The sequence below is a fragment of the Lactobacillus sp. JM1 genome (assembly GCF_009834385.1).
Taxonomy (GTDB): domain Bacteria; phylum Bacillota; class Bacilli; order Lactobacillales; family Lactobacillaceae; genus Lactobacillus; species Lactobacillus paragasseri.
On sequence record NZ_CP044412.1, the window covers coordinates 1,323,775 to 1,381,445 of the forward strand.

The 57,671-nt window shown below is 35.3% G+C and carries 53 protein-coding genes (2 of these 53 only partly in view); 7 read left to right on the forward strand and 46 right to left on the reverse strand.

The annotated features are described in order from the left end of the window. Both F3I00_RS06795 and murB read right to left on the reverse strand, forming a co-directional pair. Nucleotides 1–182, reverse strand: the 5' end (the start) of a protein-coding gene (locus F3I00_RS06795) for an ABC transporter ATP-binding protein (protein WP_020806681.1). Its footprint begins 910 nt before the window's first position; 182 of the gene's 1,092 nt are visible here — the first part of the coding sequence; its start codon is at nt 180–182; its stop codon lies beyond the left edge, outside the window. A 59-nt stretch (nt 183–241) separates the two neighbouring features. After that, nucleotides 242–1,147: a UDP-N-acetylmuramate dehydrogenase gene (murB, locus tag F3I00_RS06800; RefSeq protein WP_159311092.1), complete on the reverse strand. Its 906-nt coding sequence runs from the start codon at nt 1,145–1,147 to the stop codon at nt 242–244. 118 nt (nt 1,148–1,265) lie between these two features. Between murB and F3I00_RS06805 the strand changes: the two genes are divergently transcribed. Then, on the forward strand, nt 1,266–1,799 hold the full coding sequence (locus tag F3I00_RS06805; protein WP_003648466.1) for a 3'-5' exonuclease: 534 nt from the start codon (nt 1,266–1,268) through the stop codon (nt 1,797–1,799). 15 nt (nt 1,800–1,814) lie between these two features. Here F3I00_RS06805 and tsaE read toward each other — a convergent pair whose 3' ends face one another. The 3 genes from tsaE to F3I00_RS06820 form a co-directional block, all read right to left on the reverse strand. Continuing rightward, nucleotides 1,815–2,291 (reverse strand): tRNA (adenosine(37)-N6)-threonylcarbamoyltransferase complex ATPase subunit type 1 TsaE, encoded by a 477-nt coding sequence (gene tsaE / locus F3I00_RS06810; RefSeq protein ID WP_003648465.1) that lies wholly within the window; start codon nt 2,289–2,291, stop codon nt 1,815–1,817. Between the two features lies 1 nt (nt 2,292). After that, on the reverse strand, nt 2,293–3,270 hold the full coding sequence (pta, locus tag F3I00_RS06815) for a phosphate acetyltransferase (RefSeq protein ID WP_003648464.1): 978 nt from the start codon (nt 3,268–3,270) through the stop codon (nt 2,293–2,295). A 71-nt stretch (nt 3,271–3,341) separates the two neighbouring features. Further along, nucleotides 3,342–4,037, reverse strand: coding sequence for a uracil-DNA glycosylase (locus F3I00_RS06820; RefSeq protein ID WP_020806683.1), 696 nt, complete (start codon nt 4,035–4,037; stop codon nt 3,342–3,344). Nucleotides 4,038–4,113: 76 nt separating this feature from the next. Between F3I00_RS06820 and F3I00_RS06825 the strand changes: the two genes are divergently transcribed. Together F3I00_RS06825 and F3I00_RS06830 are read left to right on the forward strand one after the other, a co-directional pair. Continuing rightward, nucleotides 4,114–4,974, forward strand: a complete 861-nt coding sequence (locus F3I00_RS06825; RefSeq protein ID WP_003648462.1) for a Cof-type HAD-IIB family hydrolase — start codon at nt 4,114–4,116, stop codon at nt 4,972–4,974. A gap of 30 nt (nt 4,975–5,004) precedes the next feature. Beyond that, nucleotides 5,005–5,520, forward strand: coding sequence for a hypothetical protein (locus F3I00_RS06830; RefSeq protein ID WP_003648461.1), 516 nt, complete (start codon nt 5,005–5,007; stop codon nt 5,518–5,520). On the opposite strand, the gene F3I00_RS06835 is transcribed toward F3I00_RS06830, so the two are convergent. The 10 genes from F3I00_RS06835 to F3I00_RS06880 all read right to left on the reverse strand — a co-directional run bounded on the left by F3I00_RS06835 (nt 5,517) and on the right by F3I00_RS06880 (nt 15,647). Then, the gene (locus F3I00_RS06835) at nt 5,517–6,086 is read right to left on the reverse strand and encodes a TetR-like C-terminal domain-containing protein (RefSeq protein ID WP_003648460.1); all 570 of its coding nucleotides are present in this window, start codon (nt 6,084–6,086) and stop codon (nt 5,517–5,519) included. The genes F3I00_RS06830 and F3I00_RS06835 overlap by 4 nt on opposite strands. Before the next feature lie 192 nt (nt 6,087–6,278). Next, a complete protein-coding gene (locus F3I00_RS06840; RefSeq protein WP_020806684.1) occupies nt 6,279–6,848 on the reverse strand; it encodes a GNAT family N-acetyltransferase in 570 nt (189 codons plus the stop codon). A 17-nt stretch (nt 6,849–6,865) separates the two neighbouring features. Continuing rightward, nucleotides 6,866–7,321 carry an SsrA-binding protein SmpB gene (smpB, locus tag F3I00_RS06845; protein WP_003648457.1) on the reverse strand — a complete coding sequence of 152 codons (456 nt, stop codon included), beginning with the start codon at nt 7,319–7,321 and terminating at the stop codon, nt 6,866–6,868. A gap of 14 nt (nt 7,322–7,335) precedes the next feature. Continuing rightward, nucleotides 7,336–9,675 (reverse strand): ribonuclease R, encoded by a 2,340-nt coding sequence (gene rnr / locus F3I00_RS06850; RefSeq protein ID WP_020806685.1) that lies wholly within the window; start codon nt 9,673–9,675, stop codon nt 7,336–7,338. An 82-nt stretch (nt 9,676–9,757) separates the two neighbouring features. Further along, nucleotides 9,758–9,991 (reverse strand): preprotein translocase subunit SecG, encoded by a 234-nt coding sequence (gene secG / locus F3I00_RS06855; RefSeq protein WP_003647016.1) that lies wholly within the window; start codon nt 9,989–9,991, stop codon nt 9,758–9,760. 123 nt (nt 9,992–10,114) lie between these two features. Beyond that, nucleotides 10,115–11,413 (reverse strand): phosphopyruvate hydratase, encoded by a 1,299-nt coding sequence (eno, locus tag F3I00_RS06860; protein WP_003647015.1) that lies wholly within the window; start codon nt 11,411–11,413, stop codon nt 10,115–10,117. Between the two features lie 42 nt (nt 11,414–11,455). Next, nucleotides 11,456–12,211: a triose-phosphate isomerase gene (gene tpiA, locus F3I00_RS06865; RefSeq protein ID WP_159311037.1), complete on the reverse strand. Its 756-nt coding sequence runs from the start codon at nt 12,209–12,211 to the stop codon at nt 11,456–11,458. 19 nt (nt 12,212–12,230) lie between these two features. Beyond that, on the reverse strand, nt 12,231–13,442 hold the full coding sequence (gene pgk, locus F3I00_RS06870; RefSeq protein ID WP_003647013.1) for a phosphoglycerate kinase: 1,212 nt from the start codon (nt 13,440–13,442) through the stop codon (nt 12,231–12,233). A 102-nt stretch (nt 13,443–13,544) separates the two neighbouring features. Further along, complete coding sequence (gap, locus tag F3I00_RS06875; protein ID WP_003647012.1) at nt 13,545–14,561, reverse strand: type I glyceraldehyde-3-phosphate dehydrogenase; 1,017 nt, start codon at nt 14,559–14,561, stop codon at nt 13,545–13,547. A gap of 54 nt (nt 14,562–14,615) precedes the next feature. Continuing rightward, complete coding sequence (locus tag F3I00_RS06880) at nt 14,616–15,647, reverse strand: sugar-binding transcriptional regulator (RefSeq protein ID WP_020806687.1); 1,032 nt, start codon at nt 15,645–15,647, stop codon at nt 14,616–14,618. A 433-nt stretch (nt 15,648–16,080) separates the two neighbouring features. Between F3I00_RS06880 and F3I00_RS06885 the strand changes: the two genes are divergently transcribed. Beyond that, nucleotides 16,081–17,529 carry an APC family permease gene (locus tag F3I00_RS06885; RefSeq protein WP_020806688.1) on the forward strand — a complete coding sequence of 483 codons (1,449 nt, stop codon included), beginning with the start codon at nt 16,081–16,083 and terminating at the stop codon, nt 17,527–17,529. 141 nt (nt 17,530–17,670) lie between these two features. Next, nucleotides 17,671–18,258 carry an ATP-dependent Clp endopeptidase proteolytic subunit ClpP gene (gene clpP / locus F3I00_RS06890; RefSeq protein WP_003647009.1) on the forward strand — a complete coding sequence of 196 codons (588 nt, stop codon included), beginning with the start codon at nt 17,671–17,673 and terminating at the stop codon, nt 18,256–18,258. Nucleotides 18,259–18,311: 53 nt separating this feature from the next. Here the strand turns inward: clpP and whiA are convergent, their stop codons facing one another. The 11 genes from whiA to F3I00_RS06945 all read right to left on the reverse strand — a co-directional run bounded on the left by whiA (nt 18,312) and on the right by F3I00_RS06945 (nt 33,539). Continuing rightward, on the reverse strand, nt 18,312–19,253 hold the full coding sequence (whiA, locus tag F3I00_RS06895) for a DNA-binding protein WhiA (RefSeq protein ID WP_003648451.1): 942 nt from the start codon (nt 19,251–19,253) through the stop codon (nt 18,312–18,314). Nucleotides 19,254–19,256: 3 nt separating this feature from the next. Next, entirely contained in the window at nt 19,257–20,294 is a 1,038-nt protein-coding gene (yvcK, locus tag F3I00_RS06900) for a gluconeogenesis factor YvcK family protein (protein ID WP_020806689.1), read from the reverse strand. 16 nt (nt 20,295–20,310) lie between these two features. Further along, nucleotides 20,311–21,186, reverse strand: a complete 876-nt coding sequence (rapZ, locus tag F3I00_RS06905) for an RNase adapter RapZ (RefSeq protein WP_159311038.1) — start codon at nt 21,184–21,186, stop codon at nt 20,311–20,313. 118 nt (nt 21,187–21,304) lie between these two features. Further along, nucleotides 21,305–21,844, reverse strand: coding sequence for an HdeD family acid-resistance protein (locus F3I00_RS06910; RefSeq protein WP_020806690.1), 540 nt, complete (start codon nt 21,842–21,844; stop codon nt 21,305–21,307). Between the two features lie 55 nt (nt 21,845–21,899). Beyond that, nucleotides 21,900–24,761, reverse strand: coding sequence for an excinuclease ABC subunit UvrA (uvrA, locus tag F3I00_RS06915; RefSeq protein WP_003648448.1), 2,862 nt, complete (start codon nt 24,759–24,761; stop codon nt 21,900–21,902). Nucleotides 24,762–24,775: 14 nt separating this feature from the next. Continuing rightward, entirely contained in the window at nt 24,776–26,791 is a 2,016-nt protein-coding gene (uvrB, locus tag F3I00_RS06920; RefSeq protein WP_020806691.1) for an excinuclease ABC subunit UvrB, read from the reverse strand. A 97-nt stretch (nt 26,792–26,888) separates the two neighbouring features. Continuing rightward, nucleotides 26,889–28,613, reverse strand: a complete 1,725-nt coding sequence (locus tag F3I00_RS06925; RefSeq protein ID WP_020806692.1) for a phospho-sugar mutase — start codon at nt 28,611–28,613, stop codon at nt 26,889–26,891. Nucleotides 28,614–28,761: 148 nt separating this feature from the next. Then, nucleotides 28,762–29,748, reverse strand: coding sequence for an aldose epimerase family protein (locus F3I00_RS06930; protein ID WP_020806693.1), 987 nt, complete (start codon nt 29,746–29,748; stop codon nt 28,762–28,764). 1 nt (nt 29,749) lies between these two features. Further along, nucleotides 29,750–31,219 carry a UDP-glucose--hexose-1-phosphate uridylyltransferase gene (locus F3I00_RS06935; protein ID WP_020806694.1) on the reverse strand — a complete coding sequence of 490 codons (1,470 nt, stop codon included), beginning with the start codon at nt 31,217–31,219 and terminating at the stop codon, nt 29,750–29,752. Nucleotides 31,220–31,237: 18 nt separating this feature from the next. Beyond that, complete coding sequence (locus tag F3I00_RS06940) at nt 31,238–32,407, reverse strand: galactokinase (RefSeq protein WP_020806695.1); 1,170 nt, start codon at nt 32,405–32,407, stop codon at nt 31,238–31,240. Between the two features lie 130 nt (nt 32,408–32,537). Further along, nucleotides 32,538–33,539 (reverse strand): LacI family DNA-binding transcriptional regulator, encoded by a 1,002-nt coding sequence (locus tag F3I00_RS06945; RefSeq protein WP_020806696.1) that lies wholly within the window; start codon nt 33,537–33,539, stop codon nt 32,538–32,540. A gap of 153 nt (nt 33,540–33,692) precedes the next feature. On the opposite strand from F3I00_RS06945, the gene galE reads away from it, so the two are divergent. Beyond that, the gene (gene galE / locus F3I00_RS06950) at nt 33,693–34,685 is read left to right on the forward strand and encodes a UDP-glucose 4-epimerase GalE (RefSeq protein WP_003646820.1); all 993 of its coding nucleotides are present in this window, start codon (nt 33,693–33,695) and stop codon (nt 34,683–34,685) included. A 91-nt stretch (nt 34,686–34,776) separates the two neighbouring features. On the opposite strand, the gene trxB is transcribed toward galE, so the two are convergent. The 10 genes from trxB to F3I00_RS07000 all read right to left on the reverse strand — a co-directional run bounded on the left by trxB (nt 34,777) and on the right by F3I00_RS07000 (nt 45,240). Next, complete coding sequence (gene trxB / locus F3I00_RS06955; RefSeq protein ID WP_003648441.1) at nt 34,777–35,712, reverse strand: thioredoxin-disulfide reductase; 936 nt, start codon at nt 35,710–35,712, stop codon at nt 34,777–34,779. Nucleotides 35,713–35,783: 71 nt separating this feature from the next. Further along, complete coding sequence (locus F3I00_RS06960) at nt 35,784–36,803, reverse strand: NAD(P)H-dependent glycerol-3-phosphate dehydrogenase (RefSeq protein WP_020806697.1); 1,020 nt, start codon at nt 36,801–36,803, stop codon at nt 35,784–35,786. A 35-nt stretch (nt 36,804–36,838) separates the two neighbouring features. Continuing rightward, on the reverse strand, nt 36,839–37,675 hold the full coding sequence (lgt, locus tag F3I00_RS06965) for a prolipoprotein diacylglyceryl transferase (RefSeq protein ID WP_159311039.1): 837 nt from the start codon (nt 37,673–37,675) through the stop codon (nt 36,839–36,841). Continuing rightward, entirely contained in the window at nt 37,672–38,631 is a 960-nt protein-coding gene (gene hprK / locus F3I00_RS06970; protein ID WP_020806699.1) for an HPr(Ser) kinase/phosphatase, read from the reverse strand. Before hprK ends, lgt begins: the two co-directional genes overlap by 4 nt. Beyond that, nucleotides 38,624–38,902, reverse strand: coding sequence for a hypothetical protein (locus F3I00_RS06975; RefSeq protein ID WP_003648437.1), 279 nt, complete (start codon nt 38,900–38,902; stop codon nt 38,624–38,626). Before F3I00_RS06975 ends, hprK begins: the two co-directional genes overlap by 8 nt. 19 nt (nt 38,903–38,921) lie before the next feature. After that, nucleotides 38,922–40,038 (reverse strand): peptide chain release factor 2 gene (prfB, locus tag F3I00_RS06980; RefSeq protein WP_113532452.1). Its coding sequence is split into 2 segments (ribosomal slippage): nt 38,922–39,965 and nt 39,967–40,038, totalling 1,116 coding nucleotides; the frame shifts between segments, so codons are not numbered across the junction. A gap of 80 nt (nt 40,039–40,118) precedes the next feature. Further along, complete coding sequence (gene secA / locus F3I00_RS06985; RefSeq protein ID WP_020806701.1) at nt 40,119–42,518, reverse strand: preprotein translocase subunit SecA; 2,400 nt, start codon at nt 42,516–42,518, stop codon at nt 40,119–40,121. A 158-nt stretch (nt 42,519–42,676) separates the two neighbouring features. Then, nucleotides 42,677–43,222: a ribosome hibernation-promoting factor, HPF/YfiA family gene (gene hpf, locus F3I00_RS06990; RefSeq protein ID WP_003646990.1), complete on the reverse strand. Its 546-nt coding sequence runs from the start codon at nt 43,220–43,222 to the stop codon at nt 42,677–42,679. An 81-nt stretch (nt 43,223–43,303) separates the two neighbouring features. Further along, nucleotides 43,304–43,975 carry a ComF family protein gene (locus F3I00_RS06995; protein WP_020806702.1) on the reverse strand — a complete coding sequence of 224 codons (672 nt, stop codon included), beginning with the start codon at nt 43,973–43,975 and terminating at the stop codon, nt 43,304–43,306. Next, complete coding sequence (locus F3I00_RS07000) at nt 43,972–45,240, reverse strand: DEAD/DEAH box helicase family protein (RefSeq protein WP_035425706.1); 1,269 nt, start codon at nt 45,238–45,240, stop codon at nt 43,972–43,974. Before F3I00_RS07000 ends, F3I00_RS06995 begins: the two co-directional genes overlap by 4 nt. Nucleotides 45,241–45,281: 41 nt before the next feature. Here F3I00_RS07000 and F3I00_RS07005 point away from each other — a divergent pair, with 41 nt between their 5' ends. Continuing rightward, nucleotides 45,282–45,947 (forward strand): YigZ family protein, encoded by a 666-nt coding sequence (locus F3I00_RS07005; RefSeq protein ID WP_020806704.1) that lies wholly within the window; start codon nt 45,282–45,284, stop codon nt 45,945–45,947. Between the two features lie 19 nt (nt 45,948–45,966). Here F3I00_RS07005 and F3I00_RS07010 read toward each other — a convergent pair whose 3' ends face one another. From F3I00_RS07010 to F3I00_RS07055, 10 genes are all read right to left on the reverse strand, one after another. Then, the gene (locus tag F3I00_RS07010; RefSeq protein ID WP_020806705.1) at nt 45,967–47,109 is read right to left on the reverse strand and encodes a glycosyltransferase family 4 protein; all 1,143 of its coding nucleotides are present in this window, start codon (nt 47,107–47,109) and stop codon (nt 45,967–45,969) included. Nucleotides 47,110–47,209: 100 nt separating this feature from the next. Next, nucleotides 47,210–48,832: a ribonuclease Y gene (gene rny / locus F3I00_RS07015; RefSeq protein WP_020806706.1), complete on the reverse strand. Its 1,623-nt coding sequence runs from the start codon at nt 48,830–48,832 to the stop codon at nt 47,210–47,212. A gap of 127 nt (nt 48,833–48,959) precedes the next feature. Next, complete coding sequence (gene recA / locus F3I00_RS07020) at nt 48,960–50,054, reverse strand: recombinase RecA (RefSeq protein ID WP_020806707.1); 1,095 nt, start codon at nt 50,052–50,054, stop codon at nt 48,960–48,962. 161 nt (nt 50,055–50,215) lie between these two features. After that, entirely contained in the window at nt 50,216–50,779 is a 564-nt protein-coding gene (gene pgsA, locus F3I00_RS07025; RefSeq protein WP_020806708.1) for a CDP-diacylglycerol--glycerol-3-phosphate 3-phosphatidyltransferase, read from the reverse strand. Beyond that, nucleotides 50,779–51,792 carry a RodZ family helix-turn-helix domain-containing protein gene (locus F3I00_RS07030; protein WP_020806709.1) on the reverse strand — a complete coding sequence of 338 codons (1,014 nt, stop codon included), beginning with the start codon at nt 51,790–51,792 and terminating at the stop codon, nt 50,779–50,781. Before F3I00_RS07030 ends, pgsA begins: the two co-directional genes overlap by 1 nt. Nucleotides 51,793–51,850: 58 nt before the next feature. Next, nucleotides 51,851–52,579, reverse strand: a complete 729-nt coding sequence (ymfI, locus tag F3I00_RS07035) for an elongation factor P 5-aminopentanone reductase (RefSeq protein ID WP_020806710.1) — start codon at nt 52,577–52,579, stop codon at nt 51,851–51,853. Continuing rightward, a complete protein-coding gene (locus F3I00_RS07040) occupies nt 52,580–53,815 on the reverse strand; it encodes a pitrilysin family protein (RefSeq protein WP_020806711.1) in 1,236 nt (411 codons plus the stop codon). Continuing rightward, on the reverse strand, nt 53,812–55,026 hold the full coding sequence (locus F3I00_RS07045) for a pitrilysin family protein (protein WP_039156050.1): 1,215 nt from the start codon (nt 55,024–55,026) through the stop codon (nt 53,812–53,814). The genes F3I00_RS07040 and F3I00_RS07045 overlap by 4 nt, the downstream gene beginning before the upstream one ends. Before the next feature lie 2 nt (nt 55,027–55,028). Next, entirely contained in the window at nt 55,029–57,458 is a 2,430-nt protein-coding gene (locus F3I00_RS07050; RefSeq protein ID WP_020806712.1) for a DNA translocase FtsK, read from the reverse strand. A 21-nt stretch (nt 57,459–57,479) separates the two neighbouring features. Beyond that, nucleotides 57,480–57,671: the end of a DUF1149 family protein gene (locus F3I00_RS07055; protein WP_003648419.1), read on the reverse strand. Its footprint extends 243 nt past the window's final position; 192 of the gene's 435 nt are visible here — the last part of the coding sequence; the start codon falls outside the window, past its right edge — the gene reads right to left on this strand; it ends in the stop codon at nt 57,480–57,482.

A 57,671-nucleotide genomic window follows, 5' to 3' on the forward strand; every position in this document is an offset into this window, starting at 1 on the left:
TGACCACTTGTTGGTTCACTAAATCCAGCAATTATTCTTAAAATAGTTGTCTTGCCTGATCCTGATGGCCCTAATAAAGAATAGAATTTCCCTGATTCAATCGTTAAATTAATATCTTTTAGAGCCACAAACCCATCGTCATACTCTTTACGCACATGCGTTAATTTAATAATATCGCTCAACTTTTTCACCATCTCATCAAAAAAGCTACAAGCCGTTACTTGTAGCTTTGTCGTAGTATCTAATCTTTTTCTTTTCCTATAATTCTTACTTCAGTTTGCAAATCAACATCAAAATCTTTTTTGATCGTCTTTTGAATTAAATGAATTAAATCTAAATAATCAGTAGCTGTAGCACCACCAACATTGATAATAAAGCCCGCATGCTTCATTGAATCTTCGGCACCACCAATTCTTTTTCCCTGAAGACCCGCTTTAATTATCATTGGACCCACAAAGTGGCCTGTTGGACGCTTAAAGACGCTTCCACATGAAGGATATTCAAGTGGTTGCTTTGCTCTACGTAAGCCATTAAAGTATTCCATTTTAGCCTTAATGGCCCACTTATCTCCTGGTTCAAGTCCAAAAGTAGCACTGATTACTATATCTCCAGTTTCCTGAACTAGCGAATGACGATAGCCAAATTCCATTTCATCGTGAGTATAAGTTTTAAATTCGCCTTCACGAGTTAAGACCCGAACAGATTTAATGACAAATTCTGTCTCGCCACCGTAAGCGCCAGCATTCATGAAGACAGCTCCACCAACGCTACCAGGGATACCAGCTGCAAACTCTAAACCACTTAAGCCGGCCTCACATGCTGCTTCAGATGTATCAATAATTCTAGCGCCAGCATCTGCAGTAACTATTGCTTCTTCTTGGTTAGCAACAATTTCATCCATCTTAGTAAGAATTAAAACTAGACCTGAAATTCCTCCATCTCTAATAATTAAGTTAGAAGCATTTCCAATAACAGTCAAAGGGAGGTTATTAGTTTTAACTGTTTCCACTAAGATTTTTAATTCATCTAAATTTTTAGGAAAAGCAAGATATTGCGCAGGTCCACCGGTCTTAGTAAACGTAAAGCGGCTCAATGGAATATTTTCTTGAATATCAATTCCCTGTTTTTTTAAGTCCATTAGTTGCATTTTCAATCTCTCTTTTCCTTAAATAATCGTCCCTTTAATCATACCGCAATAAATAGCTAGTTTTCTACCTTAAGTGTTATACTAAAAAGAAAAATAATATTTTATTTAGAGGATAAAAATGAACTTTACTGCAATGGATTTTGAAACGGCAAACAGTCATCCTGAAAGTGCATGTTCTCTTGCCTTGGTTATGGTTAGAAACAATGAAATTGTCGACCGTTTTTATACAGTTATTAATCCGCAAATGCCTTTTGATGGTCGAAATATCAGAGTTCATGGTATTACTGCCGAAGACGTTAAAAATGCACCAACAATGGCTGAAGTTTGGCCTAAAATAAAAAAATTGTATCAACCCGGAATGTTAGTAGCTGCTCATAATGCACGGTTTGACTGCCGGGTAATGGAAAAGTCGCTCGCCCGCTATAATATTCCAGCTCCTCACTACTTTGCAATTGATACTTTAGCAACTAGCAAGGCGTTCGAACCTGATCTTCCTAATCACAAATTAGACACAGTGTCAGAAGCTTTAAATATTAACTTATGGCATCACCATAACGCTTTAAGTGATAGTGAAGCTTGTGCGGGAATTTTAATTGAAGAAAATAAACGTGTTGGAGATGATCCAATCAAAAAAATGGTTAAGCCAATCTAAGCTTAACCATTTTTATTATTCAAAAGATCTTTTTATATCTGATAACCAAGCTTGGTTTCTCTTACCAACAGCTTTAAATTCAACTATTCGTTTGGTTGAATCCCATGAATCATCAATCCGCTTAATCGTTACTTCAAGATAATCGTTTGGCAAATCATCAATAATAAATTGTGGCCACTCAATTACCACTAATCCGTCTTCGGCTAGATATCCAGGCATATCAATACTTGATAAGTCACCATCTTCTAGTCGATACATATCCATATGAAACAGTGGCATTTTACCTTCACGATATTCTCTAACAATTGTAAATGTTGGGCTTTTAACAGGACGTCTAATACCTAATGACCGAGCAATTCCTTTAGTCAGAGTGGTTTTTCCAGCACCTAAATCACCAGATAAGAGGAGCAGGTCATGTCCCTGGCTACTTTTTCCAATTGCCTGACCTAATTTTTGCATTTGTTCATCAGAATTTATTTCTAATGATTCCATTTTACTTCTCCATGTTTGCTTGAGCAGCAGTTAAAATAGCTAATAAGTATACATCCTCTGTTTTACATCCACGTGATAAGTCGTTAATTGGAGCAGCTAATCCTTGCAATACAGGCCCAATTGCACTAAAGCCACCTAAACGCTCAGCAACCTTATACGAAATATTACCTGACTGAAGTTCAGGGAAAATAAAAACATTAGCATGTCCAGCAACTGCAGAACCTGGAGCTTTTGCTTCTCCTACGCGCGGAACAATAGCGGCATCAAATTGTAATTCGCCATCGCAAACTAAATCTGGATATTTTTGATGTACTAAATTAGTCGCATCTTGGACTTTAGTTACCATTGCTCCTTTTGCTGAGCCCTTAGTCGAAAAACTAAGCATTGCAATTTTAGGATCAAGCCCAATCATTTCAGCTGTTTTACTGGATTGATAAGCAATTTCGGCTAATGTCTCACTATCAGGATCAATATTAATTGCGCAATCCGCAAATATATATTTTTCGTCTCCACGTTCCATAATCATCGCACCTGAAACACGGCTCATTCCCTTTTTAGTTTTAATAATCTGCAGAGCTGGACGAACAGTATTAGCTGTTGAATGAGTAGCACCAGAAACCATTCCATTAGCTTTTCCTTCATATACTAACATGGTACCAAAATAAGAAACATCTTGTAGAATTTCTTTTGCTTCTGCTAAAGTATTCTTTCCTTTTCTTAATTCCACAAAATCTTGGCACATTTTTTCAAAGTCTGGGTAGACAGCCGGATTGATAATCTCAATTGAACCTAAATCAACATTTAATTTTTCAGCAGATTTTATCACTTCATCGGGTTTTCCTAACAAAAGTGGTTCAACAATTCCCTCTTCTGCAAGACGAACAGCAGCCTTAATTATTCGCTCATCATTTCCTTCAGGAAAAACAATCACTTTTTTTGATTCTTCTGCTTTTTTCTTAAGTGAGTCAAATACTTTCATAACAAATTAAGCCTTTCTTTTTATCTCTAGCTAATATTTTACAATTTCAAAGCTTTTTCTCAAAACAAAAACTATGCCATATCTGATTGGCTTACTTCCTGTGGCAATTGCCAATCAATTGGACTCTCACCAAATTTAGTCAAGGCATCATTACATCTCGAAAACGGACGGGAACCAAAGAAACCACGGTCTGCTGAAAAAGGACTAGGATGCGCAGACTTGATAATGACATTCTTTTCTTCATCAATTAACGGAATTTTATTTTGAGCAAATCTTCCCCACAAAATAAATACAACTTTCCCGCGATCGCTAAGAGCTTTAATAGCTGCATCAGTGACTATTTCCCAACCTTTTCCCTGATGGCCATTGGCATTTCCATAAGGCACTGTTAATACTGCATTAAGCAATAAAACTCCCTGATCTGCCCACTTTTTCAAATAACCATGATTTACTGGAATGGCACCAACATCATCATACAATTCTTTATAGATATTTTTTAACGATGGCGGCAAAGCAACACCAGGGTTAACACTGAAACTCATTCCCGTAGCTTGTCCTGGGTTATGATAAGGATCTTGGCCTAAGATCACAACCTTAGTATCTGCAAAAGAAGTCAATTTAAAAGCAGTAAAAATATGATACATATCTGGAAAAATCTGTTTTGTTTGATATTCACTTTTTAGAAAATCATGTAATTTTTGATATTGTTCACTCTCAAAAGCGGGTGCTAAAATTTCATCCCAATCATTTCCAATTAATTTTTTCATATTTATTCTATCCTCTTGTATCTCTAAGAAATCCAAGTTCATGATATCATATAGATAAAAGATCGGAGGACTTAAAATGATTAAACTTATTGCAAGCGATATGGATGGCACACTATTAAATAAACAAATGCAAATTTCATCTGAAAATATTTCTGCTATTAAAGAAGCGCAAGCTAAAGGGATCGAATTTTTAGTAGCAACTGGGCGGGCACCTTCTGAGTCGCAAGGAATATTGGCGAAAGCTGGACTTCACACTGGGTTCATTAACTTAAATGGTGCAATGGTTTTTAATACGGCGGGCAAATTAATTGTAAATGAGCCAATACCTAAAGAAGAGAGCTTCAAGATTAATAAGTTACTTAAAGATTCTGGCTTCTATTTTGAGATAGTGGGAGCAGATCATGTTTATTCTGATTCTCGTTTGCGAAGGATCGCTAACTTTTCTGATCTTTTAGTTGACCTTAATAAAAAACTAACTTTCAAAAAAGCAGTTTCTTTTGCTGCTGGCTCCGACGAAATCATGAAAATCAAATACGTCCCTGATTTTAAAGACCTACTTAAAAAGCCATCATTTGAAGTAATGAAATTTGTCGCTTTTCATCCAGATGGTCCAAAAGTCTTTAATCATATTCGCGAAGAAATTAAAAAAATTGGTGATTTAATTGTTACTGCAAGTTCTTCAACTAACATTGAAATAAATAATATTAAGGCTCAAAAAGGAATTGCTTTAATGGATTACGCAAAACTGCAGGGCTATCAGCCTAATGAAGTGATGGCTATTGGTGATAATCTTAATGACGAATCAATGATTCGAATGGCCGGTATTGGTGTTGCAATGGAAAATGCCGCACCTGAAATCAAAAAAATTGCTAATTTTATTACTAAAACCAATAATGAGAATGGTGTTGCATATGCAATTCGCCATTTCTGTAAATAAACATAATTTTCCCTAAAGGCAGATGAAATTATGCGTTATACTGTCCAACTTACCCAAGGTCAAACTTGTGGTCAAATCCCGGTCAAAAACCACCAGGGAGAGATTGTCTATATTTTAAAAGGAAACCTTAATGAGTTTAATCAACCGATCATTCTCACTGATATTAATCATGTTGAGATTGGGCGGCTCTATTTAGACTCTAATCTTCTTCTAACTAGCTATAGCGTTGATGTAATCAACCACTCCCTAGTCAAAGTAAAGAAAATAAATAGTCGGTTTGCAAATTTATTCTATATTACTAGATTAAACTATTGGATTAAAGGAAGTTTAAAACAAGGCAGATATAGTTTTTATTCAGGCATTAAAAAAGTGGCTAGCGTTTGTTCGCTAGTCACTGATGCTGGACTTACTTGGAGCTGTGATATTTCACGTCCCGAAGATGTCCCTTTTATTATTTTAATTAGTCTGCTCTTCACACAATGGCATACTAAACCTTTATTCCTACCAACTTTTAATTTTCAAAATAGTGTTAACGCTCTCTCTTAGTCGTAGTTTAAGTAGTAGTGTGAGAAATTAAAGACTTGAAATTTATGAGAACAAATTTGTTTTTGAAAATCAATCAATTCAATAATAATCGCTAATTCTTCCAGTAAGAAACTATAGTTTTTATTACATCCATGGCTAATCCAAAAACAAATTCGATCATATAACAAGTTGGTCAATTGTTTAAGTATAAGTTCTGAAAAACTTCCTCTTTTATAAACATAAGATCGAATATACTGAAAGAAATGCTCTTTCATCTTTTCACACATACAATCTTGTTCACTTAAATGATAAGCATTATAAAAATACTGTTTATTTTTCTGAATATATTCACATAAAACATTAAGAAGTTGATTTAGACTTTCTTTTTTGTTTTTGCGTAATTCTTTTCTTAATTCAAACAAAATACAGGCTTCGATACAGTTATTTATCTTTCCATATCGTAAGTAAAAAGTTTTTCGACTAATTTTTGCTTTACTACAAAGTTTCGAAATATTTACTTTCTTTACATTTGGTTCAGATAACATACTATGTAAAGTTATTTGAACTCTTTCCAATTCTGCCAACATCTCATTTTTATTTCCTTTCTAAAAAAAGGATCACGCTACCTTTCTATGACTGACAGTTTTATTACTTTATCAGGTTTTATCAATCTAGACAATAGTAATAATATAAATAGTGTTATTTTTAAATATTTCTTTAAATTTAATAATCAAAAAAGAGAATTAATCTATTTAACCTACGATTAATTCTCTTTTGATTTAATTAACTTTTTTAACCATATGATTATACATACGGTCTCCTATCGTCATTGTCGAAGTTGTTTTAAAGTCCATGTAATCATACAGACGAGCTGCTCTAGGATTATCTTGATCAACGTTCAAACTGATCTTTTTATATCCCTTCTGCTTAGCAACTTCAGGAGCAAACTTAATTAATTGCTGTCCAATACCTTCTCCCCAATGTTTGGGAGAAACTGCAATAGCATCCAGATACCATTCATGTGGCAATGCTTCTTTATCTGAAAAAATGATTGCATCAAGAGGCAGTCCGACCTTAGGATATGAACTTTTTAATGAAATATCAATTAGTCCTTGATCATCATAACCATACATTACCATTATCCCAACTGGACGATCCATTTCATCTGCTTCTACCCACATTCGATTATGAGAATACCGATAATGAGGTGAATAGAAGCCATGCTTCATCAAATCATAGAATTGACTTTCTGGAAGTGCTTTAATGGTATCCATATCCATTTCATCAAAAATTTGTTTTAAAATTGGAAAAACTAACGGGAAATCAGTTAATTTTGCCTTTCTAATCATTTTACCTACCTACTTAATTAAATTCCATACTTGCGGTGAATTTCTCGATCTTGATCACGTTTTTTAATTGTTTGTCGCTTATCGTATTGCTTCTTCCCCTGACCAACGCCTATTAATACTTTGGCAAAACCATGCTTCAAATAAACTTTCAAAGGAATAATTGTCATTCCTTGTTGAGCTTGAATTCCAGCTAGACGAGCAATTTCTCTTTTATGAAGCAATAAGCGCCGTGATCTCAAAGGATCATGATTGTAGCGATTACCTTCTTTATATTCACTAATATGAACATTTTCTAAAAAAGCAGATCCATTAATTATTTGAACATATCCATCACGTAAATTAATTCTGCGAGCACGAACTGATTTAATCTCGGTACCAGTTAAAGCGATTCCTGCTTCAAGAGTATCTTTAATAAAATAGTCATGATTTGCCTTTTTATTCTGAGCAATCAAGTTATCTGCTTTTTGTTTCATCGTTTTCTTCCTAATTACTTTTTATTAGTTTTAACAGTTGTATTCTGACGATGGCGAATCTTAAAATTATGACCATTATTTACATGGAAAGATTTATTATTCTTACCATTATTATTTCTATGTCCCTTATTAAAGCTACGCTTACCGCGACTATAACCTCTTTGCGGACGTTTTTTGGCATTTGGATCATAAATTTCAAAGTCTAATTGATGTTGCTCAACATCTGCATTGATTAACTTAACCTTAATTGGCATTCCAATCTTAAATTGCTTGTGAGAATTGCGACCTGTTAAAGTCAATGACTTTTCATCAAAGTTGTAATAATCATCGTTTAAGTTAGAAATATGAATCAAACCTTCAACAGTATTTGGCAATTGAATAAACATCCCAAAACTTGTTACTGATGAAACAATAGCATCAAAAGTTTGACCAACTTTATCAGCCATGAATTCCGTCATCTTCAAATCATTTACACCACGTTCAGTATCAATTGACTTTCTTTCTTGTGTTGAAGTTTGTTCAGCAACATCAGGAAGCTGTGACTTGAAATGCTTTTGGACATCCTTATCCATCTTTTTATCAGCATATTCATGAATCATTCGGTGGACCATTAAGTCAGAATAACGACGAATTGGAGAAGTAAAGTGAGTGTAGTATTTAGCTGCCAAACCGAAGTGACCAAGTGGTTCTGGAGAATAATGTGCTTGTTTCAAACTACGAAGCATCATCATTTGCACAACTGCTTCTTCAGGTGTACCTTCAGTCTTAGCTACCACCTTCTGTAAATCTTTTGGTTTTACATCATTTGGATCAGCTTTTACATTTAAGCCAAATGCACTTACAAATTCAAAGAATGATTGCATCTTTTCTTGATCTGGAGTTTCGTGAACACGGTAAAGAAAAGGAACATGCTTCTTGTAATAATCTTCAGCAACTGTTTCATTCGCCATTAACATAAGCGATTCAATCATTTTTTCAGCAGTACCACGTTCATGAAGAACAATATCAGTTGGCTTACCTTTATCATCAACAATAATCTTAGCTTCTGGTTCTTCGAAATCAATTGCACCGCGTTGATGCCGTTGCTTATATAAAATACTGTGTAAGTCAGCCATATCATGAAGCATTGGAGCAACGTCTTTATATTTTTGTTCTAGTTTTTCATGATTATTTGGATCAAGAACTTTATTAACGTTGTTATATGTTAAACGACCATGTGATTTCATAACTGATGGATATATTCTATAACCAACACGCTTACCTTCTGGTGTAATCTCCATATCACATGAAAGAACCAAACGTTCAACGCCTTCATTAAGCGAACAAATACCATTTGATAATCTGAATGGAAGCATTGGAATAACACGATCAACTAAGTAAGTACTATTACCACGAGCAAAAGCTTCCTTATCTAAAGGACTTCCTTCTTTTACATAATGGGACACATCAGCAATATGTACACCTAGGTGATAATTACCATTAGGAAGCTTCCAAACTACTACAGCATCATCAAAGTCTTTCGAATCGTCCCCATCAATTGTTACAGCAGGTTGATCAGTAATATCAACACGTTTTGCTTTTTCTTCCTCTGTTACATGATCTGGAATATTATTTGCCTGATCCATAGCATCTTCAGGCCAATCAGTTCGAATATCATTGTCAACTACAATTGACATGATATCAACACCAGGATCATTCTTATTACCAATAGTTAAAAGAGCTACACCTTGCATTTCATCAGGTTGATCTTCGTTAGGATATTTGGTAATAGAAATTTTTACCATATCACCCATTTGTGGCTTAACACCGTTATCGGTGATATTAATCTTATATTTCTTTAACTTACGATTTTCACTAACAACATAACCGTAAAAGCCACTTGATTTTACTACTTCATCAGCATACGGATGAAATTCACCAACTAAAGTTTCAACTCCACGTTCAGTAATTTCCTCAATTTTACCCTCGGGTCCTCTGCCATTCCATGGATTTGCACCTGCGATGATCTTTACTTTAACATGGTCTCCATCAATTGCAAACTTGGTATTGTGCTTATCAATGAAAGCATCTTCCATACTTTCATCATCAAATTTAACAAAACCAAATCCTTTATCATTTGCTTTAAATGTACCTTCAGCAACAGTATTCAATTGATTCAACTGATATTTTCCTTGACCATCAGTTACAATTTTTTTACTGTGCTCTAAAAAAGTTAAAGCTTTAACTAAATCTGGAAAATTTAGTCTTTGATTACGGCTGAGATCATTTTCAAGTTGATCTACATCGTATTGCTCTTGAGGATTATGTCTGAATGTCTCATAAACATCAGCTAAAACTCGTTCATTTTGTGTCATTATCTAATTTGCCTCAATTTCTTTATAAGATAAGTTAAGCTAAAAGAAATTAAAAAGCCCTCCTATGACCGGAAGGCTTTTTTTACTTGGATGAAAGTATTGCCAAGATCAAAGCAAGAGCGAAAAAGAGAACCAACAATACAGCGGTAATTCTTTCCATTAATGCTTCAAATCCACGCTTTTTTGTCTGGCCACTAAATACTGCACCGCCGGACAATGCGTTTAAGGCATCTTGTTGCTTTTGCGGCTGCATCAATGTAGCAATAATAATTAAAAAGCTCACAATGATGAGTAGCGTCATGACGATATTATACAAAGCGCTGCCTCCATTACCTAAATTTCTTACTGTACTGATTTTACCATATTTAACTAACGAATGCTAAAAGAAAAAGGGAGCCACCTTAAGCGACACCCATTTTTCTTTCACTTTAAATATTAATTAAAATTGTTTGTGTAAATTATAGAAACTGTGAATTCCCTTGTATTGAGCAGTTGAACCCAAAGCTTCTTCAATTCTCATTAATTGGTTGTATTTAGCAATTCTGTCAGTTCTTGACATTGAACCAGTCTTAATTTGACCAGCATTAGTTGCAACAACTAAATCAGCAATTGTAGTATCTTCAGTTTCACCAGAACGGTGAGAAACAACAGCAGTGTAACCTGCTTCCTTAGCCATTTCAATAGCTTCAAAAGTTTCAGTTAAAGTACCAATTTGGTTAAGTTTAATTAAGATTGAGTTGGCAACACCCATCTTAATACCTTTTTCAAGGTAACTAGTGTTAGTAACAAATAAATCATCACCAACAATTTGTACCTTATCGCCTAAACGTTCAGTAAAGGTCTTCCAACCTTCCCAATCGTTTTCGTCCAAAGGATCTTCAACGGAAATAACTGGGTACTTATCAACTAAATCTTCAATTAATGAAGTCCATTCTTCAGCAGTGTATTCACGACCATCAGCAACAGTTACATACTTCTTAGTATCCTTGTTGTAGAATTCAGAAGCAGCACAGTCAAAGGCAATAGCAATGTCTTGACCTGGTTTGTAGCCAGCACGTTGAATAGCTTCTACTAAAATTTCAAATGGTTCTTCGTTGTTCTTCAAGTTAGGTGCAAAACCACCTTCATCACCTACGGCAGTTGATTCACCACGTTCTTGCAATAAGCCCTTCAAAGTATGGAAAGTTTCTGCACCCATACGAACAGCTTCATGAAGTGATTTAGCACCAACTGGCATAATCATGAATTCTTGAATATCAACGTTGTTATCTGCATGCTTACCACCATTGATAACATTCATCATTGGAGTTGGTAAAACATGAGCATTTGGACCACCTAAGTATTCGTATAAAGGCAAGCCTAATTCATCAGCTGCAGCGCGAGCACTTGCTAATGAAACAGATAATATTGCATTAGCACCTAAACGACCTTTATTTGGAGTACCATCTAAATCGATCATAGTTTGATCGATTAAACGTTGATCAGTAACATCTAAACCGATAACAGCTTTAGCAATTTCGCCGTTAACATTTTCAACAGCAGTTAAAACGCCTTGACCACCAAAGCGAGACTTGTCACCATCACGTAATTCTACGGCTTCATGTTCACCAGTAGAAGCACCAGATGGAACAATAGCACGACCAAAGCCGCCTAATTCAGTATAAACTTCTGCTTCAACAGTTGGATTACCACGAGAGTCAAGAACTTCACGTGCGTGAATATCAGTAATAACAGACATGGAGATTCTCCTTTTTCTAATTCCGTTTAAATAAATTGTTAATTAATCTTGGTAGTTTACTAATGCTAAGAATGATTCTGGATCAAGTGAAGCACCGCCAACTAAACCACCATCAATATCAGGTTTAGACATTAATTCTTTAACGTTAGCTGGTTTTACTGAACCACCGTATTGAATACGAACGTTTTCAGCAGTTTCTTCGTTGTACAAGTCTTTTACAGTTTCACGAATAGTCTTGCACATTTCTTCAGCTTGATCAGCAGAAGCAGTCTTACCAGTACCAATAGCCCAAATTGGTTCATAAGCAATAACAAGCTTAGAAACTTGTTCTGCAGTCAAACCATCTAAAGCAGCTTTGATTTGAGCAACTACCCATTCTTCTTGCTTATTAGCTTCACGAGTTTCAAGAGATTCACCACAGCAAATAATTGGAGTTACGCCATTAGCAAATAAAGCTTTAGCTTTTTTGTTAATGTCTTCATCAGTTTCGTGGAAGTAGCCACGACGTTCTGAGTGACCAATAATACAGTAGTCAATACCCATTTCGTTTAAAACTTTTGGTGAAGTTTCACCAGTAAATGCACCTTCAACTTCAAAGTATGCATTTTCTGCACCAGTATGTAAGTTTGAGCCTTCAGCAGTTTTCTTTAAAACATAAAGATCAACTGCAGGTACAGCAATAACTGATTCAACTTTACTTGGATCTGGTAACTTACCCTTAACTGCATTTACAAATTCAACAGTTTGTTCTGGATTCATATGTAATTTCCAGTTACCAGCAATAATTGGTGTACGCATTTAAAAATTCCTCCTAATTTTACTTGTCAGAAACACAAGCGATTCCTGGTAATTCTTTACCTTCAAGGTAGTTAAGTGAAGCACCACCACCAGTAGAAATGTGGCTGATCTTAGGAGCAATTCCCAATTGCTTAGCAGCAGCAGTTGAGTCACCACCACCGATAATAGTTACAGCATCCTTCAAGTCAGCTAATGCACGACCAACTTCCAAAGTACCTTCTGCGTAGTTTGGCATTTCGAATGCACCCATAGGTCCATTCCATACAACAGTCTTAGCATCCTTTAAGATGTCTCTAAATTTTTCAACAGTCTTAGGACCAATATCAAGACCCATTTCATTGTCAGGAATATCATCACCAACAACTTCGTGAGGAGCATCGTTTGAGAATTCAGTTGCTGCAACATTATCTACAGGCAATACAATCTTATCGCCAGCTTTTGCTAATAATTCTTTTGCGAGTTCAACTTTATCAGCTTCAAATAATGATTTACCAATCTTGTGGCCTTGTGCAGCTAAGAATGTGTAAGCCATACCACCACCAATTAAAATGTGATCTGACTTAGGAATTAAGTTTTCAATAACACCAATCTTATCTGATACTTTTGCACCACCAAGGATAGTTACAAATGGATGAACTGGGTTTTCAACAGCATCACCTAAGAACTTGATTTCCTTTTCAAGTAAGAAACCAGCTGCTGCAGGTTTACCAGCTTTCTTCATAGCAGTTGCAATACCAACATTTGAAGCGTGACTTCTGTGAGCAGTACCAAATGCGTCGTTTACAAATACATCGCCAAGACTTGCCCAGTATTCGCCAAGTTTTGGATCGTTCTTAGATTCACGTTTACCAAAGTCATTGTCAATATCTTGGAATCTAGTGTTTTCAAGAACAATAACGTCGCCATCTTTCATTTTATCGATGGTTTCTTCAACTTCTTTACCTTCATTTTCTGGTACAAAAGTTACAGGCTTCTTTAATAACTCACTTAAGCGTTCTGCTACTGGACGTAATGATAATTCCTTCTTGTCAGCATCTGACTTTACACGGCCCAAGTGGCTCAGCAAGATTGCTTTACCACCATGTTCAATAATGTACTTAATAGTTGGCAAAGCAGCAACGATACGGTTGTCATCACCAATAACACCATTTTTAATTGGAACATTGAAGTCAACACGAACTAAAACTTTTTTACCTTTAAGATCAAGGTCTGAAACGATTAATTTAGCCATTTAAATTAATTTACCTCCGATAGATTATTTGAAAAAAGGCGGAGGAAGTAATTCCCTCCGCCTTCTCTCGTCTGCTTACTAAAATCAATAATTAATTAATGATTAAAGAGTAGCAAATTTCAATAAAGTACGAACCATTTGGCAAGTGAATGAGTATTCGTTGTCGTACCAAGCAACAGTCTTAACTAATTGCTTGTCACCTGCAGTAGTTACCATGGTTTGAGTTGGGTCAAAGATTGAACCAGCAGTCATACCTAAAACGTCGCTAGAAACGATGTTGTGGTCGTTGTATGCAAATGAAGGACTTTCGTACTTCTTAACTGCTTCGTTAACTTCGTCAGCAGTTACATCCTTGCTTAAGATTGAAACTAATTCAGTTACAGAACCATCTGGAACTGGAACACGTTGTGCGTGACCGTTCAACTTACCGTTCAATTCTGGAACAACAAGACCAATAGCCTTAGCAGCACCAGTTGAGTGAGGAATAATGTTGATAGCTGCAGCACGAGCAGAACGTAAGTTACCACCACGTACAGGACCATCCAAAAGCATTTGAGTTGAAGTGTAAGCGTGGATAGTAGTCATAGTACCAACTTCAATGCCGAATTCCTTTTGTAAAGCATTAACCATTGGTGCTAATGAGTTAGTAGTACATGAACCAGCTGAAACAATCTTGTCGTCAGCAGTCAAAGTATCATCGTTTACGCCGTAAACAATGGTCTTCAAGTCTGAACCAGCAGGTGCAGAAATTAATACACGCTTTGCACCAGCCTTAAGGTGAGCTTCTGACTTAGCTTTGCTAGTGTAGAAACCAGTACATTCAAGAACGAAGTCAACGCCATCATTCTTAACCCAAGGAATGTTTTGTGCTTGTGGTTCAGCGTAAACACGGTACTTCTTACCGTCAACTACGATTGAGTCATCAGTTGCTGAAACTTCGTGGTTGAAAGTACCATGAGTTGAGTCGTACTTAAGTAAGTGAGCTAAAAGTGCTGGAGTAGTCAAGTCGTTGATTGCAACAACTTCAATATCTGAAGACTTTTCGCCTAAATCCATAATACGACGGAATGCTAAACGACCAATACGGCCGAAACCGTTAATACCAATTTTAACTGTCATATCCTATATTCCTCCTTAGGAAATATGTAAGTAACAATTTATTTTAAACGGGAATTACTTCCCCTTTAAAACCAAGTTTGAGGCTCCTTCATCCGTGATCAACCACGTCTGTTTGGGAGCATGATGCATGTAAGCCACAATTGCTGCAGCCTTGCTGGCACCAGCAGCAATTGCGAATACATGAGGTATTTTATCTAAATCTTCTAGTTGAAGACCAATACGTGGGATACGTTTAACAAGTCTACCTTGTTGGTCGAAGAAATACCCGAAACATTCGGCCACAGCTCCATCATTTCGAAGCTTAGAATTAGTCATAACATCTAAGCCACGTCTCTTTGACATGACATCTGCTCTACCAATTCCATGTATCACCATATCACTATTATAAATGTTTGAAATCGCATTCGCAATATCTGTGTCTTGAAGTAATAAAGTCAAGGCTTCAGATGATACATTTTCTGGTAGATATAGGCCTTTATGCCTACCCCCCGTTTCAGATGCCATCATCTGAGCTACAGTATTGCTTTGAATTTCAACACTTTCTCCAACTGCTCCCCTTCCAGGAACAAACAACAAATCGCGATAGCGACTTAATTTAGGAGAAAGATGACGAGCTACTCCAGCAACGGTAGTACCACCCAATACGGTAATAATACTTTTTCCTAGCGGTAAAAGAAGATCCAGAGCAGAATTAAGTTGTTCACCCATCAAATCAACTACACGCTCTTGCCGATCCATATCACCAGGAACAATAATTGCTCGATCAATACCCAATTTCTGTGCCAATTCAATTTCAGTTTGGCTTGCATTGAATAAACGATCAATTAATGGAGCAGCTTCTTTTAAAGTTCTCTTTCCTTTATCAGTTAATTCCATCCCATAGCTCTGAATATTGATCAGACCTAATTGTCGCAAATAATCAGTTTCAGTTCGCACATTGCGCTCGCTTAATCCTAATTTTTTAGCAACAACTCGTCGCCCAACTGGAGCTAACAGCGAAATCTGTTCAAGAACAAGAAAACGTTGCCGAATTATTTTTAAAACATCAGGAACTAAGCTTTGCAACAAGGTTAAATCCGAGTCCATTGCTCGCTCCCTCTATTGGGTCAAAATTGATACCGCCATATGACGGTCAGCGACCCAAAAAGCTTAAAAATATTAGAGAGACGCGAATTGATTAACTTCAGATTCACATTTCTCTCTCGACATTTTTTAGTATAGCAATATCTTTTTTTAAATTCAAGATATATCCTTCAGAATAATTAATTTGTACTTTCTTCTTTTTTTGATATACTTATTTTAGTTTGTCGTGCCCTTAGTGTAATGGATCGCACGTAAGATTCCGGTTCTTAAAATCTGAGTTCGACTCTCAGGGGGCGCATAGTACGAGACAGTCAGTCAATCTGGCTGTCTTTTTTTGTATTTTGTCACTTTATTTAGAAAAAATCTATCATCTGTAAGCATTTTCGTTATAATTAAATTTGGTGTTAATTATGTACATAGACAGAAAGGTTATTTTATGATCGAAGAAGAAAAAAAGTCTAATGCCAAAAAAATGCTCTGGCCAACGCTAGCGATGATGGCATTTTCAACTGTCTGGGGCTTCGGTAACGTTGTTAACGGTTATGTTTACTTTGACGGTACCAAAGTTATATTCAGCTGGATATTAATGTTCCTGTTATATTTTGTTCCCTATGCATTAATGGTTGGAGAACTAGGTGCAACTTTTAAAAATGCTAATGGTGGTGTTTCCTCATGGGTTAATGCTACTATGGGTGCAAAGTGGGCCTATTACGCTGGGTGGACATATTGGGCATGCCACGTAGTATATATTTCAAGTAAAGGTACTGGTGGCTTAAGAGCCATGGCTTGGGGAATCTTCGGCAACACTAAATGGTATGATGGTCTTCCAACTGCTTGGACTCAATTTGCCACTTTAGTGGTCTTCCTCTTTTTCTGCTGGGTTACTACTAAAGGTATCCCAGTACTTAAAAGTTTAGCCACTATCGCTGGATCATCAATGTTCATCATGTCAATTTTATTTATTATTATGATGTTTGCTGCACCAGCAATTAACCCCCATGCTGGTTATTACTCAATCAATTTTAATTGGAAGAGTTTAATGCCCACATTCAACCTTAAATATTTAACATCTCTTTCAATTTTAGTTTTTGCTGTCGGTGGATGTGAAAAGATATCTCCTTATGTAAACAAAGTTAAAAATCCAACCAAAAACTTTCCTAAAGCAATGATGGCTTTAGCAATTATGGTCATGGTTTCTGCAATTTTAGGAACTTTTGCTATGGCTTTAATGTTTGATCCTAAAGTTGTTAACAACAATCTAAACGAATATATTTCAAATGGTGCTTACATGGCCTTTCAACGTTTAGGCGAGTATTACCATGTTGGTGGTTTATTTATGTATATTTATTCATGGTGTAACGTTATTGGCCAATTCTCTACTTTAGTTATTAGTATTGATGCTCCTTTAAGAATGCTACTAGGTAGTAAAGAAGCTAAAAACTTCATTCCTAAGAAGCTTCTTAAGATAAATAAACATGGTGCCTACATTAACGGTATCTGGATGGTTGTAATTCTTTCAGGTGGTTTAATTGCAGCACAAGCTTTATTACCTGATGCACAGGCAGTTATGGCTCAATTAGTTAAATTAAATTCAACTACAATGCCAATGCGTTACTTATGGGTATTCGCAGCATATATTGCACTTAGAAAGCAACAAAAGAAGTTTGATACTTCTTACCAAATGACAAAGAATCAAGGATTAGCTTATACAGCTGGGATATGGTGTTTTATTGTTACAGCAGCATGTTGTATTTTAGGAATCTACTCACCAGATCCATTTACCCTATTTCTTAACATCATTACTCCAATTATCTTGATTGTTTTAGGCTTAATTTTGCCAGCAATCAAAAAAAGAGAAGATGGAACTAACCCATTAATGAAGTAACTTTAAATGAACGATATGCTTGCTATATCGTTCATTTTTTCTACATAAAATTAAGTTTGATTAGTTGACATGATTAAAAGTAAATGATTTAATTAGCACTGTACTTATTAGAGTGCTAATTTTGTTTAGGAGGTAAAATTAATGCTCGTACCTACAGTTATTGAACAAACTGCACGTGGTGAACGTGCTTACGACATTTACTCAAGATTATTAAAAGATAGGATTATTATGCTTAGCGGTGAAATTAACGACCAAATGGCCAACTCAATCATCGCTCAACTTTTATTCTTAGATGCACAAGACAATACTAAAGATATTTCTCTATACATTAACTCTCCAGGCGGTGTTATTACTTCTGGTCTCGCAATTATGGATACAATGAACTTTATTAAGTCAGATGTATCTACAATTGCAATTGGTATGGCTGCTTCAATGGCTTCAATTCTTTTGACTAGCGGAACTAAAGGTAAACGTTTTGCATTACCAAATTCAACAGTTCTTATTCACCAGCCTTTAGGTGGTGCACAAGGTCAACAAACAGACATTCAAATTGCAGCTAATGAAATCTTGAAGAGTCGTAAGAAGCTTAACCAAATATTACATGAAACTACTGGTCAACCTCTTGATAAGATCCTTAAAGATACTGAACGCGATAATTACTTATCTGCAGAAGAAGCTAAAGACTATGGTCTAATTGATGAAATTTTGGTTAACCAAAAGAAAGACTAGTTTAATTTAACAAAAAATAGAGCTCACGATAGATGTGAGCTCTATTTTTTTGACTAATTTTCTTCTTTTAACTGTTGCGCCATTTCACGAATTTTTTGAAAACGGTGGTTAACTCCTGACTTTGAAATTGGGCCATCTGGAACCTGAGCTGCAACTTCTTTGAGTGAAAGTTCAGGATGCATTAATCTAAAGTGTGCTAGGATTGCCAATTTTTCTGGCAAATTTTCTAACCCCACTTTTTCTTCAATTAATTGAATATCCTCAACCTGCTTAGCTGCTGCATTCGCGGTTTTCTTCAAATTTGCTGTATCGCAATTTACTAACCGATTCACCGAATTACGCATATCCCGCATAATTCTTAAGTCTTCAAATGCTAACATTGCATTGACGGCACCTACAATATGTAGAAAATCACCAATTTTTTCAGCTTCTTTTAAATATACAATATATCCATTACGTCTTTTTGTAGCTTTTGCATTTAAATAAAAGAAACTATTCATTAATTCCAGTAAATCATTATTATGATTTTCATAAAGAGAATAGATCTCTAAATGATATCGACTCGTTTCAGGATTATTCACACTTCCAGCTGCTAAAAAAGCTCCTCTTAAGTATGACATTGCCCTTTGTTCCGATGTCATAATCTTCTCAGGAATTCCGGTAATCAAGCCATTATCACTGTCAAATATCTCTAGATCACTTAAAATTTCATGAACTTGTTTTTGAAGCCTAACTAAATATTGATAATTTTTCTTTAACTTCATTTTCTTAGAAACAATTAGCAGCGGCTCGATTCCATAGGCTGTTTTAATTAAAGAAAATATTCTTCTAGCAATGGCTGGATTTTCAGTTGTGATATCTAGACTAAATTGATGGTCATGAAGACTAAGTACTCCGTTCATTCGCAAAAAAGCTGCTAATTCTGCCTTAGCATGTTCTGGATGAACTGGCAGACTAGTAAGTTCTTTTTTTACATCACTTGCGTATGAAACCATTAACTAATCCTGTTCCCTTTTTCTTCGGCAATATGCTTCAAAAGCCAAATTTAAAATTTCATCGGCTACTTTTTTACCATCATGAAAAACTAATCCACTATGCTGATCAATAAAGTCAGCCGTAATTACGCGGCAATCCTGAGCCCGTAACCCAGCAAAATCATTTCTTACCGGTTCAAGATAAGCATCATAATCTGCCGGATTAAACTTACTCATATCAATTTTAGCTCCGTTAACTAAGGCAGTATTAATATAATGACCACCTAAATGATCATTAATAACTTGAACGTGTTCCGCTGCTGTGAAATGATCTGTTTCACCTTGCTGCGTCATGATATTACAGATATAAATAACTTCAGCCTTAGTTTGTCTCACAGCATCACCTAAATTAGAAATCATCAAATTAGGTAAAATTGAGGTAAACAAACTACCTGGTCCTAAAACCACTGCGTCTGCTTGCATAATTGCAGCTAAAACAGGTAAAACTGCCTTTGGCTCATCGTCAGAATCAGTATCAGTTACCCATACCCGTTTAATGCGCTTATCCTTTGAAGTAATTTCTGTTTCACCAGCTTCAGTTGTCCCATCAATAAATTCTGCATTTAAAGTTAAGGGTTCGTTTGAAGCAGGGAAAATTCGCCCATCAATTCGCATCATTCTTGATAACGATTGAACAGCATCAAAAATATTCCCTTGCATTTCATCTAAAGCGGCAATAATTAAATTTCCAATTGCATGACCTGCAAAAAATGAGTCAGATGAATTAAAACGGTATTGAAAAATATCTTTTTCTTCCTGTGGTAAGTCGGATAAAGAAACTAGCACATTTCTAATATCGCCTGGCGGCACCACATTAATATAATCTCTAATTGCACCTGATGATCCACCATCGTCTGCCACAGTTACAATAGCTGTTATATCGGCATTTTGTTCCTTTAAAGCATTCAAAATAACAGGTAACCCTGTCCCACCACCAATAACAACAATTTTAGGGCGACGTCCGCGAATGACACGTACAATTTTATTTTCTCCGTACGCCATCTCCCAACAATCTCCTTTATTGTCCAATATAACGACTAATTTCTCGATGAGAAATATCAACAGGATATTTCTTAGCCAAATCAACTGCTAATTGGCGAGCGATTGAAACGCTCCGGTGTTGACCACCAGTACATCCAATTGCAATAGTTAATTTTTCTTTTCCTTCCGCAATATATCCGGGAATAGCCGTCTCTAACATGTCTAAAAACTTAGCATAAAACTTTTTAGTTTCTTTCTTGCTCATTACATAATCAAAAACTCGACGATCTAAGCCAGTAAATGGTTTAAGTTGAGGAATATAGAATGGATTCGGTAAAAATCTCACATCCATTACAATATTAGCATCAATTGGAATACCATACTTAAAGCCGAAACTCATTACTTCAATTGAAAAAGTCCGAGTTTGATTATCTCCAAACTTATCTACTAATTTAGCTTTTAATTCCTTAGTAGTTAAACGGGAGGTATCAATAATTATATTTGATATATTTTTAGTTCTTGATAAAATAGCTCTTTCTTCTTGAATCCCATCCAATAAGCGTCCTGTATGAGCTAATGGTGGCAAACGTCTTGTTTCCTTATACCGAGATACTAATACATCATCTGAAGCATCTAAAAACAAGACAGTCGACTGAACATTTTGACTATCTTCTAAAGATTTAATTTCGTCAACCAAATCTTTGTAGAAGCTTTTTACTCTCAAGTCAACAACTACTGCTGCCTTACTAAAATCTGATGAATTGTTAATTAATTCCCAGAAACTTCCCAATAATTCTGGTGGTAAATTATCTACCACAAAATATCCCATATCTTCTAAAGCTTTGATTGCCACAGTTTTACCTGCGCCACTCATACCAGTAACAATCAATAATTGTTTCTTTTGTTCAGCCATAGCTATCCCTCCTTAATCGCTATTATAACATACCGGGTGTTTCATTTTTTGAATAAAATAAAAAGTCGTTGTCACAAGTAGTTATCACAATCAACTACTTTAAAAACGACTTTTTATTTTATCTGTGCATCCATGAAACAAAAATTTCATTGATTCCAAATACCATTAACCAAAATGCTACCAAATAAACCAAAGTAATAGCAGCAAGCACTGGATTAAATAGCAAAGCAAAAGCAATAATCAAACTAACAATATTCAAAATTAAGCAGAGAACAAAATAGCCAGTTGAATATTCGCGCAAGTGCCATGAAAAGATAATACCGATAATTGAGTCGGCTAAGAACCAAATAGCAAATAAAATAGCTAAGGTTAATCCACCAATTTCACGTGAACATAAGAATAAAACTCCGATTACAATATCGACAATTGCTGAAATTAACGTAACCCAGCTTAAATCAAAAATATTATGAAATTTTACATATGCGGAAATCCAAATAATTCCTTGTAAAATTGACAAAATACCAAATACAAATACAAATGCGCTTAAACCACGACCAGGGTAACGTAATAGTAAGAATGATGCAACAACAAACAAAATTCCTGCTATGAATGAACCCCAATCAAAGCCTTGGTGTCTAGAATTATAAATATCGTTCATTTTTATATCCTCCTAGATAATATTCTACACTTAATTTACTAAAACACCATTAACTTTATTCCTGCTCATCTTTGCTATTCATTAACTTTTTAGTTAACTTAATATCTCGCTTGAGAACTGGTTTTAAGTATTGTCCCGTATAACTTTCTTTAACTTCAGCAACTTCTTCTGGAGTACCAGTAGCCACAACTTGACCACCGCCATCTCCACCTTCAGGGCCTAAATCAATCAACCAATCAGCGTTTTTAATAACATCTAAGTTATGTTCAATAATTAAAACAGTATTTCCCTCATCGACTAAGCGCTGCAATACTTCTAATAACCGCTTAATGTCATCAGTATGTAAACCCGTTGTTGGTTCATCTAAAATGTAGAAATTATTACCCGTGGAAAGCTTCTGTAATTCAGAAGCTAATTTCATTCTCTGTGCTTCCCCACCAGATAAAGTTGTGGCTGACTGCCCAAGTTTTACATAACCCAAACCAACATCAACGATTGTTTGTAGCTTACGATGAATTTTAGGAATATTTTCAAAAAATTTGCAAGCTTCATTAATTGTCATATTCAAAACTTGCGAGATATTTTTTTCACGGTAAGTTACCTCAAGAGTTTCTGAATTGTATCTTGTCCCATGACAAACTTCACAAGGTACATAAACATCAGGTAAGAAATTCATTTCGATTTTAATAATTCCATCACCATGACAAGCTTCGCATCTACCGCCCTTAACATTAAAAGAAAATCTCGCTTTAGTATATCCACGCATTTTTGCTTCATTAGTTTGTGCAAATAAAGCTCGAATATCATCAAATACACTAGTATAAGTTGCAGGATTACTACGTGGTGTCCGCCCAATAGGGCTTTGATCAATATCGATAATTTTTTCGATGTTTTTATATCCCTTAATTGACTTATACTTTCCTGGTTTAGCTGAATTATTATTTAATTTTTGTGCTAAAGCACGCTTCAGAATCAAGTTTACAAGAGTTGATTTTCCAGAACCTGAAACGCCGGTTACTACAACAAATTTCCCTAGAGGGAAATCTACTGAAATATCCTTCAAGTTATTTTCAGCAGCACCAGTAACAGTAATTTTTTTACCATTACCCTTTCTTCTCTCTAACGGTACAGGAACGATCTTTTTACCTGATAAATATTGTCCAGTTAAAGATTTAGGATTCTTCATCACTTCTTCTGGTGTACCAGCAGCCATTACTTTTCCGCCATATACACCTGCTCCTGGTCCCATATCAACTAAGTAATCGGCCTGTTTCATCGTTTCATCGTCATGTTCGACTACAATTAAAGAATTACCAAGATCCCGCATCTTTTTCAGCGAAGAAATAAGTCGATCGTTATCTCGCTGATGAAGACCAATTGATGGCTCATCCAAAATATACATAACGCCAGATAAATTAGAGCCAATTTGGGTTGCTAGTCTAATTCTTTGTGCTTCTCCACCGGATAAAGTTCCAGCAGAACGAGATAAAGTCAGATAGTCTAAACCAACATTCTTTAAGAAAGTTAATCTATCACGTACCTCTTTCAAAATTGGTTTAGCAATCATCTTTTCTTGTTCACTTAATTTTACTGAATTAAAAAAGTTCAATGACTTAGAAATTGACAGATCAGAAGCTTCAGCAATATCTTTGCCATTTACTTTTACTGCTAATGCCTTTTCATTTAATCGCTTACCGTGACAAGTTGAACAAGTAAGTTCAGTCATATACTTACCCATTGCATCACGCATAAATTTTGACATTGGATGATGATAACGACGATTGATATTATTTAAAATTCCTTCAAATTCTTGAACAGTATCATTTACACCAAAGTCACCTTCAAGATGAAATTTGATTTTTTTCCCTTTAGATCCATTTAAAATTAGATCTTTTTGCTTTTTAGTTAATTTTTTATATGGCTTGTCCACAGGTATTTTTAAAGCCATACATGCTTGCTCAAGCATGGCAGTATAGTATTTTGAATTAGACCATGGCACTAAAGCTCCCTCTGCTAAAGTTTTATCCTTATCAGGAATAACTAAATCTTCATCAACTGATAATTTCATCCCCAATCCATCACAATCAGGACAAGCTCCAAAAGGCGCGTTAAATGAAAATAAACGAGGCTCCATTTCGCCGACCGTAAAGCCACATATTGGACAGGCATAGTATTCAGAAAAGTTAATACGTTCACCTTTAATCACATCAACATCCATGTAGCCATCTGCCAAACGAAGAGCAGCTTCAACAGAATCAAATAAACGACTTCGAATATTTTCTTTAACAATTAAGCGGTCAACAACAATATCAATACTGTGCCGTTTATTTTTGTCTAGGTCAAAATCATCAGTGATTTCATGCATTTCACCGTCTACAATTACCCGTACATAACCCGCACGCTGGATTCGTTTAAATACTTCCTTATGTTCTCCTCTTTTAGCGCGAATAATTGGAGCTAAAATCTGAATTCTGCTTCTTTCAGGTAAATCCATTACGCGATCTACCATCTGATCCACGCTTTGTCTCTCAATCAAAGTTCCATCATTTGGACAAATTGGATGACCAACGCGTGCCCACAGTAAACGCAAATAGTCATTAATTTCTGTTACAGTTCCAACTGTTGAACGCGGATTATGAGACGTCGTCTTTTGATCAATGGAAATTGCGGGATTTAAGCCATCAATTGAATCAACGTCAGCCTTATCCATTTGGCCTAAAAATTGTCTAGCATAACTTGATAGTGACTCAACATATCTTCTTCTACCTTCAGCATATAAAGTATCGAAAGCTAATGAACTTTTTCCTGAACCTGATAACCCGGTAATAACTACTAATTTATCTTTTGGAATCGATAAACTTATATCTTTTAAATTATGTTCACGCGCTCCATGAATTACAATTTTATCATTTGCCATTTAGCTTTCCTCCTCTACTTTTTCTTTTCATGTACTTGCTTTTGTAAATCCATAATTGCATCACGTAAGTTAGCTGCTTCTTCAAAATCTAGTTTCTTTGCAGCTTCTTGCATTTGAGCAGTCAAAGTTTTGATCATGGTTTGCTTTTGTTTCTTAGTCAATTCATCAAAGTTTAGATCAGCAAAACTTTCTTTATTTTCCTTCTCATCACTATCTTTAGTAATTGAAATAACATCCCTGATAGGTTTAACAATAGTTTTAGGTGTAATGCCGTGTTCTTTGTTAAACTTCATCTGCAAACTACGTCTTCTTTCTGTAGCATCAATTGCTTCTCGCATCGAATCCGTAATTGAGTCTGCATACATAATTACCTTACCATTTGAGTTCCTAGCAGCACGTCCTATCGTTTGAACTAAAGGTCTAGTTGAACGTAAAAAACCTTCCTTATCTGCATCTAGAATTGCAACTAAAGACACTTCCGGTACATCGATTCCTTCTCGCAAAAGATTAATTCCGATTAAAACATCAAATTTACCAAGCCTTAAGTCTCTAATAATCTCTAAACGTTCTAATGTCTTGATATCTGAGTGTAAATAGCGAACTTTGATCCCCAGGTCTTTCAAATAATCAGTTAAGTCTTCTGCCATCTTTTTAGTTAAAGTCGTAACAAAAACACGTTCATTACGATCAATTCGTTTATTAATCTCACCAACTAAATCGTCAATTTGTCCCTTAATTGGTCTAACTTCAATTTCTGGATCAAGCAGTCCAGTAGGACGAATAATTTGTTCAACTTTATGATCAGTCTGATTTAACTCATAGTCTCCAGGAGTTGCTGAAACATACATAATTTGGTTTACATGCTTTTCAAACTCTTCTAATTTTAGTGGTCGGTTATCCAGAGCTGAAGGTAATCTAAAACCATAATCAATCAAAGTTTGCTTACGAGCTCTGTCTCCGTTATACATCGCCTTTAATTCTGGCATTGTAGCATGCGATTCATCAATTAAAATTAGAAAATCATCAGGAAAGAAATCAAGTAAAGTATGCGGAGGCTGACCAGCTTTACGTCCTTCCATGTGCCTAGAATAATTTTCAATTCCGTTAGTGTAGCCAACTTCACTCATCATTTCCATATCATAGGTAGTTCTTTGCTTAATTCGTTGAGCTTCTAAAAGCTTACCTTCTCCCTCGAATTTTTTAACTTGAATATTCATTTCATCTTTAATTGAAGCCAAAGCTCTTTGCATAATTTGTTCATTAGTAACAAAGTGTGTTGCCGGGAAAATAGAAACTTGTTCGCGTTCACCAATTACCTCACCAGTCAAAGAATCTACTTCAACAATCCGATCAATTTCATCACCAAAAAATTCAACTCTAAATGCATGATCAGAATAACCAGCAGGAAAGATCTCTACCACGTCACCGCGGACTCTAAAACGACCACGTTGAAAATCAATATCATTACGATCATATTGAATATTCACCAAGTCCCGTAATAATACATCACGGCTAATTTCTTGGCCTTCAGAGATAGATACTACACTTGCTGCATACTCTCTTGGATCACCTAAACCATAAATACATGAAACTGAAGCAACGACAATTACATCATTTCTTGACATTAAATCACTGGTAGTTTTATGACGCAACTGGTCAATTTCATCATTAATTGATGAATCCTTTTCAATATATGTGTCCGACTGTGGCACATAAGCTTCAGGCTGATAATAATCATAGTAAGATACAAAATAATCAACGGCATTTTTAGGGAAAAACTCTTTGAATTCACCATAAAGCTGACCAACAAGAGTTTTATTATGCGAGATTACTAAAGTAGGTTTATTTAATTTAGCAATTACATTCGCCATAGTAAAAGTCTTACCTGTCCCAGTAGCACCCTCTAAAATTTGGGCCTTTTCACCGTTTTCAAAACCATCAGTCAACTTTTTAATTGCTTGCTCTTGATCACCTGCTGGTTGAAATTTAGAAACAAGTTCAAATTTTTTGTTTTTTTGTCGTCTAATCATTTTCGATCCTCCGCAAAAAAAGTTGGACTAAAATAGCCCAACTTCTATTAACGTATTCATTTTACTACAGCGAACGTATTTTCGCACTATTTTTGCATTACTTTAATAAATTTGCTAATGCATCTTGATATTCTTCAGCTGCCTTTTCCGCAGTTTCAATATCCTTCTTGTTTACACCAACATAAGCCTTAATTACAGGCTCTGTTCCAGATGGACGAAGAGCAACCCAAGTTTCATCATCTAAGAAGTACTTCAAAACATTAGATTTAGGGAAGCCAGTTAATGGAGTCTTTTTGTTTCCTTCAATGGTTTCTTGAGTTTCAAAGTCTTGGATTTTTACAACTTTGGCACCATTAATTTCAGTTAAGTGCTCTTTACGTAATTTACTCATTAATTCAGCCATTTTCTTTTGACCACCAATACCTGGCATTTCAATAGCCTTGGTAATTTCGTAAGCCACACCATACTTTTGCCAAATTTCTTGCAAACCATCAAAAACAGTCATGCCTTTAGATGCATAGTAACTTGCTACTTCTGCAAACATCAATGCACCTTGCATAGCATCCTTATCTCTAGCAAATGGTTTAAATAAGTAGCCGTAACTTTCTTCAAAGCCCATTAAGAATTTACCGTCATTTTCTTTGTTCATGCGGTCAACTTCTTCACCAATGTACTTAAAGCCAGTTAACACATGCTTGGTCTTAATACCAAAATCATCAGCAATCTTAAATGGAAGTGCACTAGAAACTACTGAGGTTACTAATTCATAATCAGATGATAAAGTTCCGTTTTCTTTCATGTGAACTAATAAGTAGTATGCCATTAAAGTAGCAATTTGATTACCAGTTAGAACTTGGAAGTCACCATCTGATTTTCTAACAGCAGCACCCATTCTATCGGCATCTGGGTCGGTTGCAATAATAACATTTGCATCTACTTCATTAGCTAACTTAAAGCCTGGTTCAAACACATCACGGTATTCGGGATTTGGCTTAATAGTTGTAGGAAATTCAGGATCAATAATTGATTGACTTGGAACTGGAATGACATTGTCAAAACCGCCTTGTCTGAATGCGCGATCGTAAAGCATTTTACCAGTACCATGCAATGGAGTATAAATAATCTTTAGCTTATTAGCGTTAGCTTTAACCATTTCAGGATCAACAGTAACATCCTTCAAATGAGCTAAGTAAGCTTCATCCACATCTTCACCAATTAATTGTAATGTACCCTTAGCACGCAATTCTTCTACTGGAGCAGCTTTAACGCCAAAAATATCATCAACTTTTTGAGCGTAAGCAAACAAGCGATTTGCATTTTCTGGAGCCATTTGAGCACCATCTTCACCATATACCTTGTAGCCATTATATTGCTTAGCATTATGGGAAGCAGTGATATTAATTCCAGCAAAAGTATTTAAATGACGAACAGCAAATGACAATTCAGGAGTTGGTCTTAAATCATCAAATAAATAAACATGAATTCCATGTGCACCTAAAATACGAGCAGCATGCTCAGCAAATTCTCTTGAGTGATAACGTGAATCAAAAGAAATTGCGACACCACGTTTTTTAGCTTCTTCACCATTTTCATCAATTAATCTTGCAAGTCCTTCGGTTACTCTTCCCACAGTAAACAAGTTAATTCTGTTAGTACCTGGTTCAAGCCGCCCTCTCATTCCAGCAGTACCAAAATTAATATCTTGTCCGAAAGCATCTTCAATCCACTTTTCATCTTTACCTAATTTGTTTAATTGATCTTTTAAATAATCAGGTAAATTATTTGCATTAGTCCATTGACTATAAATTTCTTTTGCGTTCATAATTTCCTCTTTACGTAAATTTTATGGTTTCATCTGCTATTTTAACGCAAGTTATAATGAAATTGCTATCATAATTAACAATTTAATTATTCTGCTCGCAAAAGATTTAACGTCTTCTTTTCTATTCGATATTTGAAAAAACTCTTAATTAACTAAAGTTCCAGTTAATCTTTCGCTCAAACTTTTCATAAGGAAGTAAAGTGATTTCACCTAAGTTTATCCCTTCTGCTGGTGGGCATTGTGCTTCTAAAGTAATTCCGTCATATTGACCAATATTGTTTGCAATACCAGTATGATTAAAGTGGTTAGCTGTATAGGTAACAATTGCAGGAGCATTAGTTGTCATAACCATTTTATGTTTATCAGATGTTAAAACTGCTGCTGGTTGCATCCCATTTAAGATAAAGGGATGATCTAAGCCATTGCGTAACTTAATTTGACTATTATCACTGTTTAATGTTTCAGCTATTCTCTTACCTTTTCGAAAATCAAAAACTGTATTTTCTACGCTTTGCATTCCTTGATTTGGTAGTCCATCTTTACCAACTGGTAAATAGTAACCGGCTGCAAGTTGTAATTGTAAATCAGTTGCTCGTTCACCTAAATTAAAATAAGTATGGTTTGCTGGATTAAAAATAGTTAATTGATCACTAACCGCTTCAAGCTTATATGACACATTATTTTCATTATCTAGCCTGTAAGTTACATGTAATTTCATATTGCCAGGATAGCCATTATCACCATCTGAATCAAAAAGGAAAAGATCAGCTTTAGATTCTTGATTGGAATTTTTTAATTTAAAATTCCAAACTTTCATGTCAGTACCAATACCACCATGAATATGATTTTCTCCATCATTTTTAGGTAGTTGAAAAATATGATTTCCATGTTTCCATTGTCCTAAGCGAACACGACCACAAATTCGACCAACTGTTCCACCTAGAAAATTTCTCTCTTTTGAATAGTCTTCCGGACTGTTTAATGACAAGATCATATTTTCACTATTGAGTAGAACTTTTTCTAAAGTTGCTCCGTAATTAAGAAGCTTAACTTGCATCCCATGATCATTTTCAAGGCTAATCTCGCATAGATCTTGCCCATCTTTTACACCATATTTTACAAAACTTGTTTTCATTTTATTTATCTACCTCGCTTACTAAAGCCTTGGTAAATTTTTGCCAACCAGCTTCTCCATCTTTATTATTTTTAAAGACACCAGCACATTCAAGAACTTGATCAAACACTTCGACTAGAGCCTGTTGCAAAATACTATCTACATTCTCTCTAGTAATCTGATGCTCTGCTTTGATTTTCTTGGCCCAATCAAGATGGCTATCAGCTATTTCATTATCTTCATTAAGTAAATATTTTTTAACTTCTTCTAGTTCTTTCTTAAGTCTTCCTGGGAGAATGGCTCTTCCCATAACTTCGATTAAGCCAATATTTTCTTTTTTAATGTGCCAAAGCTCAGCATGTGGATGAAAAATTCCTAATGGATATTTATCACTAGTATTGTTATCACGAAGAACTAAATCTAAAACGAAATCTTCTCCTTCACGATGCATAATTGGAGTAACTGTATGGTGTCTAGTTTCACCATCAAAGGCTTTAATTTGACGATCTTGGTCACTATAGTGATACCAAAAATCAATAATTTTACTGCCCAAATCAATTAAATCTAAGGAATTTTTACTAATTAAGCGTAAATCACTCATAGGCCAATCAACTACTCCAGCTTTAACTTCTGGGTATTGATCAAAATTAATCACTTTTTTTATTTTCGCCTTCATCATTGGAAAGACGTGACGACCACCTTGATAATGCTCATGAGCAAGCATCGAGCCACCAACAAATGGTAAATCAGCATTTGAACCAACAAAATATTCTGGTAGTTGTTTCTCAATATCTACTAAATTAATTAAAGTCTGCTGATTAATGATCATCGGAATATGCTTTTGATCTAAGAAAATACAATGTTCATTAAAATATGCATATGGTGAATATTGAAAGCCCCACGGACGGCCACCAATCATTATACGAATTATTCGCAAATTACTACGTACATTCTTTCCATATCCGCCAACATAGCCTTCATTTTCAAGACAAAGTGCACATTGAGGATATTTATTACCGGTACTATGAGCTGCCGCAGCAATCGCCTTAGGATCTTTTTCAGGTTTTGAAAGATTAATCGTAATTTCTAATTCATGATTCTTAGAGCTCTTTCCTGAAAAGACAATATTTTTGGCAATAGCTTCTTTTTTTACATAATTATTATCAACGCAAAGCTTATAAAACCAATCAGTTGCTGCATTAGCAGATTTTTGCATTTTTTGCCAGAAAATTTCATTTACTTTTGAAGGCGTCGGCGTTTTTAAATCATATAACTTATCATTTAAAACTTCGCGTGAAGTATTGTCATCAGGAATAATTTTGCGATCAACGGCTATTTGAACAAGTTGTTTTACTGGAGATTGTTTTCCATCATATTCTTGATCTTCATCACCTACTAAAGCTTTGATCTTATTAATTACATATACACGATCTAATTCTTTATATGCTCCACTCGCAATGACTTCATCTGCAAATTTCTCAATAATTTTCATTTCTGTAGCTCCTTAAGCTTAAATTCTTTTTGTTCCATCTACAATTTCCGCATCATAGAAACTTGCATCGTACCCAACTGCATCACGATAAATTTTTCCAACATTTTGCTTAAATTCTTCAGCTTCATCCTTTTTTATAATTGCAATTGCGCTACCGCCAAAACCGCCACCAATCATTCTAGCGCCTAATACACCATCTTGTTTCCAAGCTGCTTCAGCTAAAGTATCAAGTTCTTTACCAGTTACTTCATAGTCGTAATGAAGAGAAATATGAGATGCATTGATTAAACGCCCTAGCTTTTCTAGATCATTATCTTCCATTGCTTTGGTTGCTCTGATAGTTCTACCATTTTCACTAACAGCATGGCGAGCACGTTTTAACTCTGTTTCGTCATTAATTAAGTATGAATATTCATCAAAAGTATTATCGTCAAGTTCACCTAAAGCTTTAATATCTAGTTTAGTTTGTAATTTTGCTAAAGCGTTGTGACATTCGCTAACACGATCGTTATAAGCAGAGTCTGCTAGGGTATGCTCTTTGTTAGTCGACATAATAATAATTTCGTAATCACCTAACTTAAGTGGTTTATATTCATATTTCATTGTGTTGCAATCAAGAAAAATAGCACTATCTTTCTTTCCCATAATGCATGCAAATTGGTCCATAATTCCTGAGTTTAATCCCACGAATTCATTCTCAGTTTTTTGACCCAGTCTTGCTAAGCTAGGACGATCCACATCTAAATCAAATTCATCCTTCAAAATCATTCCCATTAACATTTCAATCGCAGCACTCGAAGATAAGCCAGATCCTGATGGTAAATCAGCTTTAACATATAGATTAAAACCATGATTAATCTTTTCTCCATCTTCTCTTTGACGAAGATAGGTGATCATTCCCTTAAAGTAATTAGCCCAAAAGCGATCATCTTTTTCTACTGAATCATCATTTAAATCAAATTCGACAATATCGCCATCGACATTACCTGAATAAAGACGAACTTTATTGTCAGTCCTTGGACCATAGACACCATAAACACCTAAACTAATTGCTGCTGGAAAAACATGACCACCATTGTAATCTGTATGCTCTCCAATTACGTTAATTCGACCAGGTGAGAAAAAGACATCCTTTCCTGCTTCACCAAATATTTCTTGATAATCTTTAAGTAATTCATCTTTATTCATAATTTTTACCTCGTAAATCAATTATTTATTTGTAATCGTTTTCATAGACGATTATAAAACTATTTATTAATTTAGTAAATATATTTACTGGTTTTCATAATAAAAAGTGTATTGAACTAGTTCAATACACTTAGTTAAAGCTCTTTCTTATAATTAAATTAGTATTCATCGTAACGTGAACCTTGGGCAAATCTGAGTTGGTTATTCTCATCAATAAAACAGAAATGGCTAACTTGCTCAAAGCAGTTTGATCGATATTATATGAAGTAAGCGGGGGTGAAATGTATTTAGCTACTTCACTATTATTAATACTAATGATAGCAGTATCTTTTGGAACCCTAATTCCTACCTCATTGAAGTATTGTAAGACACCAACACTTAAGGTATCCGAAGCAATAATAAAGGCATCTGGTAAATTTCTACCTAATTTTTTAACTACTTCTTTTGCTAATTGATAACCATTTTTTACACTAACAATTCCTTTAGCAAAAACTTCAGTCTTTTTTATTCCTTGTGTTTTACAGAACTCTGTAAATGTAATTTCACGAATATCACGTTGAGGTTGATGGTCTAAAGTAAAACTTTCAGCCCCAATATAACCTAAATTTGTATATCCTTGAGCAATTAATTTCTTAACTGCATCTTGTACAGTCAATTCAAGATTAGGTTGAACCGAATCAAATAATTGCGGTGCTGGATTGATATCAATAAATACACCGCTTGGCAAAACATTATGCAGTCTCTTCAGTTCCTTATAGTTAAGTTCAGCCGTACCTACTCCAAGAAAGCCCTGAAAAAGTGAAGCTTGCTTTATCAATTCATCTACTTCTGTAAATAATGTTAGCTTAATCTCTTTCTCTATTGCTACCTTTCTAATGGCATCACGCAAGAAAGAAAAATACTCATCCTGCAGTTGCTCATTTCCATTTACACGATAGAGTACAGCAATTTCTGGTTTTAGGTTATTAACTTTATTGCTGTTCTTTTTAAAATATCCTAGTTCATTTGCAACCCTTAAAATTTTACTTTTTGTTTCAGAAGTAACTGAAAGACGTGGATCATTACTTAATAAACGCGATACAGTCGCTGGGGAAAAACCGGATTTAGCAGCGATTTCTTTAATTGTTGTCATATTTCCACCACTTTTCTATATTCACAATTACTTTATCACAGTCTTAATAATTGTGCTATTACTAAATTATTTACTAATTAAATAAAGCATTTATTGATTTTCGTGCTATAATGTAATCGATTTCAAATAAATAATTAAGTAAAGGAGCACACCATGCGAGTATTAGTTATTGGTGGGGCCGGTTATATTGGTTCTCACGCTGTTAGAAAATTAATTGAAGAAGGTAACGATGTCGTTGTCCTTGATTCTCTCTATACTGGCCACAGAAAGGCTGTTGACAAGAAAGCCAAGTTTTACCAAGGCGATATTGAAGACACTAATTTAGTAAGCAAAATCTTACGTGATGAAAACATTGATGCTGTAATGCACTTTGCCGCTTACTCATTAGTTCCTGAATCAGTTAAGAAACCACTTAAGTACTACGACAATAACGTTTCAGGTATGATTTCTCTTCTGCAAGCAATGGATGATGCTAAAGTTAAATACCTAGTATTCTCATCTTCTGCTGCAACTTACGGTATTCCAAAGACTTTACCAATTACTGAAGATACACCGCTCGATCCAATCAACCCATATGGCGAAACCAAGATGATGATGGAAAAGATTATGCACTGGGCTGACAAAGCTGACGGCATTAAGTCAATCGCTCTTCGCTACTTTAATGTGGCTGGTGCTTCAAGCGACGGTTCAATTGGTGAAGACCATGGTCCTGAAACTCACTTAATTCCAAACATCTTAAAGAGTGCTATTTCTGGCGATGGCAACTTTACTATCTTTGGTGACGACTATGACACTAAAGACGGTACTAATGTCCGCGACTACGTTCAAGTTGAAGACTTAATTGACGCTCACATCTTGGCACTTAAGCACGTGATGGAAACTAACAAGTCTGACGTCTTCAACCTAGGTACTGCTCAAGGCTACTCAAACTTAGAAATCCTTGAAGCTGCTAAAAAAGTTACTGGCATTGACATTCCTTACACTATTGGACCAAGAAGAGGCGGAGATCCTGATTCTTTAGTTGCTGACTCAAGCAAGGCTCGTAAAGTCTTAGGCTGGAAGCCAAAACATGAAAATGTTGATGATGTAATTGCAACTGCTTGGAACTGGCACAAGAGCCATCCAAAGGGCTACGAAGATAAGTAAAAGGTAATATTTTATAACATATATTTTAATTTTACATACACAAAAAGCTGTCTATCAACAAACTAATGATAGACAGCTTTTATTTGATAATTTACTTTTCATTCAAGCCTTGGTAGTAATTATATACTTCTTGACCAGCAATACTTCCCTCACCAACTGCAGTTGCAATTTGGCGAAGTTCCTTAGCACGTACATCACCCAAAGCAAAAATACCCTTAACTTTAGTACGCATATTGTTATCTGTCAAAATCCAGCCTTGTTCATCTGTAATACCAAGATCTTTAAAAACAGCAGTTTGTGGTTGAATACCAACATAAATAAACACACCAGCTACTTTAACTTCTTTTTCTTCACCAGTTTCTTTATCTTTGTATTTAACTGCAGTTACTTTATTGCCATCGCCAACAATTTCTTCAGTTTGAGCATTCCAGATAAACTTCATTTTCTTGTTTTCAAAAGCCTTCTGTTGCAATTCGGCCTTGGCACGAAGTTGATCACGACGATGAATAACAGTTACAGACTTAGCAGATTGAGCCAAATATAGCCCTTCTTGAATAGCTGAGTCACCGCCACCAATTACTGCAACATCTTCGTCTCTAAAGAAAGCAGCATCACAAACGGCACAATAAGATACACCTTTTCCAGCATATTCTTCTTCTCCTGCAACGCCAAGATGCTTATGAACAGCTCCGGTTGCAATAACTACTGCACCTGCTTCATATTCACCTGAATCAGTCTTAATAATCTTTTTATTACCATCCTGCTCAATACTTTGTACATCGCCATAAGCAAATTCAGCCCCAGCGTTCATAGCAGTTTGATACATCTTTTCACCCAATTCAGGTCCTTGAATATCAACAAAGCCAGGATAATTATCAATACCAGCCGTATTATTCATCTGACCGCCATAAATCCCGCGATCAAGAATAACAACTTTTAAGTTAGCCCGAGCAGCATATAATGCAGCAGTTAATCCACCAGGACCTGCTCCAATCACAATTACATCATAATTTTTTCTCTCAGACATATTTTCGCCTCTATTCTTACTTTTTGTAAGTATATATTACTATGAGAAAATAAAAATTGCAATCCTTTTGCTTAAAGTTGAATTTCTGGCTTTGGAGTTCTTCCCATCATTTGTTTAATTTCATCTTCAACATTGGCATTTTCATATAAAACACGGTAAATTGCTTCACTAATTGGCATATCAATATTCTTTTCTTGAGCCAATTCGTGAACAGCTTTAACAGTAGTAGCTCCTTCGACAACTTGTCCCATATTTTCTAAGACATAATCTAAGCTCTTGCCTTCACCAATTTGCTTACCTGCACGCCAGTTACGAGAATTAACTGAGGTACAAGTAACGATCAAATCACCGATACCAGACAAGCCTGAGAATGTCATTGGTTTTGCACCAAAATAATTTACTCCTAAACGTGTGATTTCTGCTAAACCACGAGTCATTAAAGCTGCCTTAGCATCATCGCCATATCCTTGCCCAACCAAGATACCAGACGCAATTGCAATAACATTCTTAACTGCTCCGCCTACTTCAACACCTACTAAATCGTCATTAGTGTAAAAACGAACATAGTTATTTGAAAATACTTCTTGGATTCTCTTTGCATTTTCTTCGCTAGTTGATGCACAAGCAATTGCAGTCAAATCTTTTTGAGCAACATTTTCAGCATGACTAGGACCTGAAATAGCTACAATTTTTTCACTATTATTAGGATAAATTTCTTCAGTTAAAATATCTGAAATTAATTTTTTGCTTCCTGGTTCAATTCCTTTAGTTGCAGTCACTAATAAAGGAGTTGCCCCACTTTTATCTAATACTTTACGTACATTTTTAGCAACAATTCGAACTGCTTTAGTTGGTAAAACAAATAAAACAATCTCTGCACCTTCTAATGCTTTTTCTAGATCTCCAGTAGCTGGTACATTAGGATTAAGTTTCCAATTTTTCATATAATGAGTGTTCGTATGGTGCTCGTTGATTTCCTGATTAACACTATCAATATTTCCATATAACACTACATCATTTCCATTATCAGCTAACATTGAACCAAGAACTGAACCCCATGATCCATTACCTAAAACTGCAATTTTTGCCATTTTCTTACTCAAACTTTCTATAAAAAATATTTCTTTCAATCTCTATTATACGGGTATTTTAATCCGCTACCAGCTAAATACCACTTCGGCTTTATAACCTTTCGACGATAAATCCAAAGAATAATCGCCCCAAAGAACAAAATCAAGCTTAATGCCTGTGAAACTCGAATCGTATTAGCGATATATAAACTATCCGTTCTCATTCCTTCAACAAAGAATCGGACAGCAGAATACCAAATTACATAACTTAAAAAGATTTCCCCCCGCTTAAACAAATGTTTTTTATGCCTTAAACTCAAAATTAAAATTAAACCAATCAAATTTAAAGCCGATTCATATAAATAAGTTGGTTGATAATATGAACCATTAATATACATTTGTTGAATAATGAAGTGCGGTAAATGTAAACTTTCTAAAAATGATAAGGTCGTTTTAGCGCCATGTGCTTCCTGATTCATAAAATTGCCCCACCGTGCAATTACTTGAGCAGCCATCACACCAGGAGCAATAATATCAAGCATCAAAAACGGAGGAAGCATTCTTCGATGACAAAAAATTAATAACACTATTAAGCCAGCTATCAAACCGCCATAAATAGCAATTCCACCATTCCAAATAGCAATTATTTGATCAGGATGTTGCGAAAAATATCCCCATTCAAAAACTACATAATAGATTCGAGCACCAATAAAACCAATTGGAACTGCCCAAAGAAGGAAATCAATGAAGTCATCAGGCATAATTTGTCTTTTTTTTCCTTCATTAATTGCCATTAAAGTGGCAACCAAAACACCAGTAGCCATTAAAATGCCATACCACTTAACCTGAATTGGTCCCAAATCAAAAGCTACCGGATTTAAAGCTAAACTCATTTCTTGCTTTCACCTTCGTCTTTTTTAGAATTATCTGAGATTAATTCAGTAAGATTTTGTTCAAATTTTTGGCTTGCGTCATATCCCATCTTCTTAGCTCTAAAGTTCATCGCAGCAACTTCAATAATAATTGCTAAGTTTCGTCCAACTTTAACAGGAACCGTTACTTGAGGAACGTCTACTTCAAAAATCTCACGTGTCTTTTCATTGAATCCCAAACGATCATAGTTAGCTTTAGGATCCCAATTTTGCAAGCAAATTATTAATTGTATTTCAGTACTATCCTTAACCGCGCCAGCACCAAAAAGATTCATCACATCAATAATTCCAATTCCTCGAATTTCCATTAAGTGCTTCAAAATTTTGGGAGCTTCCCCAACTACAGTCTTATCATCTTTTTGGTAAACATCAACTCGATCATCCGCAATTAAACGATGTCCTCTTTTAACTAAGTCTAAGGCAGTTTCTGACTTACCAACACCAGAATTTCCAATAATTAAGACACCCATTCCGTAGATTTCTACTAAAACACCGTGAATACTCTTTCTTGACGCTAATTTTTCATCTAAAAACTGAGTAATCACACTTGATAAATGCGTTGTAGCCATATTGCTAGAAAAAACAGGGATATTCTCTTTCTCAGCAGCCTCAAGCATTTCGGAAGGAATTGGTAAACCACGAGACACAATAAAACAAGGGGTCTCAGGAGTAGCCATCTTATTAAAAACCCGCTCGCGTAAATCATGGTCTAAACGTGCACTATAAGAAATTTCGGTTCTTCCTAAAAGTTGAATTCGATTTTTAGGATAAAAGTCAAAATATCCTGTTAATTCTAACCCTGGTCGCGAAATATCTGAAGTATCAATTAACTTTTGACTTAAATATTCTTTTCCTTCAATAATCTTAAGTGAAGGTACATCTTTTACTAATTCGCTAACTTTAACTGCTTCAACCATTTTTGTTGTCCTCTTTATCTTCTACATCTTTGACTGAAACATCTCGTGCTTTCTTTCGCTTTTGATTATTGCTAGTTGGCTGCACTGGATTATGAATACCAGAATCAGTTGAATCTTTCTTATTACCTGAAAACTTAGCTATCAACCAAATTATCAAGGCAACAATTAATGCGGCCGGTAAAAGTCCAATAAAGAACTTAAACACGGAAAATAAGATACTTAAAATAACTAATGCAGCTAATACTAATATTAAAATAGTTACAAATCCCATAAGCTTTTTTCCTTAACATTTAGTTTGGATTTTTTTGACTTAAAAGCCACTGTAAATAAGCGTAAATAAAATTATCTAATTTTCCATCCATTACGCCATTCACGTCACTTGTTTCAAAATTAGTTCGATGATCTTTCACCATATTATAGGGATGGAAGACATATGAACGAATTTGAGAGCCAAAACCGATTTCTTTTTGATTGCCTTTGAGTTCTTCTGTTTGCTTCTTTTTCTTTTCCTCTTCCAGCTGGAACAATTTAGCACGCAGCATATTCATTGCAGTTTCTCGATTTTGCAATTGAGAACGTTGAGCTTGTGATGAAGTAACAATTCCAGTAGGCAAGTGGGTAATTCTAACAGCACTTGAAGTCTTGTTAATATGCTGACCACCTGCACCGCTTGAACGATAAACATCAATTCTTAAATCATCTGGATTAATATCAACCTCAATGCTCTGATCAATCTCGGGTATAACCTCAACCGAAGCAAAAGAGGTATGGCGTCTTTTAGCGGAATCAAAAGGAGAAATTCTGACTAGCCGGTGGACGCCATTTTCTGACTTAAGTAAGCCAAAAGCATTCTTACCTTGAATTCTGACACTTACACTTTTAACTCCCGCTTCCTCACCAGGCTCATAATCTTCAATTTCAAATTTTAAATCATGATTAGCTGCATAGCGTTGATACATTCTTAAAAGCATATCAGCCCAATCCATGGCCTCTGTGCCACCTGCACCAGGGTGGATTTCCATCAGAGCATTATGTTGGTCATATTTATCTGATAACAATAATGATAATTCATAATCATGAAAACTTTGTGATAATGAAAACATCTCTTTAGCTAATTCTTCACTTAACTCAGGATCTGGATCAGTTTTAAGCAATTCTAAGGCTGTTTGAGCATCTTCAAACTTTTCTTCAAGTTGTTTGAAATTTTCGCTCTTTTCTTTCATCCGATTAGTTTCATTAATTAAACTTTGTGCTTGTTCTTGATCATCCCAAAAACCGGGTTCCGCCATTTTCTGCTCATTGATTGCAATCCCCTCGTTTAATGAATCAAAGTCAAAGAGACCTCCTAAAATGTTCTAACTTAGGATTTAATTCATTTAGTTTTGCTTGAATTTCACTAATCTCCATTTTTATATTCCTCACATCATCTAAATCACTTTTACTTTAATAATAGCAAAAAAGAGAGACATTATCTGCCTCCCTTTGTTTTATCGACTAATGTTTTGTCGTATTTGAGCCTTCATGAATAGACGGGTGGCATCAAATTCGATATCACTGATCATTTCTTCAAACATTCTATAGCCTGCTTCTTGATATTCAACTAATGGATTAAGTTGTCCATATCCTCTCAAACTAATAGATTGACGTAGTTGATCCATCGCATCAATATGATCAGTCCAGCGTTCATCTACGACACGCAAGATAACAACTTTTTCAAATTCTAGCATTTGCTCAGGATCAGCCAGTTGTTTTTCCTTTTCGGCGTAATTATCTTCGGCAATCTTGTAAAGACGCTTTTTAAGTTCTTCAGCACTTAAGTGCTTAATATTAAGTTTCTTAGTAGTTTCTTCATCAGTAATAGCAGATGAAATAAAGTCCCTTAATTGATCGTTGCGCCAGTCCTTTTTATCGCCCTGCGTATACATATCAACTTGATGATCGATAGTTCGTTTAATCATTGGCATCAGCACAGGTTTTAATGATTTTTCTTCAGAAATAACCTGCATTCTTTCCCCATAGATAATTTCACGTTGAGTACGCATAACATCATCATACTGCAAGGTCTGCTTACGAGTATCGTAGTTGTTACCTTCAACACGTTTTTGAGCTGATTCAACCTGCTTAGTGATCATCCGTGATTCAATTACTTTATCATCATCATTATCAGAGATTCGATCAAGGAATAATTTTACACGGTCCCCACCAAAACGCTTCATCAAATCGTCTTCTAGAGAAAGATAAAATCTTGTTACACCAGGATCTCCTTGACGACCAGATCTACCACGTAGCTGATTATCAATACGACGAGATTCATGACGTTCAGTACCAATAACTGCCAAGCCACCTAACTCTTTTACACCAGGCCCTAACTTGATATCTGTACCACGACCGGCCATGTTAGTAGCAATAGTTACTGCTCCTCTTTGACCAGCATTCATAATAATTTCTGCTTCTTTAGCATGGTTCTTGGCATTCAAAACAGCATGCGGAATACCAGCTTGATCAAGCATCTTACTTAAACGCTCAGAACTTTCAATTGCCACAGTACCAACCAAGACAGGCTGTCCTTTAGCATGACGTTCCTTAATTTCTTTTACTACAGCTTCAAATTTAGAATCTAAAGTTGGATATAGGATGTCAGGCAAATCTTTACGAGCAATTGGTCGGTTAGTTGGAATAGTAATTACTTCCATGTTGTAAATTTCACGGAATTCTTCTTCCTCTGTTTTAGCCGTACCAGTCATACCAGCAAGTTTTTTGTACATTCTAAAGAAGTTCTGGTAAGTAATGGTTGCTTGCGTTTTTGATTCTTCTTGAATCTTAACTCCTTCTTTAGCTTCGATTGCTTGGTGAAGTCCATCAGAATAGCGACGTCCTTCCATTACACGTCCAGTGAAGGAGTCAACAATCATAACTTCGCCATTTTGAACTACATAGTCAATGTCTTTCAACATAATGTAGTTAGCTCTTAACGCTTGGTCAATGTGGTGAACTAAAACCTGATTATCAATATCATATAAGTTCTTTAAGCCGAAATGTTCACAAGCTTTTTTAATTCCTTGGTTGGTCAAATTAATAGTTTTAGTTGGCCAATCAATCTTGTAATCACCGTGATCTTCATCGTCATCTGCATCATCATCACTTTTATCTTCAGTTAAAGTCTTAACAAAGCGGTCTGCACGAATATATTCACTATTAGCCTGCTCTGCTTGTCCAGAAATAATTAAAGGTGTTCTAGCTTCATCGATTAAAATTGAGTCAACCTCATCGATAATTGCATAGTTAAGTGGACGTTGCACCATTTGATCCTTGTAGACAACCATGTTATCTCTTAAATAATCAAATCCTAACTCAGAGTTAGTGGAGTAGGTAACGTCGCAGTTATAAGCGTCTCGCTTTTCATCTGCAGACATAGAATTAAGGTTCAAACCCACAGTCAAGCCAAGCCACTTATATAGTTGACCCATTTCACTTTCGTCACGGCTTGATAAGTACTCGTTAACTGTTACAACATGAACGCCTTTTCCTGTTAAAGCATTTAAATAAACAGGTAGAGTAGCTGTTAAGGTCTTACCTTCACCAGTCATCATTTCTGCGATATTCCCGTAATGAAGTGCAATACCACCAATGATCTGAACGCGGAAAGGATATAATCCTAAAACTCTCTTAGCTCCTTCACGTGCTGTCGCAAAAGCTTCTGGCAAAAGATCGTCTAACGTCTCGCCCTTTTCTAAACGTTTGCGAAATTCGGGCGTTTTTGCTTGTAATTGTTCATCAGACAATTTTTCATATTCGTCTGCTAAAGATTCTACCTTAGTTGCTAATTTTTCAAATTTTTTTAATTCTCTTCTGTCATTGTCATAAATTTTTTTAAGAATATTAGCCATTTAATCGGTCCTTAGGTTTAAATTTTGTGCACAAATCTAAAATAATACTATGTAATTTTAACATTAATTTGGAAAAATGAGAAACCTACTATTGCAAGAAAAAGCCTCTTAAGCTAATTCATTACTTAAGAGACTATCAATTAATAAAATTGTTTTAATTATTCGTTAGTTTCAATTAAACCGTAACGACCATCATTTCTGCGATATACAATACTTGTACCGTTAGTATCTGCATCTTCAAAAACAAAGAAGTCATGACCCAATAAATCCATTTGCAAAACTGCTTCTTCTGCGTTCATTGGTTTCAAATCTAAGTGCTTGTTACGAACAATATCAAATTCCTTAGGTGTCTTCTTTTCTTCTTCTAAGTCTTCATAGAAGAAGTCTTTCAATCCCTTTTCACGGCTCTTTCTATTAATACGAGTCTTGTATTTTCTAATTTGACGCTCTAATTTTTCAGAAACGAAATCAATGCTCTTGTACATATCATCAGTTGTATCTTCAGCACGTAAAACTAAGTATGGAAGTGGAATTGTCACTTCAACTTTAGCAGTGTGATCTGGATAAACTTTTAAATTGATATGAGCAATTACATCGGAATTAATTTCGAAGTACTTTTCGAGCTTATCCAATCTCTTTTGAACATAATCTCTTAAGGCATCAGTAACTTCGATATTTTCTCCACGAACATTGTATTTTAACATTGTAGATTCTCCTTCCAACGTCTTATGACGTTTTTCTTTACACATCTAGTATAGCAAATTGTAAGCGGTTTTACTAATCATTTATCTACTAATTGTAAAACTATTTATTTTACAATTAGGATAAGCTTCTAATACCGCATCCCGAGCATGATATAAGGTCCGTCCCGTTGTATAAATATCGTCCAACAACAAAATTTTTCCTCGGACATTCTTGTTTCTAATTGCTGAAAATGTCTGCTTAGTTAGCAACCGTTCTTGTCTATTTTTTTCACCTTGGGCTTTTTCAGTATCCGCCTTAACCAATAAATCTGTTAAAGGGACAAATTTTTGATAAATAGAAGCAATTGTTTCAAATCCTCTTTTTCGTAAATGGCTGGGAGAACTAGGAATCGAGACATAATAATCTGCTTTTGGCAAAGAATTAACTAATTCAGCTAGTACATAGCTCAAAACGTAGTCGCCATAGCGTTTATACTGCACCATCAAGTCATGAAAAGCTTCATTATATTGATATATGGCTTTATTGTCTAATATATTGCCTGCGTAGTTTTGCTGCCATTTAATACAATCAGAGCACAATCCTTTTTTATTTATTTCTTTGTTGCAGCCTGAACATACGATGCCTTTCTTTTTGACAAACTTTTGTAAACAATCAGAACAGGCATACTTTTCTTTAGATTTAACAAATGAAAAAATTATTTCGTAATTAATTTGGCTCCTAAAATTAGACTTACACAGTAGACATTTACTCATCTATTCATCATCCTAATCTGTCTCATTGCTTCTCGGATACTTTTAGTATATTTGTGATAACAAAACAAAACTAATCCATCTCGATCATCAGCACTTCTCCCAACTCTTCCTGCAATCTGAACTAAGCTTGGCGTATTATAAATTGGATCATCGGCAGCAATCACAATTACTTGAACATGCTTAAAAGTTACTCCTCGTTCTAAAATTGTTGTCGTCAGTAAAATATCTATCTCTCGCTTGCGAAAGCTAGCAACTTTTGCCTGTCGATCCTTATCACCTGCATACACACTAACAATCTTACTTGCTTTAAAAATCGAGCTTATATATTCTTCATAAGCCGGTAATTCTTTAATTCGAGGAACAAATATTAAAAGTGGCTTTTTCATATCAAGAATTTGCTTAATTTGTTTAATCAAAACCGGATGAACTTTTCCCTTATTTGAAATAAAAGACTTAAAAAAATATTTTTCTTTGGGGACTGGTAACAAACCTTGATGAAATCGCCTCTTAAGTAAAGAATAATTTATTGTTTTATTTTTCGCTTGCCTTAATAACTTTGAGTCTGGCGTTGCTGTTAGAAAAAAAGTACACCCTGCTTCCTTTACCGCGTTTTCTGCCGCAAAATGCAACATCTTATTTTCATAAAAAGGAAAAGAATCTACCTCATCAATTACAATTAAGTCAAAAGCATGATAAAACTTTAAAAGTTGGTGCGTTGTACAAATAACAAATTGTTCATCACTTATTTCATGATGTTCACGTCCATGGTATTTGCCAATTTCTACTTTTTCAAAAGCCGCTTGAAAACGTGGAAACAATTCATCAACTACGTCAATTCTTGGAGTAGCAATTGCTATTCGAAAACCGCCTTTTAAAACTTCTTCTACTACCTTAAATAGCATTTCAGTCTTACCAGCCCCAGTTACTGCATGAATCAGATGATTACGCCTATCTTTAAAAGAATTCACTAATTCCTTGGAGATCAATTCTTGCTGTTCAGTTAGCGTGCCACTCCAGCTTAAAGGCATAAGTACTTTAGGATAATTGACATTCTCAACGTTTCGTTCTAACTCATCCCCTTCTGTTATTCTTCCTAGCCCAATACACTCTCGGCAATACCGTCGCCCATCTGGTAATTTCGATACTGCTTTGGTGTTACATCGCTGACAAATTCCATTTATCATTGCAGGAACTTTTGTAGTTTCGCCGTTTATGTTATGGTTATTCTGATCAGATATCCATTGGCGTCCTTTTAATTCGGTCATCAATATCACCCTATGTTAATTACGCATTTGGAGGCGATTTTTTGTCATCAAAACCATTAAATTATTTAACAATTGGTAAAACTGGGCAGCATGAGCTAATTATTAAGAAAAGTAAATTTATTTGTTCTTTAGCCCGGACTGAAACAGTAGAAGAAGCTCAAGAATTTATTGAACAAGTTTCTAAAAAATATCATGATGCTACACACAATACTTATGCTTATACTCTTGGATTAAATGATAACCAAGTTAAAGCAAGTGACAACGGTGAACCTTCAGGAACAGCTGGAATTCCAGAACTAAAGGCTCTACAACTAATGAAGTTAAAGAATGTAACAGCCGTTGTCACCCGATATTTTGGCGGCATTAAGCTAGGAGCTGGTGGCTTAATTCGTGCTTATTCGAATTCAGTAACCGAAGCTGCGCAAAATATTGGCGTTGTTAAGTGCGTTATGCAGCAACTAATTCAATTTTCAATTCCATATAACCGAATAGATGAAATCAATCATTACTTAGAAGAAAATCGAATTTCAATCGCTAGCCAAGAATATACTACAAATGTCACTATTCAGATTTATTTAGACTTAGATCAAATTCAAAAAGTTGAAGACAGCTTAATTAATCTATTATCTGGAAAAGTAGAATTTAATAAACTAGATCAAAGATTCAACGAAATTCCTGTTACTGATTTTAATTTCCATGAGCAATAAAAAAAGATTTACGTTAATATCAACGTAAATCTTTTTTATCTGGATTCTTTTTATTTAATCGTCTAACCTTTACTTCAGGATCTGCACGTTCCATTTTATTAATAGTTCGTTGCAAGAAATGCAGAAGTGGCTTATATTTTTCACCTAATAATCCAATAGTCTCAACAAAAAGTTCAACTGCAAACAACAAGCCCAAAATTAATAACCAAATCCCCCATCTAGGTGAAACTAATGAAAGAAGTGATACAAAAGAAAAAATAAGTGAAATTCCATAAATGGCTAAAACCGTTTGACGATGTGTCAGTCCCATTCGCATTAACTGGTGGTGTAAATGGTGCTTATCAGCCTGAGAAATATTCTTTTTATTCAATTTCCTGCGGATCATTGCATATACTGTATCAGTAATTGGAACACCTAAAATAAGAATTGGTACTAATAACGATACAAAAGTTACATTCTTTAGTCCCTTTAAAGAAAATACCGAAATCATAAAGCCAATATACAGTGCACCTGTATCTCCTAAAAAGATCTTAGCAGGATGGAAATTATATGGTAAAAATCCTAATAAACAAGCTGCGAGCATAATACACATAATTGGAACATAGTGCTGCCAACTCTTTAGGAAGAAAAAGCCGACAATTCCCATCGTTACAAGAGAGATCAAAGTAACTCCTGTAGCTAGGCCATCGAGCCCATCAATTAAATTAACGGCATTAGTTAAAGCTAAAATCCAAAAAATAGTAAGAGGAAAACTCCACCAACCTAGTTGAAGATGACCTAATAATGGCAAACTTAATTCTCTAACTTTAATTCCAGCTAAAAAGTAAACAACTAGGGATGCTATAAAGATTCCAAACATTTTTTGTCTGGGTTTTAGTTCTAAAATATCGTCAATCAATCCAGTCAAAATAATGACACTAGATGCTAGTAATACTGAAAAAAGCTCATGTGTGGGGAAATCTTTCCTTAACAAAACAAACTCTCCAATATTAAAAGCTACAAAGATCGCTAAGCCGCCAATAGTTGGCATTGGCTTTTTATTAATTCGGCGAGCATTTGGATTATCAACTGCACCTAATACGAAAGCTAATTTTCTAATAAAAGGAGTTATAGCAGCAGTAATAATTACTAATAAGAATATTTTTACAATTGTCTGAAACATAACAATCTACTTTCTTAAACTTCTTTTTCTCATTATACCTAGACCCCAATTCAAACACAATAAAGCAATAAACAAAAAAGACGAATCTTAAGATTCGTCTTTATTTTGCTATTGCAACAGCACGTTTTTCTCGAATAACTGTAACTTTAATGTTACCAGGATATTCCATATCTTGTTCAATTTGGTTTCTAATATCATGAGCAAGAATAGTAGTTCGAGCATCTGAAATTTTATCAGGTTCGACCATCACTCTTATCTCACGACCTGCTTGAATTGCATATGCTTGTTTTACGCCAATATGTCCTTTAGCTATTGTTTCCAGTTGCTCTAAACGACGAATATAATTTTCTAGAGATTCGCTTCTAGCACCCGGACGAGCTGAAGAAATTGTATCAGCGGCCACAACTAGTTCTGCAATAAATGATAATTTAGGAACATCATCGTGGTGAGCAGCAATCGCATTCACAACCAAATCTGGTTCATGATATTTTCGTGCAAGTTCAACACCAATTTCTACATGGGAACCTTCAATTTCATGATCAATTGACTTCCCAATATCGTGTAATAATCCTGCGCGTACCGCTATTTTTTCGTCTAAACCAAGTTCAGCAGCCATCACACCAGTTAATTTGCCTACTTCAATAGAATGAGACAAAACATTTTGTCCATAAGACGTACGATACTTTAAGCGTCCCAAAATTTTTACTAATTCTGGATGCATCTTATGAATTCCAAGTTCCATTAAAGCACTCTCTCCAGCTTCGTAAATGTCATCATTCACTTCTTTACGAGCTCGATCAACCATTTCTTCAATCCGTGCTGGGTGAATTCGACCATCCTTAATCAAACGCTCTAATGCTCTTTTTGCAATTTCACGTCTAATTGGATCAAAACCACTTAGGACTACTACATCCGGTGTATCATCAATAATCACATCTACACCAGTTAAAGCCTCAAATGAGCGAATATTTCTACCTTCACGGCCAATGATACGACCTTTCATATCATCATTTGGTAAATTAACTACTGAAACAGTCTTTTCCGAAACTGTATCAGCTGCACTACTTTGAATTGCATCGACAATTACTTTACGAGCAAAATGATCCGCTTTTGCTTTAGCAAGTTGATTACTTTCTTCAATCATTTCTGCTCTCTCTTTAACCAGTTGGTCGGAAAGCTTGTCTAAAACGATCTTTTTAGCATCTTCTTGACTTAACTCTGCAACTTCACAGAGCTTTTGCTCTCGCTCGGTCACTAATTGATCAGCTCTTTTTTCTTTTTCTAAAACTTGAGCCTGCAATTTTTTAATTTGGTTTTCTTTTTGTGTGAGTTGTGAATCTTTTTGATCCAGCAAACTATCTTTATGATCAATAGCATCTTCACGTTGCAGTAAGCGATTTTCTTGTCTAGAAACTTCTTGTCGCCGCTCATTCAATTCATTATCTACTCTTTCACGATAATGATGAATTTCTTCTTGTGCTTCCAAGATCTTTTCTTTTTTGGCATCAGCTGCAGCTTTTCTCATCGCTTCTTTTTGAGAAGCAAGATCAGCCTCTACCGCTTTAGCCTTACTTTCTGCATCTGCCAAGATGTGTTTTGCATCATGGGCTGCATTCTGAGCTTGAGTCTCCCATTTATTCTTACGAAGACTATAACCCGCACAACCTCCAACTAAGACAGAAACAATAGCGACAGCAACAGGAACTAAAATTGTATTTATCATATCTTTTACTATCGCCTTTTTTATAGAATTATTTCACACATTATTAATAATAAAAGTATCCGGAAGTGATGTCAATCATACAAAAAACCTTGACTTTTAAAAGCCAAGGTTTAACTGTATTTGTTTACTAGTTTTTTTTACTTTTCTCATTGGAAGCATCATCTTTTACCGCTGCTGCTTCCTTCTCCTGCTTTATTTTTTCGGGGTTTTCACGCTCTTCAATAGCTTTAGAATCAATTCCATATGCTTTACGCACTTTTTCTTTTACTTCATCATACACATCTGGATGTTCTTCAAGGTACTGCTTAGCATTCTCACGTCCCTGACCAATTCGATCATCACCGTATGAATACCATGAACCAGCCTTCTTAATGATATCCTTGTCAGCAGCCATATCAATTAATTCACCAGTTTGAGAAATTCCTTTACCGTACATGATATCAACTTCTGCCACTTTAAATGGTGGAGCAACCTTGTTCTTAACAACCTTTAGCTTAACACGGTTACCAATTACATCAGATCCTTGCTTGATCTGTTCTGCGCGACGAACTTCTAATCGAATAGTAGAGTAGAACTTTAAAGCGCGACCACCAGGAGTAGTTTCTGGATTTCCAAACATCACACCAACTTTTTCACGAATTTGGTTAATGAAAACGGCGATTGTCTTCGTCTTAGAAATATTTCCAGAAAGTTTCCGCAAGGCCTGACTCATTAATCTCGCCTGTAAACCAACGTGAGAGTCTCCCATATCACCATCAATTTCAGCTCGTGGTACTAATGCAGCAACTGAATCCACAACCAAAATATCAATTGCACCACTGGCAATCAAAGTATCTGCAATTTGTAATCCTTCTTCACCAGTATTTGGTTGAGATAAAATTAATGAATCAATATCTACACCTAATGCCTCAGCATAAGCCGGATCCATAGCATTTTCAGCATCAATGTATGCAGCCGTTCCGCCACGCTTTTGAACTTCTGCAACAGCATGAAGTGCTACTGTAGTTTTACCAGAACTTTCTGGTCCATATACTTCAATAATTCGTCCACGTGGATAACCACCAACTCCAAGAGCAGCATCTAAAGCTAGTGAACCGGAAGGAATAGTGGAAATTTGAGTGTCTACTTTTTCACCCATACGCATAACTGCGCCTTTTCCAAAGTCTTTTTCAATCTTCTTTAAGGCAATGTCTAAGGCCTTCTTTTTATCATCTTTAGCCAAATCTCTTCCTCCTTATTCATTTATAATAATTATACTTGGTTTGACTACCTAAAAGCAAGAGAAATACGAACTAGCGTTCATATATATATTTCTCTAATTTTTATTACGCAAACTAACTTTATTTTTTTCAAAAAAAAGAAGCATTTCTGCTTCTTTTCATTCTAAATTTCACCTTTAAATACATCGCCACTTTGCTTAAAGTAATCATAACCTGAGTAAATTGTAAAGATTAAGCAAATATACAATAAAATGGTACCGATGTAGTAAACGTCACCAAGCAATAAGAAAATGATGGACAACATTTGCGTAGTTGTTTTAATCTTACCTGGCATTTTGGCAGCTAAAACTTGACCTTTATTCTCAGCTAAAATCAAGCGTAAGCCAGTAACAGCCAATTCACGACAAACAATAATAGCCACTACCCACGCAGGTGCTAGATTTAAAGAAATTAAAAATACAAAAGCAGTCATTGTTAGCATCTTGTCTGCTAATGGGTCAGCAAATTTTCCAAAATTGGTTACCAAATTTCTTGAACGAGCGATATGACCATCTAAAAAGTCAGTTATTGATGCCACTGCAAAAATCACTGCAGCTAATACATGAGACCAGTAAATATGTGCACCTAAAACAATTGCACCACCAGCCGGCCAGTTAAAAATTAAAACTAGCATAAAAACTGGAATCATAAAAATTCTAAACATAGTTAATTTATTTGGTAAATTCATTAACGGTTACTTTGACCTCCATTATTTTGATTGGTATTCGTTTGCCCTTGAGTATTTTGAGTGTTTTGAGTACCTTGTTGATTTTGCTGTGTCTGCGTATTCACATTATTCGTAGTAGTAGAACTTTGAGTAGTTGCGCTACTTTGTTGAGTACTAGTAGTTTGACTATTTTGTCCACTAAAAGTAAATCTGACAGTCATTGGTGAAGCAGGATTCGTTGAGTTATGGGCATTCACCTTCTTACCAGCTAAAGTCAAAGTAGTCGAAACGCTATTACCCATTTGCACAGAAACACTATTTACATTCTGCGGTAATTGAACTGAATGCTTACCGTTTGCCTTTAATGTTCCTTGCCAAACTGAAGAACCATTAACTAAAATTTGTGCCCAAACTTCATTCTTAGTGGTGCCTAAAGTTAAAGTACGGTCATCTTTCATCCCGCTAACACGATAACTATTATTACCTAAACTAGCAATTTTAACTTCTGAAGTCTTAGACTTTGGAGTTGATTTCTTCTTTGATGAAGTTTTAGATTTTGAAGATTTAATACGAGAAGAAGAAACAGTTACGTTCTCAGCTTGATTTGCTGATTGCTGATTAGTTCCAGTAAAGAAACGAGTATAAACAATATAAACTACCAAAATTACTAAAACAACACCAACTACGGTTGCAATCTGAGGTAGGTAACTACGCCACATTCCTTTACGACTATTTGTAGTTTCTTTAATTTTCTCACTTTTATTGTCGATGGAGTTTTCAACGTATTCCTCAGGCTTTGCTTCAGGAACCTCTGATTTATAGTCCGCTAATAGTTCTTTACCATTAAGACCAACCACATCGGCGAATTGTCTAATAAAGGCTCTAACATAAAAATCTCCTGGCAATTGATCAAAATCATTATTTTCAATTGCTGTAAGATATCTACGCTGAATCTTTGTTATTTTTTCAACATCTTCAATTGACATGCCCTTTGCCTTACGAGCACTGCGTAATTTATCTCCAATATCTGCCATAATATCCTCTCAACTTTTTGCAATAATTCAAATATGAGTATACCAAACTAATCAACCATTAAACAAGCCAGCCACCATCAACATAAATAGTTTGGCCAGTCAAATAGTCTGAACGTTTATCAAGTAAGTTTTCTACCCAAAAAACTATATCACTAGGTTCAGCTAATCTCCCTGCGGGAATTTCATTTTTTACTTCGTTTAAAGTTTCTGCATCAAAAATTGCATTCATTGGTGTATCAACTGCCCCAGGAGCAATCACGTTTACCGTTAAATGAGCTGATGCGACTTCACGTGCATATCCTTGTGCAAAGCTAGATAAACCACCCTTACTGGCACTATATACGCTTTCTAACGCACTTGCTTGACCGCCATATACCGAGCCAATAAAGATAATACGTCCATGCTTTCTTTTTAAAAGCTGTGATTCTAAAAGAGAAGTGATCTTTATTGGCACTAATAAATTAATTTGCATAATTTTTTCTATTTGAGTCAATTCTTGACTACCAAGGAATTGATAGTTAGTTATCCCTTGAGTGAAAATAGCCGCATTTACTGGTAAAAGGCTAGCGACTGTAGTTTTAATTACTTCATCTTCAGCCAAGAAATCTAACTTTAAAGGAAAGAATTCTTGACTTGGATATTTATCAATAAACTCTGCCACCATTTTTTCAGCTTCTTGACTGCTATGATTAAAGTGAATGTATAAAGACCAGCCTTTTGCAGCAAGTTGAGCTGCAATGGCCTTACCAATTCCTCCTGTTGCACCAAAAACTATTGCACGTTTCATTTAATCAGCTTCCTCTTTGCCTTTTAAAATTGTAGTAAATATATCACTTTTAGCTAAAATATTATCAATTGCTGTATAAAATTCATTAAAACTTAAGGATTGAATTACGTGAGCTGCAGTATTAAAGTCTTCATTTTCTAAACCATATTCAGCTTCTTCGATTGCAACTGTACTTAAATCATCAAATTCTCTAATCGTCTGTGCCAAGGCCTCTTTCTTTTGGAATACGAATGCCTCTTTTGATATTGGAACTTCTAGTAGCTGATTTTTGGTATTTTCTAAAAATAAATCTGGCTTATTCGAAGCGCCAATAATCGTAGCAAAATTTCCTTCAGTAGTATAAGAAACTTGAAGCTCCATCGGAGAATTTAAAATTCCCTGCTTTTGCATTTCTTCAAACCAGGGACTGGTTACTCCCAACTTAGCTTGGAGCATCATTTCAAGAATTGTTTGTGCAGTACTATTTTTTAGACCAACTTTTTCAAAGTTAGGCAGCCTGATCCCTATACCAACGCGTGAAGTAGCTAGATCAGAATCAATAATGGTATTATGCTGTTTTTTTGGACTTACAAGAGTTAATTTTTTAGGAGCAACTTTTTTAGAAATTAAATATTTACGCTCAAGTTTCTCTACTTCACGCAGGACTTCTTTTGTTTGATTTTCGCTAAATCCACCACATGCGACAAATTCCATTCGACCACTAACATAATTATTATCATAAATTTCCTGTAAAATTTCTGGCGTCATCTTTTTTAAACTAGCTTTGGTTCCAGTTAAATCTTCCGCCAAATTTGTCTTAGGAAACATCATCTGCATCAGTTCATAATTTACTTGCCAATTCGGATCGTCTTGATACATCGCTAACTCTTGAGCAATGATCTTTGCCTCTTTTGTAACATTGCTTTTAGTAAAATACGTTGTTCCTACTAATTCAAAAATCAGTGGCAACACTTGCCGCCAATGTTCAGTAAAACTAGCATAAAACATTGTTTCGTTATACGTAGTAAATGCATTAGTAGAAGCACCAACTGCTTCAAATTGCTGCGATATATCACCATTCTTTTTGGCAAATAATTTATGTTCCAAAAAATGAGCTCCGCCACACAACTTCTGAGGATCACTTCCACCAAAATCCACAATAATTCCCATAAATTTTTGTGCAAATAATGGCCTTCTAATTACCTTTGCTCGAAATCCAGACTTATAATCTCTGGTAGTTACATCTAATTTTTTCATTTTAAACAATAGCTTTCATTAAAGTACAATTTTTGACTAAAGTCGATTAACTTATCTATTTTAAATTGCTCAACATCATTAATTCGTTGTACAAAAGTATAGTCGCGACCTCTTAAAGCATTTGCCAGCATTTGAATTAAAATTAAGTCCTGTCGATCAGCACTTATTTGATAATTACGCTTCAAAGCAGCTTTAGCTTTATTAAAAACATCTTTGTCCACTTTTCCTTCTTGGACCGCCTTCACACCGTTTTTAATTGCCTTAGAAGCAACTGCAATCTTTTCTTTAGAAATTCCTGTGCTAATTAAAAAAAGTGAATTATTAACATAATTAGTTGCATCAATGGCATACGCTGCTCCTAATTTTTTTCTGACCTCAGTAAACAACTTAGATGACTCATCCCCAGCAAGATATTCTCCTAAGAACAGACCTCCAAATTGTTTAAAATATACTGGCAAGGACTGATCATAGCCATAACCAATTAAAAGCTGCGCTTGTTCACTCTTAAATTGTACTTCTTTTTCTACTGGATCTTCCGTAGTCGCTAAAGATAATGTTGGCACAACAAAATCATCAAAATAACCGGCCCAATCAATTCGATTTTGAACTAAATCAGTTAAACTATCAGGATCTTGTGCTTGTCCCAAACAAAAGGCAGGCGCATTTTTTAGTGTATTAAAAAATGACTTAATTTCTTCTAAGCTAGCATCTTTTAATGTCTTCTCATCGCCAAAAACACTATCTTGATAATTAGGTGTATTTCGATACCAAGTATTAAAAAAGCCGTTCAAAGCAAAGTTTGCAGGTAGTTCATAGTATTGTTTTCTTTCCTGTTCAAGCTGTCTTTTGGCTAGCTCTAATAACTGACCATCAAAAAGCGGCTCCTTTACCACCTTGAAAAAGGCATCCATTACTACTTGATAATTATAGTCTGGATCAAGAATTTCACGAGGCTCAACAAAATTTATAGTGTAAAAAACTACAATTTGATTTCCAAATACTTCAGGAAAAACTTGTAAACTCGCATTATATAGATTAGAAAAAGTCCTTGCCTGAATATTTATACCCGGAAAACTTTTACTAGCATTGCTCTGCATACAAGCTAAAATATTTGCCAAAGCCAATGTTTTCTTATCTAAAGGCAAACGCAAAAAACAGCCTAAAGTGGCTGTTTTAAATTTTAAATTATGGTCAATTCTAATATTCGTCATAATTACTGATCATCATCCTTTTCTGGTGGAATAAGTACTTGTCTCGGTTTAGATCCTTCCGAAGGTCCTACAATCCCCTTTGCTTCCATTGCATCCACAATTCTTGCTGCTCGATTATAACCAATTCTAAATCGACGCTGAAGCATCGATACGCTTGCTGACTGCTGTTTTCTGACTAAGGCTACCGCTTGATCATAGAACTCATCTTCAGGCTCATCTTCGCCATCAGTTTGATTTTCAGAATCATTCTTTGAAGGAATCATGTCTTCGTTATATACCGCTTCTTGCTGCTCTTTTACCCACGATACTATTTTTTCTACTTCATTTACAGAAATAAATGCTCCTTGAACACGCTCAGGCTTAGCTGCTCCAATTGGTAAGAAAAGCATATCTCCACGTCCTAAAAGCTTTTCAGCTCCAACTTGATCTAAAATAGTCCGTGAATCTACTCCACTAGAAACAGCAAATGAAATTCGAGACGGAACATTTGCCTTAATTAAACCTGTAATAACGTCGACACTTGGTCTTTGCGTTGCCAAAATCATGTGAATACCTGCCGCACGTGCCATTTGTGCTAAACGAACAATTGCGTCTTCTACATCATGACCAGCAACCATCATCAAATCGCTTAGTTCATCTACAATTACTACAATATAAGGCAATTTTTCCATTACTGTATTAGTCTTATCGGCATTATTTTCAGCTACCTTTTGATTATATTCAGTAATATTGCGAACTCCCCCAGCTGCAAAAAGCTGATAACGTCTTTCCATTTCTTTAACAGTTTTACGTAAGGCATTTGTAGCTAGCTTTGCATCTGTAACAACTGGAATTAATAAATGAGGAATCCCATTATATACAGAAAGTTCAACCATCTTCGGATCAATTAAAACTAGCTTGACATCCTCTGGGTAAGACTTCATTAAAATACTAGTAATAATTGTATTAATTGCTACTGATTTACCAGACCCAGTAGACCCAGCAATTAATAAGTGCGGCATCTTGCGTAAATCTGCCGAGATTACTTTTCCTTCAACGTCTTTACCTAAAGGTACATCAAGTGAAATATCTTTTGCTTTTGAATCTTGATGAAGCATTACGTCTTTAAAAGAAACAGCGGAGGTAGTTCGATTAGGCACTTCAATCCCAATTAATGGCTTTCCTGGGATTGGGGCTTCAATACGAATATCTTTAGCAGCCAAAGCTAAAGCTAGATCATCTGCTAAGTTTACAATCTTGCTTACCTTAACTCCCACTGCAGGCTGTACTTCATAACGAGTAACAGTTGGTCCTAAGACTGCTTTTTTGACAATAACATGTACACCAAAACTCTTAAAAGTAGATTCTAAAACTTCAGTATTTTTCTGAATTAAAGATTTATCTTGACTCTGATCAACGCTTTTTATCGGTGCTAACAAATTAATTGGAGGCTTCTGATAATTAGCATTTTTTGTTTGAGCGTGTTGCTTAGTCTCTAAATCACCATGATCAACATCCTGAAGTTCCTGCTTCATCTTTTGATCTTCTTCGGCATAAGAATGTGAAATTGGCAAATCATCAGTTAAATTATCTCCAACTTCTGTCTCTGAAGCGGCTGTATTTTCTTGAGAAACCTCAATTGGAGGATCAAAATGAGGTGTTTCTTCAAGATCTTGAGTTTTATTTGAAATAGGTGCATCTTCCGTGAAATCAGCTGTACTTGGGAAAGTATCATCATGATTATCTAGAGGATCCGTCAATTTTTCACGATTATTTAATTTTTCTTGCTTACTCTGCTCATGCTTTTCGACTAAATCATTATATTTATTCTTTAAAGCATCCCCAGCATCTTTATTTTTCTCAATTACTAATTGCGAGCCTTTTTGAAAACCAGATAGTAAAGTAGCAAACTTGACATTACAGATCATCAAGACCCCAACCAGCATCATTAGTAAAGATATTACTTCTGAACCTACGGTACCTAAAATTGGAAAAATAAGTTGATAAAACATACTTCCAATAAAGCCGCCACCAACTTTGGTCGTGATTTGAGCACGAGAAAATTCTTCACCAATTGATGTTAAAAAGGCGTTGACAAATCCTTGATGGATCATCATTTGATTGAAAACATGAGAACTTTCCCAAAGGAGTAAACCTAAATAAAAAATCCCTAATCCGCTTCCTCTTTTTAGACCAAAATGAGGTGGCTGATTATAAATTACCATGACCAAACCAACTAAGCCTAAAACAATACTAGCTAAATAGTGACTATCGCCAACAAAAAAGCGAATTAAGTTAATTAGTTGTTGACTAAACAAGCCGAAATGAACGCAACTTAAAACTGCTATTAAAACAAGTACGATTCCAGTGATGACCCATTCCATACTTTGCTTTTTCTTCTTAGTAGTTGTCTTTCTCTTTCTTTTTGTCCTGCGTTTTCGCTTTTTAGCCATCAAGACACCTTCTCAATCTTTTTACTTATCATCTTTGTCCTTTTGGTTATCTCTGTTTAATTCGTTAAAGTTTGATTTAAAACTAAGGTTAACTGGATGATCTAAAGTTAATTGGGTAATTTCATAAGTTAAAGTTTCAATTTGTTCAACTAATGGTCTAGAGAGTAACTGGTAATCTGATGGTTCCAAATCAGTCCCATCGCCAAAATAATC

What these genes read in the sequence shown, in the direction of transcription:
- murB (WP_159311092.1), bottom strand. Translation starts at nt 1,147, where the DNA reads ATGCAACTAATGGACTTAAAAAAACAGGGAATTGATATTCAAGAAAAT.
- F3I00_RS06805 (WP_003648466.1), top strand. Translation starts at nt 1,266, where the DNA reads ATGAACTTTACTGCAATGGATTTTGAAACGGCAAACAGTCATCCTGAA.
- tsaE (WP_003648465.1), bottom strand. Translation starts at nt 2,291, where the DNA reads ATGGAATCATTAGAAATAAATTCTGATGAACAAATGCAAAAATTAGGT.
- pta (WP_003648464.1), bottom strand. Translation starts at nt 3,270, where the DNA reads ATGAAAGTATTTGACTCACTTAAGAAAAAAGCAGAAGAATCAAAAAAA.
- F3I00_RS06820 (WP_020806683.1), bottom strand. Translation starts at nt 4,037, where the DNA reads ATGAAAAAATTAATTGGAAATGATTGGGATGAAATTTTAGCACCCGCT.
- F3I00_RS06825 (WP_003648462.1), top strand. Translation starts at nt 4,114, where the DNA reads ATGATTAAACTTATTGCAAGCGATATGGATGGCACACTATTAAATAAA.
- F3I00_RS06830 (WP_003648461.1), top strand. Translation starts at nt 5,005, where the DNA reads ATGCGTTATACTGTCCAACTTACCCAAGGTCAAACTTGTGGTCAAATC.
- F3I00_RS06835 (WP_003648460.1), bottom strand. Translation starts at nt 6,086, where the DNA reads ATGTTGGCAGAATTGGAAAGAGTTCAAATAACTTTACATAGTATGTTA.
- F3I00_RS06840 (WP_020806684.1), bottom strand. Translation starts at nt 6,848, where the DNA reads ATGATTAGAAAGGCAAAATTAACTGATTTCCCGTTAGTTTTTCCAATT.
- smpB (WP_003648457.1), bottom strand. Translation starts at nt 7,321, where the DNA reads ATGAAACAAAAAGCAGATAACTTGATTGCTCAGAATAAAAAGGCAAAT.
- rnr (WP_020806685.1), bottom strand. Translation starts at nt 9,675, where the DNA reads ATGACACAAAATGAACGAGTTTTAGCTGATGTTTATGAGACATTCAGA.
- eno (WP_003647015.1), bottom strand. Translation starts at nt 11,413, where the DNA reads ATGTCTGTTATTACTGATATTCACGCACGTGAAGTTCTTGACTCTCGT.
- tpiA (WP_159311037.1), bottom strand. Translation starts at nt 12,211, where the DNA reads ATGCGTACACCAATTATTGCTGGTAACTGGAAATTACATATGAATCCA.
- pgk (WP_003647013.1), bottom strand. Translation starts at nt 13,442, where the DNA reads ATGGCTAAATTAATCGTTTCAGACCTTGATCTTAAAGGTAAAAAAGTT.
- gap (WP_003647012.1), bottom strand. Translation starts at nt 14,561, where the DNA reads ATGACAGTTAAAATTGGTATTAACGGTTTCGGCCGTATTGGTCGTTTA.
- F3I00_RS06880 (WP_020806687.1), bottom strand. Translation starts at nt 15,647, where the DNA reads ATGGACTCGGATTTAACCTTGTTGCAAAGCTTAGTTCCTGATGTTTTA.
- F3I00_RS06885 (WP_020806688.1), top strand. Translation starts at nt 16,081, where the DNA reads ATGATCGAAGAAGAAAAAAAGTCTAATGCCAAAAAAATGCTCTGGCCA.
- clpP (WP_003647009.1), top strand. Translation starts at nt 17,671, where the DNA reads ATGCTCGTACCTACAGTTATTGAACAAACTGCACGTGGTGAACGTGCT.
- whiA (WP_003648451.1), bottom strand. Translation starts at nt 19,253, where the DNA reads ATGGTTTCATACGCAAGTGATGTAAAAAAAGAACTTACTAGTCTGCCA.
- yvcK (WP_020806689.1), bottom strand. Translation starts at nt 20,294, where the DNA reads ATGGCGTACGGAGAAAATAAAATTGTACGTGTCATTCGCGGACGTCGC.
- rapZ (WP_159311038.1), bottom strand. Translation starts at nt 21,186, where the DNA reads ATGGCTGAACAAAAGAAACAATTATTGATTGTTACTGGTATGAGTGGC.
- F3I00_RS06910 (WP_020806690.1), bottom strand. Translation starts at nt 21,844, where the DNA reads ATGAACGATATTTATAATTCTAGACACCAAGGCTTTGATTGGGGTTCA.
- uvrA (WP_003648448.1), bottom strand. Translation starts at nt 24,761, where the DNA reads ATGGCAAATGATAAAATTGTAATTCATGGAGCGCGTGAACATAATTTA.
- uvrB (WP_020806691.1), bottom strand. Translation starts at nt 26,791, where the DNA reads ATGATTAGACGACAAAAAAACAAAAAATTTGAACTTGTTTCTAAATTT.
- F3I00_RS06925 (WP_020806692.1), bottom strand. Translation starts at nt 28,613, where the DNA reads ATGAACGCAAAAGAAATTTATAGTCAATGGACTAATGCAAATAATTTA.
- F3I00_RS06930 (WP_020806693.1), bottom strand. Translation starts at nt 29,748, where the DNA reads ATGAAAACAAGTTTTGTAAAATATGGTGTAAAAGATGGGCAAGATCTA.
- F3I00_RS06935 (WP_020806694.1), bottom strand. Translation starts at nt 31,219, where the DNA reads ATGAAAATTATTGAGAAATTTGCAGATGAAGTCATTGCGAGTGGAGCA.
- F3I00_RS06940 (WP_020806695.1), bottom strand. Translation starts at nt 32,407, where the DNA reads ATGAATAAAGATGAATTACTTAAAGATTATCAAGAAATATTTGGTGAA.
- F3I00_RS06945 (WP_020806696.1), bottom strand. Translation starts at nt 33,539, where the DNA reads ATGACAACAATTAAAGAAATCGCTGCTAAATCCGGTTTTTCCCCAGCG.
- galE (WP_003646820.1), top strand. Translation starts at nt 33,693, where the DNA reads ATGCGAGTATTAGTTATTGGTGGGGCCGGTTATATTGGTTCTCACGCT.
- trxB (WP_003648441.1), bottom strand. Translation starts at nt 35,712, where the DNA reads ATGTCTGAGAGAAAAAATTATGATGTAATTGTGATTGGAGCAGGTCCT.
- F3I00_RS06960 (WP_020806697.1), bottom strand. Translation starts at nt 36,803, where the DNA reads ATGGCAAAAATTGCAGTTTTAGGTAATGGATCATGGGGTTCAGTTCTT.
- lgt (WP_159311039.1), bottom strand. Translation starts at nt 37,675, where the DNA reads ATGAGTTTAGCTTTAAATCCGGTAGCTTTTGATTTGGGACCAATTCAG.
- hprK (WP_020806699.1), bottom strand. Translation starts at nt 38,631, where the DNA reads ATGGTTGAAGCAGTTAAAGTTAGCGAATTAGTAAAAGATGTACCTTCA.
- F3I00_RS06975 (WP_003648437.1), bottom strand. Translation starts at nt 38,902, where the DNA reads ATGGGATTTGTAACTATTTTAATATTAGTATTAGCTGCATTAGTTATT.
- secA (WP_020806701.1), bottom strand. Translation starts at nt 42,518, where the DNA reads ATGGCTAATATTCTTAAAAAAATTTATGACAATGACAGAAGAGAATTA.
- hpf (WP_003646990.1), bottom strand. Translation starts at nt 43,222, where the DNA reads ATGTTAAAATACAATGTTCGTGGAGAAAATATCGAAGTTACTGATGCC.
- F3I00_RS06995 (WP_020806702.1), bottom strand. Translation starts at nt 43,975, where the DNA reads ATGAGTAAATGTCTACTGTGTAAGTCTAATTTTAGGAGCCAAATTAAT.
- F3I00_RS07000 (WP_035425706.1), bottom strand. Translation starts at nt 45,240, where the DNA reads ATGACCGAATTAAAAGGACGCCAATGGATATCTGATCAGAATAACCAT.
- F3I00_RS07010 (WP_020806705.1), bottom strand. Translation starts at nt 47,109, where the DNA reads ATGTTTCAGACAATTGTAAAAATATTCTTATTAGTAATTATTACTGCT.
- rny (WP_020806706.1), bottom strand. Translation starts at nt 48,832, where the DNA reads ATGATAAATACAATTTTAGTTCCTGTTGCTGTCGCTATTGTTTCTGTC.
- pgsA (WP_020806708.1), bottom strand. Translation starts at nt 50,779, where the DNA reads ATGAATTTACCAAATAAATTAACTATGTTTAGAATTTTTATGATTCCA.
- F3I00_RS07030 (WP_020806709.1), bottom strand. Translation starts at nt 51,792, where the DNA reads ATGGCAGATATTGGAGATAAATTACGCAGTGCTCGTAAGGCAAAGGGC.
- ymfI (WP_020806710.1), bottom strand. Translation starts at nt 52,579, where the DNA reads ATGAAACGTGCAATAGTTTTTGGTGCAACAGGAGGAATTGGTAAGGCC.
- F3I00_RS07040 (WP_020806711.1), bottom strand. Translation starts at nt 53,815, where the DNA reads ATGAAAAAATTAGATGTAACTACCAGAGATTATAAGTCTGGATTTCGA.
- F3I00_RS07045 (WP_039156050.1), bottom strand. Translation starts at nt 55,026, where the DNA reads ATGACGAATATTAGAATTGACCATAATTTAAAATTTAAAACAGCCACT.
- F3I00_RS07050 (WP_020806712.1), bottom strand. Translation starts at nt 57,458, where the DNA reads ATGGCTAAAAAGCGAAAACGCAGGACAAAAAGAAAGAGAAAGACAACT.